The 57,480-nt window shown below is 71.0% G+C and carries 48 protein-coding genes and 2 tRNA genes (1 of these 50 running past the window's edge); 20 read left to right on the top strand and 30 right to left on the bottom strand.

The features are described 5' to 3' along the window. From ACH5AF_RS22730 to ACH5AF_RS22720, 3 genes are all read right to left on the bottom strand, one after another. On the bottom strand, positions 1-132 hold the 5' portion of the coding sequence (locus tag ACH5AF_RS22730) for a sigma-70 family RNA polymerase sigma factor (RefSeq protein ID WP_215178995.1). It extends 534 nt beyond the left edge of the window; the window shows 132 of its 666 coding nt (coding positions 1-132); it begins with the start codon at positions 130-132; its stop codon lies beyond the left edge, outside the window. Between the two features lie 248 nt (positions 133-380). Then, positions 381-1,016, bottom strand: coding sequence for an alpha/beta family hydrolase (locus ACH5AF_RS22725; RefSeq protein ID WP_398903623.1), 636 nt, complete (start codon positions 1,014-1,016; stop codon positions 381-383). A 636-nt stretch (positions 1,017-1,652) separates the two neighbouring features. Next, positions 1,653-2,468 (bottom strand): SOS response-associated peptidase, encoded by an 816-nt coding sequence (locus ACH5AF_RS22720; protein ID WP_398903621.1) that lies wholly within the window; start codon positions 2,466-2,468, stop codon positions 1,653-1,655. Between the two features lie 49 nt (positions 2,469-2,517). Between ACH5AF_RS22720 and ACH5AF_RS22715 the strand changes: the two genes are divergently transcribed. The 4 genes from ACH5AF_RS22715 to ACH5AF_RS22700 all read left to right on the top strand — a co-directional run bounded on the left by ACH5AF_RS22715 (position 2,518) and on the right by ACH5AF_RS22700 (position 6,072). After that, a complete protein-coding gene (locus ACH5AF_RS22715) occupies positions 2,518-3,258 on the top strand; it encodes a M50 family metallopeptidase (RefSeq protein WP_398903619.1) in 741 nt (246 codons plus the stop codon). A gap of 40 nt (positions 3,259-3,298) precedes the next feature. Beyond that, positions 3,299-4,636 (top strand): 3-phosphoshikimate 1-carboxyvinyltransferase, encoded by a 1,338-nt coding sequence (gene aroA / locus ACH5AF_RS22710; protein ID WP_398903617.1) that lies wholly within the window; start codon positions 3,299-3,301, stop codon positions 4,634-4,636. A 4-nt stretch (positions 4,637-4,640) separates the two neighbouring features. Continuing rightward, positions 4,641-5,654 carry a ribosome small subunit-dependent GTPase A gene (rsgA, locus tag ACH5AF_RS22705; RefSeq protein WP_398903616.1) on the top strand — a complete coding sequence of 338 codons (1,014 nt, stop codon included), beginning with the start codon at positions 4,641-4,643 and terminating at the stop codon, positions 5,652-5,654. A 94-nt stretch (positions 5,655-5,748) separates the two neighbouring features. Continuing rightward, on the top strand, positions 5,749-6,072 hold the full coding sequence (locus tag ACH5AF_RS22700; protein ID WP_398903686.1) for a DMT family transporter: 324 nt from the start codon (positions 5,749-5,751) through the stop codon (positions 6,070-6,072). Here ACH5AF_RS22700 and ACH5AF_RS22695 read toward each other — a convergent pair. Then, positions 5,964-6,692 (bottom strand): TetR/AcrR family transcriptional regulator, encoded by a 729-nt coding sequence (locus ACH5AF_RS22695; RefSeq protein WP_398903615.1) that lies wholly within the window; start codon positions 6,690-6,692, stop codon positions 5,964-5,966. The genes ACH5AF_RS22700 and ACH5AF_RS22695 overlap by 109 nt on opposite strands. A 135-nt stretch (positions 6,693-6,827) precedes the next feature. Between ACH5AF_RS22695 and hisN the strand changes: the two genes are divergently transcribed. Further along, entirely contained in the window at positions 6,828-7,628 is an 801-nt protein-coding gene (gene hisN, locus ACH5AF_RS22690; protein WP_398903613.1) for a histidinol-phosphatase, read from the top strand. A gap of 606 nt (positions 7,629-8,234) precedes the next feature. On the opposite strand, the gene ACH5AF_RS22685 is transcribed toward hisN, so the two are convergent. Both ACH5AF_RS22685 and ACH5AF_RS22680 read right to left on the bottom strand, forming a co-directional pair. Beyond that, positions 8,235-8,903, bottom strand: a complete 669-nt coding sequence (locus ACH5AF_RS22685; RefSeq protein ID WP_398903611.1) for a hypothetical protein — start codon at positions 8,901-8,903, stop codon at positions 8,235-8,237. 463 nt (positions 8,904-9,366) lie between these two features. Next, positions 9,367-9,990, bottom strand: coding sequence for a DUF6416 domain-containing protein (locus ACH5AF_RS22680; RefSeq protein ID WP_398903609.1), 624 nt, complete (start codon positions 9,988-9,990; stop codon positions 9,367-9,369). A gap of 682 nt (positions 9,991-10,672) precedes the next feature. Between ACH5AF_RS22680 and ACH5AF_RS22675 the strand changes: the two genes are divergently transcribed. Beyond that, positions 10,673-11,377: a hypothetical protein gene (locus tag ACH5AF_RS22675; RefSeq protein ID WP_398903607.1), complete on the top strand. Its 705-nt coding sequence runs from the start codon at positions 10,673-10,675 to the stop codon at positions 11,375-11,377. Positions 11,378-11,447: 70 nt separating this feature from the next. After that, the gene (locus ACH5AF_RS22670; protein ID WP_398903605.1) at positions 11,448-11,846 is read left to right on the top strand and encodes a cyclic nucleotide-binding/CBS domain-containing protein; all 399 of its coding nucleotides are present in this window, start codon (positions 11,448-11,450) and stop codon (positions 11,844-11,846) included. A 96-nt stretch (positions 11,847-11,942) separates the two neighbouring features. On the opposite strand, the gene ACH5AF_RS22665 is transcribed toward ACH5AF_RS22670, so the two are convergent. Further along, positions 11,943-13,394, bottom strand: a complete 1,452-nt coding sequence (locus ACH5AF_RS22665) for a catalase (protein ID WP_398903603.1) — start codon at positions 13,392-13,394, stop codon at positions 11,943-11,945. A 161-nt stretch (positions 13,395-13,555) separates the two neighbouring features. Between ACH5AF_RS22665 and ACH5AF_RS22660 the strand changes: the two genes are divergently transcribed. Then, a complete protein-coding gene (locus tag ACH5AF_RS22660; RefSeq protein ID WP_398903602.1) occupies positions 13,556-13,972 on the top strand; it encodes a Fur family transcriptional regulator in 417 nt (138 codons plus the stop codon). A gap of 160 nt (positions 13,973-14,132) precedes the next feature. Here the strand turns inward: ACH5AF_RS22660 and ACH5AF_RS22655 are convergent. From ACH5AF_RS22655 to ACH5AF_RS22640, 4 genes are all read right to left on the bottom strand, one after another. After that, positions 14,133-14,206, bottom strand: a tRNA-Met gene (locus tag ACH5AF_RS22655). A gap of 67 nt (positions 14,207-14,273) precedes the next feature. Next, the gene (locus ACH5AF_RS22650; protein ID WP_398903600.1) at positions 14,274-16,415 is read right to left on the bottom strand and encodes a sel1 repeat family protein; all 2,142 of its coding nucleotides are present in this window, start codon (positions 16,413-16,415) and stop codon (positions 14,274-14,276) included. A 215-nt stretch (positions 16,416-16,630) separates the two neighbouring features. Next, a tRNA-Met gene (locus ACH5AF_RS22645) sits at positions 16,631-16,704 on the bottom strand. Between the two features lie 41 nt (positions 16,705-16,745). Then, complete coding sequence (locus ACH5AF_RS22640) at positions 16,746-19,631, bottom strand: UPF0182 family protein (RefSeq protein WP_398903684.1); 2,886 nt, start codon at positions 19,629-19,631, stop codon at positions 16,746-16,748. Positions 19,632-19,767: 136 nt separating this feature from the next. Here ACH5AF_RS22640 and ACH5AF_RS22635 point away from each other — a divergent pair, with 136 nt between their 5' ends. Next, on the top strand, positions 19,768-20,346 hold the full coding sequence (locus ACH5AF_RS22635; protein WP_398903598.1) for a PPA1309 family protein: 579 nt from the start codon (positions 19,768-19,770) through the stop codon (positions 20,344-20,346). A gap of 179 nt (positions 20,347-20,525) precedes the next feature. On the opposite strand, the gene ACH5AF_RS22630 is transcribed toward ACH5AF_RS22635, so the two are convergent. The 4 genes from ACH5AF_RS22630 to ACH5AF_RS22615 form a co-directional block, all read right to left on the bottom strand. Then, on the bottom strand, positions 20,526-21,614 hold the full coding sequence (locus ACH5AF_RS22630) for a PDZ domain-containing protein (RefSeq protein ID WP_398903597.1): 1,089 nt from the start codon (positions 21,612-21,614) through the stop codon (positions 20,526-20,528). Between the two features lie 85 nt (positions 21,615-21,699). Then, the gene (locus tag ACH5AF_RS22625; protein WP_215178719.1) at positions 21,700-21,876 is read right to left on the bottom strand and encodes a hypothetical protein; all 177 of its coding nucleotides are present in this window, start codon (positions 21,874-21,876) and stop codon (positions 21,700-21,702) included. Between the two features lie 171 nt (positions 21,877-22,047). Then, entirely contained in the window at positions 22,048-22,509 is a 462-nt protein-coding gene (locus ACH5AF_RS22620) for a molybdenum cofactor biosynthesis protein MoaE (protein ID WP_398903595.1), read from the bottom strand. 131 nt (positions 22,510-22,640) lie between these two features. Then, on the bottom strand, positions 22,641-23,753 hold the full coding sequence (locus ACH5AF_RS22615) for an SDR family oxidoreductase (protein ID WP_215178717.1): 1,113 nt from the start codon (positions 23,751-23,753) through the stop codon (positions 22,641-22,643). 214 nt (positions 23,754-23,967) lie between these two features. Here ACH5AF_RS22615 and ACH5AF_RS22610 point away from each other — a divergent pair, with 214 nt between their 5' ends. Both ACH5AF_RS22610 and ACH5AF_RS22605 read left to right on the top strand, forming a co-directional pair. Continuing rightward, complete coding sequence (locus ACH5AF_RS22610; protein ID WP_398903593.1) at positions 23,968-25,431, top strand: zinc-dependent metalloprotease; 1,464 nt, start codon at positions 23,968-23,970, stop codon at positions 25,429-25,431. Then, entirely contained in the window at positions 25,428-25,961 is a 534-nt protein-coding gene (locus ACH5AF_RS22605; protein WP_398903591.1) for an NUDIX hydrolase, read from the top strand. Before ACH5AF_RS22610 ends, ACH5AF_RS22605 begins: the two co-directional genes overlap by 4 nt. Before the next feature lie 54 nt (positions 25,962-26,015). Here ACH5AF_RS22605 and ACH5AF_RS22600 read toward each other — a convergent pair whose 3' ends face one another. The 4 genes from ACH5AF_RS22600 to ACH5AF_RS22585 form a co-directional block, all read right to left on the bottom strand. Next, on the bottom strand, positions 26,016-26,771 hold the full coding sequence (locus tag ACH5AF_RS22600; RefSeq protein WP_398903589.1) for an AIM24 family protein: 756 nt from the start codon (positions 26,769-26,771) through the stop codon (positions 26,016-26,018). 17 nt (positions 26,772-26,788) lie between these two features. After that, positions 26,789-27,469 (bottom strand): AIM24 family protein, encoded by a 681-nt coding sequence (locus ACH5AF_RS22595; RefSeq protein WP_398903587.1) that lies wholly within the window; start codon positions 27,467-27,469, stop codon positions 26,789-26,791. A 13-nt stretch (positions 27,470-27,482) separates the two neighbouring features. Next, on the bottom strand, positions 27,483-29,135 hold the full coding sequence (locus ACH5AF_RS22590; protein ID WP_398903585.1) for a TerD family protein: 1,653 nt from the start codon (positions 29,133-29,135) through the stop codon (positions 27,483-27,485). Positions 29,136-29,300: 165 nt separating this feature from the next. Then, positions 29,301-29,921 carry a M48 family metallopeptidase gene (locus ACH5AF_RS22585; RefSeq protein ID WP_398903584.1) on the bottom strand — a complete coding sequence of 207 codons (621 nt, stop codon included), beginning with the start codon at positions 29,919-29,921 and terminating at the stop codon, positions 29,301-29,303. Positions 29,922-30,120: 199 nt separating this feature from the next. Here ACH5AF_RS22585 and ACH5AF_RS22580 point away from each other — a divergent pair, with 199 nt between their 5' ends. Both ACH5AF_RS22580 and ACH5AF_RS22575 read left to right on the top strand, forming a co-directional pair. After that, a complete protein-coding gene (locus tag ACH5AF_RS22580; RefSeq protein ID WP_398903582.1) occupies positions 30,121-31,266 on the top strand; it encodes a TOMM precursor leader peptide-binding protein in 1,146 nt (381 codons plus the stop codon). 64 nt (positions 31,267-31,330) lie between these two features. After that, on the top strand, positions 31,331-32,734 hold the full coding sequence (locus ACH5AF_RS22575; RefSeq protein ID WP_398903580.1) for an ABC1 kinase family protein: 1,404 nt from the start codon (positions 31,331-31,333) through the stop codon (positions 32,732-32,734). Positions 32,735-32,815: 81 nt separating this feature from the next. On the opposite strand, the gene ACH5AF_RS22570 is transcribed toward ACH5AF_RS22575, so the two are convergent. The 5 genes from ACH5AF_RS22570 to ACH5AF_RS22550 all read right to left on the bottom strand — a co-directional run bounded on the left by ACH5AF_RS22570 (position 32,816) and on the right by ACH5AF_RS22550 (position 36,652). Next, positions 32,816-33,031, bottom strand: a complete 216-nt coding sequence (locus ACH5AF_RS22570) for a hypothetical protein (RefSeq protein ID WP_398903579.1) — start codon at positions 33,029-33,031, stop codon at positions 32,816-32,818. A 97-nt stretch (positions 33,032-33,128) separates the two neighbouring features. Next, positions 33,129-33,452 (bottom strand): hypothetical protein, encoded by a 324-nt coding sequence (locus tag ACH5AF_RS22565; RefSeq protein WP_398903577.1) that lies wholly within the window; start codon positions 33,450-33,452, stop codon positions 33,129-33,131. Next, positions 33,449-33,817: a WhiB family transcriptional regulator gene (locus ACH5AF_RS22560; protein WP_215178695.1), complete on the bottom strand. Its 369-nt coding sequence runs from the start codon at positions 33,815-33,817 to the stop codon at positions 33,449-33,451. Before ACH5AF_RS22560 ends, ACH5AF_RS22565 begins: the two co-directional genes overlap by 4 nt. A gap of 170 nt (positions 33,818-33,987) precedes the next feature. Further along, a complete protein-coding gene (locus ACH5AF_RS22555; RefSeq protein ID WP_398903575.1) occupies positions 33,988-34,314 on the bottom strand; it encodes a hypothetical protein in 327 nt (108 codons plus the stop codon). Between the two features lie 163 nt (positions 34,315-34,477). After that, positions 34,478-36,652 (bottom strand): ATP-dependent DNA helicase UvrD2, encoded by a 2,175-nt coding sequence (locus ACH5AF_RS22550; RefSeq protein ID WP_398903574.1) that lies wholly within the window; start codon positions 36,650-36,652, stop codon positions 34,478-34,480. 158 nt (positions 36,653-36,810) lie between these two features. Between ACH5AF_RS22550 and ACH5AF_RS22545 the strand changes: the two genes are divergently transcribed. From ACH5AF_RS22545 to ACH5AF_RS22530, 4 genes are all read left to right on the top strand, one after another. After that, positions 36,811-37,068 (top strand): mycoredoxin, encoded by a 258-nt coding sequence (locus ACH5AF_RS22545; RefSeq protein WP_398903572.1) that lies wholly within the window; start codon positions 36,811-36,813, stop codon positions 37,066-37,068. A gap of 946 nt (positions 37,069-38,014) precedes the next feature. Then, the gene (locus ACH5AF_RS22540; protein ID WP_398903570.1) at positions 38,015-38,353 is read left to right on the top strand and encodes a hypothetical protein; all 339 of its coding nucleotides are present in this window, start codon (positions 38,015-38,017) and stop codon (positions 38,351-38,353) included. Continuing rightward, the gene (locus tag ACH5AF_RS22535; RefSeq protein WP_398903568.1) at positions 38,350-38,796 is read left to right on the top strand and encodes a MerR family transcriptional regulator; all 447 of its coding nucleotides are present in this window, start codon (positions 38,350-38,352) and stop codon (positions 38,794-38,796) included. The genes ACH5AF_RS22540 and ACH5AF_RS22535 overlap by 4 nt, the downstream gene beginning before the upstream one ends. After that, positions 38,777-39,091 carry a hypothetical protein gene (locus ACH5AF_RS22530; RefSeq protein WP_398903566.1) on the top strand — a complete coding sequence of 105 codons (315 nt, stop codon included), beginning with the start codon at positions 38,777-38,779 and terminating at the stop codon, positions 39,089-39,091. The genes ACH5AF_RS22535 and ACH5AF_RS22530 overlap by 20 nt, the downstream gene beginning before the upstream one ends. Before the next feature lie 149 nt (positions 39,092-39,240). On the opposite strand, the gene nudC is transcribed toward ACH5AF_RS22530, so the two are convergent. The 6 genes from nudC to ACH5AF_RS22500 form a co-directional block, all read right to left on the bottom strand. Next, entirely contained in the window at positions 39,241-40,224 is a 984-nt protein-coding gene (gene nudC / locus ACH5AF_RS22525) for an NAD(+) diphosphatase (protein ID WP_398903565.1), read from the bottom strand. Between the two features lie 38 nt (positions 40,225-40,262). After that, a complete protein-coding gene (locus ACH5AF_RS22520; protein WP_398903563.1) occupies positions 40,263-41,660 on the bottom strand; it encodes a dipeptidase in 1,398 nt (465 codons plus the stop codon). Positions 41,661-41,670: 10 nt separating this feature from the next. Further along, entirely contained in the window at positions 41,671-45,354 is a 3,684-nt protein-coding gene (locus tag ACH5AF_RS22515; RefSeq protein WP_398903561.1) for a UvrD-helicase domain-containing protein, read from the bottom strand. Positions 45,355-45,423: 69 nt separating this feature from the next. Next, positions 45,424-46,569, bottom strand: a complete 1,146-nt coding sequence (locus ACH5AF_RS22510; protein WP_398903560.1) for a hypothetical protein — start codon at positions 46,567-46,569, stop codon at positions 45,424-45,426. 97 nt (positions 46,570-46,666) lie between these two features. Continuing rightward, a complete protein-coding gene (locus ACH5AF_RS22505; RefSeq protein WP_398903558.1) occupies positions 46,667-50,473 on the bottom strand; it encodes a UvrD-helicase domain-containing protein in 3,807 nt (1,268 codons plus the stop codon). Positions 50,474-50,574: 101 nt separating this feature from the next. Continuing rightward, a complete protein-coding gene (locus tag ACH5AF_RS22500) occupies positions 50,575-51,054 on the bottom strand; it encodes an MGMT family protein (protein WP_398903555.1) in 480 nt (159 codons plus the stop codon). Between the two features lie 152 nt (positions 51,055-51,206). Here ACH5AF_RS22500 and ACH5AF_RS22495 point away from each other — a divergent pair, with 152 nt between their 5' ends. The 3 genes from ACH5AF_RS22495 to ACH5AF_RS22485 all read left to right on the top strand — a co-directional run bounded on the left by ACH5AF_RS22495 (position 51,207) and on the right by ACH5AF_RS22485 (position 57,480). After that, positions 51,207-54,143 (top strand): lysylphosphatidylglycerol synthase domain-containing protein, encoded by a 2,937-nt coding sequence (locus tag ACH5AF_RS22495; RefSeq protein ID WP_398903553.1) that lies wholly within the window; start codon positions 51,207-51,209, stop codon positions 54,141-54,143. 136 nt (positions 54,144-54,279) lie between these two features. After that, positions 54,280-55,833, top strand: coding sequence for an alpha/beta hydrolase (locus ACH5AF_RS22490; RefSeq protein ID WP_398903552.1), 1,554 nt, complete (start codon positions 54,280-54,282; stop codon positions 55,831-55,833). 60 nt (positions 55,834-55,893) lie between these two features. Further along, positions 55,894-57,480, top strand: coding sequence for an alpha/beta hydrolase (locus ACH5AF_RS22485; protein WP_398903551.1), 1,587 nt, complete (start codon positions 55,894-55,896; stop codon positions 57,478-57,480).

Below are 57,480 nucleotides of genomic sequence, written 5' to 3'. Positions count from 1 at the left end.
GGCCGAGTACATCTGGTCGAGGTAGCCAAGAGCGTCCCGCTCGAAACGGGCATTGCGCTCGGCGGCCGTCTCCTCGGACTGCTCCGCCCGGCCGTCGTCGGTACCTGCGTCGGTCCCAGTGACCGCACCCACCTCCTCCAACGCTGTGGCGGAGCCGAAACCGGACCCGCTCGAATCGGAGAATAGTCGACCATGCTGAGACGGGGCCTGCCGATTCTCGCCGCCCACCGCCGGAACCGGCCCGCTCTTGCCCTGCGACAGCACCGTCCACTCCAACCCTGTGGTGTGCTCGGCTGTCGGGCAGAAGGTCGTACCCATGCGGTGGACTCCCTACTCCTTGCTCTGTACTGACATCCGCCTCAACAGAGGGCGCCCGCGTCTCATTCCCGCAGCGCGGCTGTCCAACGGGTCACAGCGTCGGTGATCGTCCGGAGGGTCTCGGCCTCGTCGGTCCCCGCCTTCTTCGGCACGGCGAAACCATGATCGGCGAAGGGGACCTCGACGAGCTCGTACGGACCGTCGGGGAATTCCGCGGGCTTGCCGAAGGGATCGTTGCCACCCTGTACGACGAGGGTGGGCACGCCCGCCCCGAGCAGTTCGTCGGCGCGGGACTTCTCCGGGCGGCCGGGCGGATGCAGCGGGAAGCTCAGCGCGAGCACGCCCACGGCGCCGAGCTCCGCGGCCGTGCGGCAGGCGACACGCGCCCCGGCGCTGCGGCCACCGGCGACGACGGGCAGCCCGGGCTTCGCCAGGGCGGGCCATACCCCGCGCCACCCGGTGTCGAGCGTCTTCGGCGCGGGGGCGAGCTTCTTGCCGGCGACGCGCCAGGGCTGCTCGACAAGGGCGACGGTGACGCCGTGCGCGGGCAGGGCGCTGGCGATCGCCCGCAGGTCCCGTGCCTCGATCCCGCCGCCGGCACCGTGGCCGAGCGCGAGGACGAGACCGGCGTTCTTGCCGTCGAACCAGGTGACGCGGGCGTCGCCGCCGGCGACGTCGATGATCTCTTTCCGCTCCATCGGACCATTCTGACGCGGGACCGCGGTGCGGGGCTGTTCCCCACACCGCCCTCCCTCCACGGCCCGGCGGCCGTGGGCGGGGTCCCCCGGGCGAAGCCAGGGTGATAGCACCGGGGCTTCGCCCAGACCCCGTGCCACCCTCCGAGCGGTGTCTCTGCCCCTGGCCTTCGCTCCGGGGGCTTCCGGACGGGCTGACTTCGCGCAGCGAAATCCGCCTCGCGGGACCACTCCCCCGGCTTCGCCGGGGACCGAACCCACCGCCGCCAGTTGTAGGGGAGTGTGAGGCGCACGGGGTCCGGCGGGGGTACCCCGCACCCGCAGATCCAGGGCCCGTAGGCGCCTGGGGCAGGAGCGCCGGGTCCGGTGAGGATCCGCCACGCCCGCAAAGTGTGGGGTGCTCGGGTGGTGCGTTCCCCTGCCCGGAGTGCACAGGGAGCTCCGGTCCGGTGGGGCGCATACACCCGCAGGGCGCAGGCAGACGCAGGCCCAGTAGGGCCCACACCCCGCAGGGCGCAGGCAGACGCAGGCCCAGTAGGGCCCACACCCCGCAGGGCGCAGGCAGACGCAGGCGCAGTAGGGCCCACACCCCGCAGGGCGCAGAGGGAGGAGCCCCCTGTTACGGGGAACGCCCCAGGGTCAGAACAGCACCGGCTCCTCCGGCCCGGACAGCTCCTCCAGCAGCTCCGGGCCGTTGTTGCGCACATTGCTGACCGCCGTCGTCACCGCGTACGCCCGCATCAGCCCCTCCGGCGGCGCAGCGAGCAGCGCCCGGACCTCGTCGGGGTCCGTCGTGGACGGGTCCAGCCACGTGTCCCAGCGTTCCGGCGTCAGCATCAGCGGCATACGGGGGTGGATGTCGGCGAGCGAGCGCGGTCCCTCGGCCGGCGCCACGCCCAGCGGTCCCTTCTCCGCCTCCGTGGTGATCACCGAGCACGTCACCCACCACGCCTGCGCGTGGTCGTCCGGCAGCGTCCGGTCGCGCCAGAACTCGTAGACGCCTGCCATCGCGAACACCGACCCGTCCGCCGGGGTCACGAAGTACGGCTGCTTCCTGGGGCGCTTCTTCCTGCCCTCGACCTCGAGGTCGCGCTCTGCGGTCCCGGTCACCCACTCGTAATAGCCGTCGGCCGGCAGGATGCAGCGGCGCGAGAGGAAGGGCCTGCGGAACGACGGCTTCTCGTGGATCGTCTCCGCCCGTGCGTTGATCATCCGGGCAGCGCCCTCGGGTGACTTGGCCCACGACGGCACCAGGCCCCACTTCAGCGCGCGCATCTGGCGAACCGGACGCCGGTCCCCGGCGTCCTTCACAGGACGTTCGAGGATCGCGTAGACCTCCTTGGTCGGGGCCACGTTCCAGTCGGGCGCGAGAGTCTCCTCCGGCTCCCACTTCTCGACCCGGAACGTCCCGACGAGATCCTCGGGCCTACGACTGGCTGCATACCTCCCACACATAAGTGCCACACTGCCACTTCCGTACGCCGTCCGAGGAGCCGCCCGCGAAATGGTCACGACACACACCGCCACGGTCCTCGGCAGCGCGACGCTCGCCGACTTCTGGGACCGGCTGTTCGGCACCCAGAGTCCACCCGCCGTCTGGCTCGTCGTCGTCACCGGCGTCGTCGCGCTCGCCGCCGTCATACCCGGCAGCCTGTGGCGGGTCTCCAGAAACGCCGTCACCATCGCTCACGAGGGCGGCCACGGCCTTGTGGCATTGCTCACCGGCCGCTCGCTGCAAGGCATCAGGCTGCACTCGGACACCAGCGGCCTCACCGTGAGCCGGGGCAGACCGACCGGGCTGGGCATGGTCCTGACCGCGGCCGCGGGCTACACCGCCACCCCGCTCCTCGGTCTCGGCGGCGCCTGGCTGCTGGCCGCGCACCACATCACGCTGCTGCTGTGGGCGGCGACGGCGCTGCTGCTGGCGCTGCTGGTCATGGTCCGCAACGCCTACGGCGTCCTCACCGTGACCCTGACCGGGGCCGCCTTCCTCCTCGTGTCCTGGCTGACGGAACCCGGCGTGCAGTCCGTCTTCGCGTACACGGCCGTGTGGTTCATGCTGCTCGGCGGCGTACGCCCGGTGTTCGAGCTGCAGTCCAAACGCCGCCACGGCGGGGCGCCGGACTCCGACGCGGACCAGCTCGGCCGGCTCACCCATGTGCCGCCGGTCGTTTGGCTGGGGTTCTTCCATCTGGTGGCCTTCTGTTCGCTGATCGGCGGAGGACGCTGGCTGCTCGGGCTCTGACCTCGGAGGCGGTCGGCGCCGAGCCACTAAAGTGAGGGCCATGACCGACAGCACCGCGCACCCCGCCCTCTGGCCCGCCCCCTACGCGACCGGAGCCGTCGAAGCGACCGTCACCGTGCCCGGATCCAAATCGGTCACCAACCGTGCGCTGGTGCTGGCTGCCCTCGCCGCCGAGCCGGGCTGGCTGCGCCGCCCGCTGCGGTCCCGCGACACCCTTCTGATGTCGGCCGCGCTGCAGGCGATGGGCGTCGGCATCGAGGAGACGGTCTCCTCCAGCACGACGGGCGGCGCCGGTGAGGCGTGGCGCGTCATCCCGACGGGTCTGCACGGCCCGGCCACGGTGGACGTCGGCAACGCCGGCACGGTGATGCGGTTCCTGCCGCCCGTCGCCGCGCTCGCCGACGGCCCGATCCGTTTCGACGGCGATCCCCGGTCCTACGAGCGTCCCCTCGGCGGAGTGATCGGTGCGCTGCGCACGCTCGGCGCCCGTATCGACGACGACGACCGCGGCGCGCTGCCGATGACGGTGCACGGCGGCGGGGCGCTGGACGGCGGGGCGGTGCGGATCGACGCCTCGTCCTCGTCGCAGTTCGTGTCCGCGCTGCTGCTGTCGGCGCCGCGCTTCAACCAGGGGGTGGAGGTGCGTCATGTGGGCGGCCGGCTGCCCTCGATGCCGCACATCCGGATGACCGTCGACATGCTCCGCGCGGTCGGCGCCCAGGTCGACGAGCCGGAGACGGGCGGCGAGCCGGACGTCTGGCGGGTGTCGCACAGCGCCCTGCTGGGCCGCGACCTGACGGTCGAGCCCGACCTGTCCAACGCGCAGCCGTTCCTGGCGGCCGCTCTGGTGACCGGCGGCCGCGTCACGATCCCGGACTGGCCCGAGCGCACCACCCAGCCCGGTGACGCGCTGCGCGAGATCTTCACCGAGATGGGCGGCTCGTGCGAGCTGACGACGACGGCTGACGGCACGGCGCTGGTGTTCACCGGCAGCGGCCGTATCCACGGCATCGACGTGGATCTGGGCGAGGTCGGCGAGCTCACCCCGGGCATCGCCGCGGTGGCCGCGCTGGCCGACTCGCCGTCCACGCTGCGCGGTGTGGCGCATCTGCGACTGCACGAGACCGACCGGCTGGCGGCACTCACGAAGGAGATCAACGAGCTCGGCGGCGACGTCACCGAGACCGACGACGGCCTGCGCATCCACCCGCGCCCGCTGCACGGTGGCGTCTTCCACACCTACGACGACCACCGGATGGCGACGGCCGGTTCGATCATCGGTCTCGCGGTGAAGGACGTGCAGATCGAGAACGTGGCGACCACCGCCAAGACCTTGCCCGACTTCCCGCGGATGTGGGCCGAAATGCTCGGGGCCTGACGTCATGCGCCGTTACGGCAAGCACACCGACGAGGACGACATCCGCTCACGCCCCAACCGCAAGGGCAACCGTCCACGCACCAGCATCCGGCCCAAGCACGAGGACGCTGCGGAGGGCATGGTCCTCACCGTCGACCGGGGGCGGCTGACGTGCCTGGTCGAGGACCGGGTCGTCATGGCGATGAAGGCCCGTGAGCTGGGCCGCAAGGCGGCGGTCGTCGGCGACCGGGTCGGCATCGTGGGTGATCTGTCGGGCGCCAAGGACACCCTGGCCCGGATCGTACGGATCAAGCCGCGCAGCTCGGTGCTGCGGCGTACGGCCGATGACGACGATCCCTTCGAGCGCGTGGTCGTCGCCAATGCGGACCAGCTCGCGATCGTCACCGCGCTCGCAGACCCCGAGCCGCGCCCGCGCCTGATCGACCGCTGTCTGGTCGCGGCGTACGACGGCGGTCTGGAGCCGCTGCTCGTCCTGACCAAGTCGGACCTCGCCCCGCCGGACCAGCTGCTGGAGAAGTACGGCGCGCTCGGTGTGCCCCATGTGGTCACCACTCGCGAGGAGTTCGTGGACGGGCTCGCGGCGGAGCGCGTCCGCGAGTACCTGGTGGGCAGGACGACGGCGTTCGTCGGGCACTCGGGTGTGGGCAAGACGACGCTGGTGAACGCGCTGGTGCCCGAGGAGCGACGGCGCAGCACCGGCGTTGTCAACGCGGTCACCGGCCGGGGCCGGCACACGACCACCTCCGCTCTCGCCCTGCCGCTCGCGGGCGAGAAGGGCGGCTGGGTGATCGACACTCCGGGCGTGCGGTCGTTCGGCCTGCACCATGTCGATCCCTCCCGGGTCATCCACGCGTTCCCGGATCTGGAACCGGGCACGGAGGGCTGCCCGCGCGCCTGTTCGCACGACGAACCGGACTGTGCGCTGGACGACTGGGTGGCCGAGGGCCATGCGGATCCGGCCCGGCTGTACTCGCTGCGCCGGCTGCTGGCGACGCGGGAGCGACGCGAAGGTGACTGAGACGTCCACGTTTGCGGCCTGCGACGGTTGGTAAGTGCATAATCGCACCAAGTCAGACCAAGCAGTCACCGATGACGCGGGAGGCCGAAGAGCGATGGCGTGGCTGCTGGTGGTGGTCGCAGGGCTTCTTGAGACAGGCTTCGCGGTCTGTCTCAAGCTGTCGCACGGCTTCACCCGCTTGTGGCCCACGGTCGCCTTCGCGGTGTTCGCCCTCGGCAGTTTCGGCCTGCTGACCCTGTCGCTGCGGAAGCTCGACGTGGGGCCCGCTTATGCGGTGTGGACGGGCATCGGCGCGGCAGGTACGGCCATCTACGGCATGATCTTCCTCGGTGACCTTGTCTCCACCCTCAAGATCGTCTCGATCACACTGGTGATCGTCGGCGTCATCGGTCTGCAGCTTTCGGGCTCTTCGCAATGACGGCCGCACCGAGCCCGTCCAGCGCGGCCCGCACCAGCTGAGCGAGCCCCTCGCCCACGGGCGCGACGACACAGGACAAGGGCCAGGCGCACGGCGAGTTCACAGTGCTGCGGCAGATCCGCCGGATCCTCGGTCGTGCGTCCCTGCCGCGACCGGCGTGCCCGCCGGACGGCGCTGCGCGATCGGTCCCGTACCGCCGCGAGCAGCTCGGCCGGAGCGGGCAGAGCGGCGTCGGCCCGGCGCTGGGCCGGCACCACGGACCGCCCGGCGCCCGGGCGCACCGGGCGCGGCGCGGGCAGCCTCTCGCCCCAGCAGCCGGTGAGCAGAGCGCGCAGCAGCGGCCTGGTGCGGGCCTCGCCGACGGTCCACTCGGCGAGCGACACGAGCCGTTCGGCCGGTTCGGTCCGCTGGGCCAGCCGTTCCACACCGCGCAGATACCGGTCGGCCTCGCGCCGCATCAGGGCGCGGGCGAGGCCGTCCTTGCTGCCGAACTCGTTGTAGAGCGTCTGGCGGGACACCCCCGCGGCACCGGCTACGTCGGTCATCCGCACACCCGACCAGGGGAGTTCGCCGAGGGCCGCGAGCGCGGCGTCCAGCAGGGACTCTCGAGCTGCGGGCATCGTCGCCTCCCGGGCCGGGCGTGTGTGGGCACAGGGTTGACGGGCCGGGCGACGCTGTCAAGGGACACGGCACCGCGTCAGCCGGCCGCCCCGCTGCCCGGGAAGGGTGGTTTCGGCCCCGATAGAGTGGCGACCATGCCGGACTACCACGATGATCTGCGCCTCGCCCATGTCCTCGCGGACGCCGCCGACGCCACCACGATGGATCGGTTCAAGGCCCTGGACCTCAAGGTCGAGACCAAGCCGGACATGACCCCGGTGAGCGAGGCCGACAAGGCTGCCGAGGAACTCATCCGCGGGCATCTCCAGCGGGCACGGCCGCGCGACGCGATCCTCGGAGAGGAGTTCGGCATCGAGGGCACGGGCCCGCGGCGCTGGGTCGTGGACCCCATCGACGGCACCAAGAACTACGTGCGCGGCGTCCCGGTGTGGGCGACGCTCATCTCGCTCATGGAAGCGGGTGAGGGCGGCTTCGAGCCGGTGATGGGCGTGGTGTCGGCACCGGCGCTGGGCCGCCGCTGGTGGGCGGCGAAGGGCGCGGGCGCGTTCACCGGCCGCAGCCTGACGTCGGCGACGCGGCTGCGGGTCTCGAAGGTGGAGCGGATCCAGGACGCTTCGTTCGCGTACTCCTCGCTGACCGGCTGGGAGGAGCAGGGGCGTCTCGACGGCTTCCTGAACCTGTCCCGTGCCTGCTGGCGCACCCGTGGCTACGGCGATTTCTGGTCCTACATGATGGTGGCGGAGGGTTCGGTGGACATCTGCGCCGAGCCGGAGCTCTCGCTCTGGGACATGGCGGCTCCGGCGATCGTGGTGCAGGAGGCAGGCGGGTCGTTCACCGGCCTCGACGGGACTCCCGGACCGCACAGCGGCAATGCCGCCGCGTCGAACGGGCTGCTCCACCGGGAGCTCCTCGGGTACCTGAACCAGCGGTACTGACGCTACCTGCGGCTTGACCTGGGCATTTCCTCCATCCTCAACCCCCCTGGGCCGTCGTGGGGCCGTCATCGGCCTTCGGGCCGTTTTCGAACGCACGGTTCACCGCCTTGCGCGTGCGCTTCTCGCTGCTCGGCATGAGGTGCGTGTACGTCGCGCGAACCGGGGACGGCCGTACTCGGCCGCCAAATCGTCGGCCATGGACCGGAGAAACGCTCGGGTGGTGTCCGGAATAGCGGCACGCTTCAAACGCTGCGCGACCTTGTCAAAAGGCTGAATGGGCGGGAGCGAAAAAGGCGGCGGCTCCAATTCGTGAAGCCGCCGGAGCAGTACGCCCATTTCCCCCGTACTCGCGTACGTGCCTCCGTCGGAGAGACCCTCCCAGAACGTCACCGGGTGGCCCTGAAGGACGACCGGCTGTTCGGCCGCCGTGACGAGTCGTGCCGCCGGATATCCCTCGGCCGCGAGCCATTCCGCTACGGCCACTTCCCTCCGCACGGAGGTGAGCCGATCGGGACTCCAGCCGACCCGGGCAGGAGCCCCACCACCAGGCATGCGAGTGACCGGACCTCGCGCTCCGGGCCCTCCGTACCACCTCACTGGGCGGACTCAGCTGAGACATACTCGAAAGCCGTAGCTCCTGGCCCTCGCTCGCCAGGAGTCAGTGTCCGCGTCCCACTCATTGAAATCTTGCGTGACGTCTTCCAACGATTCATCGCTAACACCGAATAGGGCGTCCCTTTGTCGCTCCGCTAGAGCAGCACCTTCCCTCTCCCTGTCGAGAAATTCCTCAATTTCCGCCTCGCCTCCCTCCGGAGGGGGCAGCGCCCCCCACTCAGTAATCATACTGTTGCCGACGGCGAGAATTTGCGAATACGTCTGCCAACTCGGTTCGGTGTCTGGGTTCTGCTGAACCTTGGCATCGAGCTTCCCCGACTCCCTATACCACTTCTTGCATATTGCATCAGCATCTTGGACGTACGACGCCTTTGAGGACGACCCGGACCACGCATTTCCATCGAAGGGGGATGGGGAGGGGGAGTCAAGATCACCGGTAGCACCGGAACTATCCGAGCCACCGGAACTATCCCAGCCGTCGGAACTATCCGAGCCGTCGGAACTATCAGTGCTTCTCTCTGATTGGCCAGTAAGTCTCATCGCGATGTCAGAGATCGCGTCAACACCGAAAAAGAAACTCAGAAGTCCGCAGATTCCGGCAAGAACACCGATTCCAACGAAAACCTGCTGGATTCTGTTGCTGCTGTTATCTTCCGTCACCCTTTGATCCCGCCAGCCCTCAGTGTCCGTTGTTCAGCAGGACGCTGATCCTGAACTAGGAGTTGCTGGCCGGGAAGCCCTGAAAGGGGCGCCAAGGAGTGCACGGGGGGCGCTAAGGAGTGCACTGGGGGCGCGTCCGAGCTGAGCCCCCAGCTCTGAGCCCGCTCGTTGTCCTCGCCTTTGTCCAGTGCGCCGACGGCCGCCACCGTTTCACCGCCGTACGCGCACCCCGTCTGACCTGCCCCGTGAACCTCTACGAACGCCCCCGGGACGGCCGTGCGGACAGTTGGAAAGCGTGCGCCACCGGAGCGAGTACCGCGGTGAAACCTCGGGAGAACACCACAGTTGACCCTTGTGGCGTCTGCTTTCCCGGCCCCTGTTCATGCCCGACCCCAAACCAGGCAGGACACCGGCCAACCCCGTGGAGCCGCCCTCAGGCAGTGAGTCCCGACTGTGCTGGCGCCTACGCTTTCAGGGCCTCGTTGAAGAGGTCGGCGACGGACTGCTTCACCGCGTAGTTGGCGCCGCCTTCGGCTTCCCACCAATGGAAGGGGAAGCGCCGCCCGGACTCCTTGCACGCCCGGCCGGTGGTGTTCATGTACCCGGCCAGCACGTTGGGGTTGTTCTTGGTGCCATCGGGGTTGAGGTTGAACCGCTCCACGATCTCGTCGCAGGAGACCAGGCGGCCGGGGGTGGCTCGCAGGTAGTCGAAGATCTCCTGTGCGGGCTTGGACAGGGCCTCGTAGTAGGCCACAGCCTGCGCGTGGTCGTCGGCCTTCCATTCGGGGCCGTCGTGGCCCGGTCCACCATCGTGCCTGGCCCACATGAGGTGGGCGTCGTCCAGGTACACGGGAAGCTTCTCCTTGTCCTTCTTCGGGCGGCCCGGTTTCCTGGTCCGGGTCGCGGAGTGGTGTTCGAGGTCGTCGCGGTCATAGATGGGGCCGGCGGCGATGGTGTCGATGGGCTGGGGGGCGTCGTCGCGGGCGAGGAGCCTGCGGGTCTGGGATTTATCGGCCTGGTAGATGGCTGCTGCTTCGGCGATGCCCGCCAGCCGCAGGGGGCGGCCATCGGGCTTGTTCATACCCATGGGCTTCTCCTCGGGTCTCATCCAGCGGGACGGATCGACGCCGGCTCGCACCAACGGCACCCTATCCGAAAAAGGTCCTCACCATGGACTATTTAAGGGTTACTGTTGATGTGGTCGTGCAGGTCTGCCGCGAACCTTGGCCGCCATATCACCCCGCTGCCGCAGAGCCGCCCAGCAACCCGTCACCGCCGGGCCGTCTGTGGGCCGTCCGAGGGCGGCGACGACCAACAACGACCAATGGCAACGGCTACCGTGCAGCTCCCCGAGGGGATGTGGGGCAATGCTGCACCCCCCTGTATGAGCGGTTCTATACCAGCGGTACTGAAGCCACTTGCGGCTTGACCTTGCGCCGCCTTCAAGCCGTGGTGACCACGCCCCTTGGAAGGCTCGCCCCCGCCTCCGCTTCGGGCGGCTTTTCAGGAGGGGGGCCGCCCCGCTGAAAAGCCTTGAGAGCTCCCGTGACGGGTCGGGTGCGCCTTCTTGGCCCGTGGCGAGCCAGAGGGGTGCTTGCCCTGCGACGGGCGGAAGTTACGAGGCACTGGTCAGTAGCACCGCGGTTCACCGATACGACTGGAAGGCCGTACCCCAGGGGGTTTGGACGCCTTCTGACGAGGGTGCGGTTCTTCGGCTACTGCGGTGGGCGCGGCGCTCGCCGCCGGGTGTGGACGGTTCAGGCAACGACGTGGGCAAGATTCGCAAGGTCGCCAGCACGATGTGCTACACGCAGGACGCCCTCGGCGGCTCCGACACCGGGCCCGCGTTCAACGCGTTCGCGGCCGCCTGGGAGGCCGAGACCAAGGTCCTCGAAGCGGCCCTGCACGAACTCGCGGAGAAGGTCCGCCTCTCCAGCCACGCGGGCCGCGGTTCCGACATCGACGTCCGTACGGGAGCCCACGCCGTCTCCGTCGGCTCGGCCGCCGACGCGGGCGTCAGCACGATTGCGTACGTCGCGAAGATCGTCCAGGTCGGCGGCCTCGCGTACGCGGCCGGGTTGGCCGAGCCCCTGCCGTCGGGTGCGGCGTCCGCTTGCCTGCGGGACTGGCTGGAGACCGCTGCGCAGGTCGCCGGCACACCGGATGACGAGGCGCGCGTCGCACGCCGGCTGGACACGATCGCCGAGCTCACGGCCTGCGCCGCGGCAGCCGGGCCGCGGCGGCGGGCCCGGTCCGGCCTGATCCAAACGAGAGGCCGTGGCCACGCCAGCCGGATTCCGGGCTCTCCGTGGACACGCGACCGATCGGCCTCGGACGACAGCTGTACCGATCGGTCAGGAATCAGCCGTACGGATCCCGATCGGCGCACGCCCGCGCCATCAGCGGCTTTTCGCGCGTGGCCCAACTGGCCGCGCGCGCCCCCTTGCTGCCCTGGTTGCGGGCTGCGACTCTAAGAGTCCCCCCACTTGTGAACTTGTGAATCGGTTCTCCAGCACCGATCCACCAAGGAGGTGGCTTTCGCCCATGCTCGTCCGTGACGCCATGAGCACAGTGGTCCTCACCATCGGACCCGCACACACACTCCGCCAGGCGGCCAGTCTGATGGCCGCACGACGTGTCGGCGCGGCCGTCGTCCTCGACGGCGATCTGGGACTCGGGATCCTCACCGAGCGCGACATTCTGAACTCGGTCGGCTCGGGCCAGAGCCCGGACCTGGAGACCGCAGGGACGCACACCACCACCGACGTCGTGTTCGCCGCACCTTCCTGGACCCTGGAGGAGGCGGCCGAGGCAATGGCGCACGGCGGCTTCCGCCATCTCATCGTGATGGACAAGGGCGGCCCGATCGGCATCGTCTCGGTCCGCGACATCATCCGCTGTTGGGCCCCGGTCCGGAGGCATGCGGGCTCGGTCGCCGGCTGACGGAGGCACGACGCATCCCTGAGCACGCCCGAAGAGGGCCGGATCCCACTGGACACCACTGGACAGGGATCCGGCCCTCTGCAATCGACAAGCGGGTCAGCCGCGCAGGGCCTGGACCGCGACCTCCAGCCGCTTGCCGAAATCGCCGTCCGCCTGGCGGAAGTTGTTGATCGCGCGCTCGGCGATGTCGTCGCGCGACACCTTGGCGATGAAGCCGGCCAGGTTGTCGATCAGCCGGCTCTTCTCGTCCTCGGACATCAGGCGGTAGAGGTTGCCCGCCTGCACGAAGTCGTTGTCCTCGGAGTGGACGGGCGCCGGGTGGTCGCCGGTCACGCCGGTCACCGGGACGGGCTGCCACAGCGCGCGGTCGATCTGGTGCGGGCCGCCGAAGCTGTTGGGCTCGTAGTTCTTCGCGCCCTTGTGGCGGCCGTCGTAGAGGAAGCCGTCACGGCTGTTCGTCCGCGCCTCGGTGGCGTGCGGGCGGTTCACCGGGAGGTGGTCGGCGTTGATGCCGACGCGGTAGCGGTGGGCGTCGCCGTACGCGAAGAGGCGGCCCTGGAGCATCTTGTCGGGGGAGGGGCCGATGCCCGGCACGAAGTGGGCGGGGCTGAAGATGGACTGCTCGACCTCGGCGAAGATGTTCTCGGGGTTGCGGTTGAGCTCCAGCTTGCCGATCTCGATCGGCGGGTAGTCCGCGTGCGGCCACACCTTGGTGAGGTCGAACGGGTTGAAGCGGTAGGTCGCCGCGTCGGCCGCGGGCATGATCTGCACCTGCACGGTCCACGTCGGGAACTCGCCGCGCTCGATGGCCTCGCGCAGGTCGCGCTGGTGGGAGTCCGGGTCCTCACCGGCGAGCCTGTTGGCCTCGTCCTGGGTGAGGTTCTTGATGCCCTGGTCGGTCTTGAAGTGGTACTTGACCCAGAAGACCTCGCCGGCCTCGTTGTTCCACTGGTAGGTGTGGGAGCCGTAGCCGTTCATGTGGCGGTACGAGGCGGGGATGCCCCGGTCGCCGAACAGCCAGGTCACCTGGTGGGTGGACTCGGGCGAAAGACCCCAGAAGTCCCAGACGTTGTCCGCCTCCTGGCTGCCCGTGTACGGGTCGCGCTTCTGGGTGTGGATGAAGTCGGGGAACTTGATGGCGTCCTTGATGAAGAACACGGGGGTGTTGTTGCCGACGAGGTCGTAGTTGCCCTCTTCGGTGTAGAACTTCAGTGCCCAGCCGCGCGGGTCGCGGACCGCGTCCGCCGCACCCAGGTTGCCGGCGACGGTCGAGAAGCGCAGGAACGTCTCCGTCTGCTTGCCGACCTCGGAGAGGAACTTGGCACGCGTCCACTGCGAGACGTCACGGGTGAGCGTGAAGGTGCCGTACGCGCCGGCACCACGGGCGTGGACGACGCGCTCCGGGATGCGCTCGCGGTTGAAGTGCGCCAGCTTCTCCAGCAGCAGCTGGTCCTGGACCAGGACCGGACCGCCGACGCCCGCCGTCTCGCTGTTCTGGTTGTCGGCGACCGGTGCCCCGGCCTCCGTGGTGAGCGGTCCCTGCGTCACGTGCGCCTCCTGCGTCGTTCCTGCCCATTGATCAGATTCAGCGCGACCTGCCCTAGGCGTGCGCTGACCCCGATCCTATGATGGACTTTGTCTAAGTCAAGCTAACATCTAAAGTCACACCGGTTCGGGCCCTGGGTCCCCTCACTGTTAGGCTGGTCCTCATGAGTGACCTGTTGGAACGACTCCGCGGACGCGGCTGGCGCATGACCGCCCAGCGGCGTGTCGTGGCCGAGGTCCTCGACGGCGACCACGTCCACCTGACGGCCGACGAGGTCCACGCACGTGCGGTGGAGCGACTGCCCGAGATCTCCAGGGCCACCGTCTACAACACGCTGGGCGAGCTGGTCACCCTCGGCGAGGTGCTCGAGGTGTCGACCGACCGCCGCGCCAAGCGCTACGACCCGAACGCACACCGGCCCCACCAGCACCTGGTGTGCGCCAGGTGCGGTGCGATCCGCGACGTGCACCCGGCGGGCAACCCGCTGGCCGACCTGCCCGACTCGGAACGCTTCGGCTTCACGATCTCGGACGTCGAGGTGACCTACCGCGGCACCTGCCCGAACTGCGCTGCCGCGTAGCACGAAACCACGAAGAAGGGCCCCGACGAAAACGTCGGGGCCCTTCTTCGTCAGGTCACGGAGACCAGCCGGCGCGCCACCGCACTTCGATCCGCGGGCGTGAAACCACCCGGGAATGACCGAAGGCCCGGATCTCACGGATCCGGGCCTTCGGTTTCAGTAGCGGGGACAGGATTTGAACCTGCGACCTCTGGGTTATGAGCCCAGCGAGCTACCGAGCTGCTCCACCCCGCGTCGGTGAACACCACCTTACGGGACCCCGGTGGACCAGCGCAAATCCCTTCAGCGCGGCCGACCGGGACTACGCGGTCAACTCCTGGATCAGCGCCTCACGCAGCTTCGCCGCCCGCTCCGCGACCTCCGCGGGGCCGAGCTCGACCGCCCTGGCGCACCAGCGCTGCCCCTCGGCGAGCTCACCCCTGCGGGCGGCGAGCAACGCGAGCCGCAGCGCGGCCCTGCCGTGCCCGGCCCGGGCCGCCCGGGCCCACCACAGGGCGGCCTCGCGCTCACTGCCCTCGCGGGCGAGGAGCAGTCCAAGGTTGAACGCGCCGCTCCGGCTGCCCGCCTCGGCGGCCTCGCGGTACCAGCGGGCCGCCTCCGCCATGTCGCCTCGTGCGGCGGCGAGCATGCCGATCCGCACCTGGGCGCGGCGGTGCCCCTGCTCCGCGGCCCGCTCGTACCACTCCTCGCACTCGCTCTTCTCCGCCACCGGCTCGCCGAGCGCCGGGGGGCCCGGCGGTGGCCGGCGCGCGTCGAGAACGCTGGCGAGCCGGAAGGCGGCCTCGGCGCTCCCGCCGCCCGCCGCGGACCGCAGATGGCGCTCGGCGGCGTGTTCGTCGCCCTCCTTGAGCCGGGCGATGCCGACCTGGAGCGCGGCTTCGGTGTGCCCGGCGGCCGCGGCCCGCTCGTACCAGGACAGCGCGGTGCGGTCGTCGTCGCGGCCGACGTGGAGAATGCCCAGGTTGAACGCCGCGTCGACGCTGCCCGCCTCGGCTGCCTTGGAGAACCAGGGCTCGGCGCCCGCGTGGTCCCCGGCCTGCAGGAGCAGCACGGCGAGCGCGTTGGCGGCCTCGCGGTGCCCTGCGTAGGCGGCGCGGCGGTACCACTGCTCGGCCTGGGCCGTGCGGTCCTGGGCGGCGCAGAGCAGCCCGAGGTTGTACGCACCGTTGACGTCGCCCGCGTCCATGGCCGCGCGATACCAGCGCTCGGCGCTCTGCGCCTCGCCACGGGCGGCGTGCAGTGCGCCGAGGGCGTTCGCCGCGTTGCCGTCCCCGTCCTGGGCAGCCCTCAGCCACCACACGGCGGCACTCTCCTCGTCGCCCGCGTCGCGCAGCAGGAAGCCCAGCGCGCAGGCCGCCCGCGGCTCGCCGTCCTTGGCGGCCGTCAGGTACCAGCGCCCGGCCTCCTTCAGCTCGCCGCGCTTCTCCAGGATGGCGCCGAGATGCAGGGCGGCGCGCCGGTGGCCCCGGGCCGCTGCCTGCCGGTGCCACTGAGCGGCCTCGGCGAGCAGGCCCGGCCCGCCCTGGCGCGCGGCCTGCCCGCGGGCGGCCTCCGCCTCGGCGAGCACGCGCAGTCCGGCGTCCGTCTGCCACACGGCCTCGCCGGCGGCAGCGACGCGCTGCACGCCGTCGCCCGTCTCCCTCGTCGCTTCCCTTCTCGCTTCGCCCCGCGCCTCGGCGGCGCCGCGGCCGCGCCGAGCCGCGGTGGTGTGCGCGGGGCGCTGCGCCGGCGGGCCGCCGGGACCGAGCGGCCCGGCGCCCTCCTCCTTGCGCGCCTCGGCGGCGGCGCGTCGCTCCAACGCTCTGGCGAGCCGGTAGGCCGCCTCGCGGTGGCCCTGCTCGGCCGCCGTGCGCAGCCACCGCTCGCCCCCCTCCTCGCCGCGGTGCTCCAGCAGATCGGCCAGTGCGTACGCCCCGAGGGCATGGCCCTGCTCGGCGGACTGGCGCAGCCAGTACTCGGCGGCCGGTTCGTCGCCGCGCTCGCGGAAGTGACGGCCGAGGGCGTGCGCGGCCGCCGCCGAACCGGCGACCGCCGCGATGCGCCACCAGCCGGCCGCCTCGTCCGAGTAGCCGCGCTGGTGCAGCAGGACGCCCAGGTTGTTGGCGGCCGCGCGGTCGCCATCCGCGGTGGCGCCGCGCAGATAGGGCTCGGCGCCGTCCAGGTCGCCCCGGCGCAGCAGGAGTGCGCCGAGCACGCTCATCGACGCCGTGTCGCCGCTGTCCGCGGCACTGCGGTGGCGCGCCTCGAGGCCGGCGGTCTCCTCGCCGTCGACGTGGTCCGTGGCACCGAGGCCACCCGTCATGACGACGTTGTCCGCACGGCCGGAAGCGTCCATCGTGTCGACGGCGTCGACCGGATGGATAGCTTCCGCCGCGTTCCCGGCGTGCGGCTGCACAAACCGCCCTGTCTCCAACAGAGTTGCCCTGTCCCCCATAAATTCCATCGTCGCACCACCTGCAACCCGCGTACACCTGGTATACCGCAGCCAGTGAGGTCACTTCAGCGTTTTGTCGACATGCCCACAGAGAGATAAGTCAAACACGCCACCCCCCAACTCTCCGTGAGCGGCACGCACTTCGGGCGGACGAAGCCCTTGAACGTGTCGGCTCAGCACGAAGAGGGCCCGGATCCTCAAGGATCCGGGCCCTCTTCTTCGAGTAGCGGGGACAGGATTTGAACCTGCGACCTCTGGGTTATGAGCCCAGCGAGCTACCGAGCTGCTCCACCCCGCGTCGTTGTTCCGTAAAGGTACCACGACACGGGGTGGATCCCGTCATCCGCCCTGGTCGGGCTGCCTCAGCCGGGCCTCGGCGTCCGCGGCTCGCTGGAGCGCCTCCTGCAGCGCGTCCTGTGCCTTGCCGTACGCCGTCCAGTCACCGCGCTTCACGGCCGCCTCGCCGTCCGCGTACGCCTTCTGCGCGTCCGCGATGGCGTCCTGGAGCGCCGCGTCCCCCGTGGCGGGCGGCTCGGTGGGCTGCGTCGGCGGCTCATCGGGCTCGGTCGGCGGCGTCGTGGTGTCGTCGGGTGCTCGCTCGCCGAACACCTGGGACAGCGCGCCGCCGAGGTCGTCGGCGAAGCCGATCCGCTGGCCGTACACCACGGCCACCTTGCTCAGCAGCGGGAACTCCGAGCCGCGGCCCTGGGCGTAGATCGGCTCGACGTACAGGAAGCCGCTGTCCAGGGGGACGGTCAGCAGATTGCCGTACTTGATGGTCGAGTCGGCGCCCTTGAGGTCACGGACGAAGGTGGCGATGGGGTCGTGGCGGTTGAGCCGGCTCTGCACCTGCTCGGGACCGTCGACCTTGTCGTCCGTCACCCGCATCAGTCTGATCTTGCCGTAGTCGCGGCTCATGGCATCGGCGTCGACCGCCATGAACGCCCGCAGATTCGGCCGTCCACTGGGGGTGAACGTCGTCGTCAGCGCGAACTGCTGCTGCTCCTGCCCCGGCAGCTTCAGCGACAGGTAGTACGGCGGGACCGCGTTGCTGTCCGACCTGGTGGGGTCGTTCGGCACCTGCCAGGCGTCGCTCGCGTTGTAGAACGGAGCGGGCTCGGTGACGTGGTACAGGGACAGCAGCTCGCGCTGGACCTTGAACATGTCCTGCGGATACCGCAGATGGGCCTTGAGCTCGTCCGGGATGTCGGCCTTCGGCTTGACCGTGCCGGGGAACGCCTTCTCCCAGGTCTTGAGGACCGGGTCGTTCTCGTCCCACTCGTACAGGGTCACGGTGCCGTCGTAGGCGTCGACCGTGGCCTTCACCGAGTTCCGGATGTAGTTGACCTGGTTCTGCTGGGCGACCACCGCGCGCTGCTGGTCGGTCAGCGAGTCGGACGTGGTCTCCCCCAGCGTCGTACGCGACGCGTAGGGGTAGCCGTTGGTCGTGGTGTAGGCGTCGATGACCCACTGGATCCGCTTGCCCACGACGGCCGGGTAGGCGTCGCCGTCGATGGTCAGCCACGGGGCCACGGCCTCGACGCGCTCCTTGGGCGTGCGGTTGTAGAGGATCTGCGAGCCGTCGCCGATGGCGCCCGAGTACAGGATCTGCGGCTCACTGAACGCCACTGCGTACGCGGCGCGGTTGAGCGGACCGGAGAGGTCGATGCCGCCCTTGCCGGCGTAGCTCGTGGTGATCTGGCCGCCGCCGTCCTGTTCGTAGTCGAGCTCCTTCTGGGGCCCGCCCACGATCGAGTACTGCGTGGTCTTCTCGCCGTAGTAGATGCGCTGCTCGTAATCGCCGAGGCCGCCCTTGGAGGGCAGACCGGACTCGGTGAACTCCGGCGAGCCGCCGGTGCCCCTGGCCGTGTCCGTGCCCTTGGCGGCGACGGCGCCGTAGCCATGGGTGTACGTGAAGTGATCGTTGATCCAGTTGCGCTTGTCGACGCCCTGGAGGTTGAGCTCACGCAGACCGATGATCGTGTCCTGGCCCTTGTACCGGTCGATGTCCAGCGTGGAGGGGAACTGGTAGTACTTCCGCTCCTGCTCCAGCTGCTGGAAGGTGGGCGAGACGATGTTGGGGTCGTTTATGCGGTAGCTGGCCGCCGAGTCGGCGTCCTTGCGCTGCTGCTCCCCCTCCTTGATCTGGCCGCGGCCCGTGTAGGCCGTCGGCTTCACACCGTCGATGCCGTACGCCTTGCGCGTCGCCTCGATGTTCTTGCGGATGTACTCGGCTTCCTTGGCCTGCTCGTTCGGCTGGACCTGGAACTTCTGCACGATCGCCGGGTAGAGCCCGCCGATCAGGATCGCGGAGAGGACCATGAGCCCGAAGCCGATCACCGGCAGCTGCCAGGTACGGCGCCAGAGCGTGGCGAAGAACAGCAGGGCGCAGATCACCGCGATGCAGAAGAGGATCGTCTTGGCCGGCAGATAGGCGTTGGCGTCGACGTAACGCAGGCCGGTCCAGTTACTCGTGGCCTTGAAGTCGCTGGACTTGACCGCGAGTCCGTAGCGGTCCAGCCAGTACGCCACGGCCTTCAGCGCCACGAACAGTCCCAGCAGCACCGACAGGTGGCCGGTGGCCGCGCCCGTGGCCCGCGCGCCGGGGCTGGTGATCCGCAGCCCGCCGTACAGGTAGTGGGTCAGGGCGGCGGCGATCAGCGACAGTACGACGGCGGCGAAGCCGAAGCCGAGCAGGAAGCGGTACCACGGCAGCTCGAACGCGTAGAAGGCCACGTCCATCTTGAACTGCGGGTCCTTCTGACCGAAGGGCACGCCGTTGACCCACATCAGCCACGTCCGCCACTGGCTGGTGGCGGAGGCACCGGCGATGAGCCCGACGAGAGCGGTGATCGCGAGGAGCACCCACTTCTTGTACGGGGCGATCCCCATCCGGTACCGGTCGAGACTCTGCTGCTCCAGCGACATCGCGCTGAGCGGCGGCCGCAGCCGGTGCGCCAGCCAGATGTTCACGCCGACGGCCGTTGCCATGAGCAGGCCGAATACGGCGAACAGCCCGATCTTGGTCCACAGGGTGGTGGTGAAGACGGACGAGTACCGCACGGAGCGGTACCAGAGCCAGTCGGTCCAGAACCCGGCGAACATGACGAACACCATGGCCAGGGCGGCCAGGACGCCGAGCGTCATGAGCAGGGTGCGGACACGCCGGGAGGGCCGGCCCACTCTCATCCGTGGCCCGGTCGGGCCTCCGCCACGGTCCGGCATCTGGAAAGCCAACGTGCGCCCCTCGAAGTTCGCGGTCGTGTGAATCGGGCCCCGCGATCGTAGAGCCCACTGGTGCAACTTACTGAGGCTTTACCTAGTTCCCGTCGCGGGGCAGGAAGGAGGCAGGATATTGACCATGTCCAACGCTTCTGCCCCCGCCCCCGACAATCAGCCCCCCTCGGGCCCGATCGCCGCGAGCCCGCTCACCCGGGCCGTGCTCGAGATCGACGAGTACGCCGGCACGCTCGGCTGGGACCAGCCGGCCCGGCTGTTCGCGCTGGTCGACACCGCCCGGCTGCGCTCCCAGGAGCCGGGGATCGCCGCCCAGCTCGGTCTCGACGAGGGGGACGCGGCCGCCCCGCTCACCCCGATCGAGCAGGACGAGATCCCGGCCGGCACCCCGCTCGACGAGTTCCTCGGCACGATCGCCTGGCCCGACGCGGTCGTCGGCTGCGCCCTGACGGTGGAGCGTCTGATGCTGCCTCCGTCCGCCGAGGCCTCCGTACCGGACGGTCTGGACGAGGCGGCCCTGACCCAGTGGGTCGCCGCCCACCCGGACCGCCAGGAGGTCCGGATGACGGTGGCCGTGCTCCGTGACGGGGCGCGGGAGTCGGCCCTGCGTCTGCGCGAGAAGGACTCGCCGAAGGAGGTGCTCACAGGCGGCGGCCTGGTGCCGGGCCTCGCCGAGGCCCTGGCGGCGACATTCGAGGATTGATCCGGGGCCCGCAGGGCCTGGGACGTACGGCGGCCTCGCGCCGTGCGTCCCCCGCGCCGGCCGTACCGGTGGACCGGCGGCCTCGCGCCGTGCGTCCCCGCGCCGGCCGTACCGGTGGACCGGGGGGCGCGGCGCCGTGTGTCCCCGCCCGGCCCTACCGGTGGACCGGGGGCGCGCCCTCAGCCCTTGGAGCAGCTCGGCAGGCCCGCCGTGTCGCCCGAGCGGATCTTCGCCAGGGACTTCGTCGCGTCGGCGATGGTCTCGACCTTCACCAGCGTCAGGCCGTCCGGGGCGTCGGAGGCGGCGGATGCGCAGTTGTCGCCAGGGGTCAGGAAGTACTCGGCGCCCGCGTTGCGCGCGCCGACGAGCTTCATCTCGATGCCGCCGATGGGGCCGACCCTGCCGTTGTCGTCGATCGTGCCGGTTCCGGCGACGAATTCGCCCCCGGTGAGGTCCTCGGCGGTCAGCTTGTCGACGATGCCGAGGGCGAACATCAGACCGGCGCTCGGCCCGCCGACATCGGCGAGCTGGATGTCGATGGTGAACGGGAAGGTGTGATCGGTCCCCGCCTGGATCCCCACGATCGCGCGGTCGTCGTCCTCGGCCTTCACCGTGGTGATCCTGACCTTCTGGGTGCCCTGGGGCTCCTTGCCCGCCCTCTCGGCCGCTGCGGCCACCTTTGCGGGGACGACGGTGAAGACGACCTCGTCGCCCGGCCGGTGCTTCACGACCTGCTCGGCGACGTCCCCGGGCTCCTTGACCTCGGTGCCGTCCACCGCGCGGATGACATCTCCCGCGTGCAGCCTGCCCTCCGAGGGCGAGCCCTTGACGACCGTGGAAACGACCACACGCGACTTCACCGGGATCTTCAGCTCCCGCAGCGCCGCCACCTTGGCGCTCTCCTGGGACTGGCTGAACTCCTCGGCGTTCTCCTGTGTGGACTGCTCCTCGGTCTTGCCGTTGGGGTAGAGCGTGTCGTGGGGCACGACCACGTTGTCGTGGGCCAGCCAGCCGTAGAGCGCCTCGACGAGGCTCATCTCGTAGTCCGCGCCGGTCACCCTGACGGTCGTCATGTTGAGGTGACCGGTGGTCGGGAAGGTCTTGCGGTCGGAGATCTTGAGCACCGGCTCGCCGTCGGCGGAGCCGAGCGTGTTCACCGTCGGACCGGGCGACATCTCAGCGTACGGGACCGGGAAGAAGACGCCTGCGCAGAGAAGCGCGATGAAGACGAGGGTGGAGGCGAGCATCGTCGCAGTGCGGCGTGGCATGGAACGACAGTACGGGACGAGCCTGTGCGAGTACGGCCCGGGCCGGTCCGTCAGGGGGCCTGTTGGCACCTGCGTACGCTCGGCGTCACTGCCGGACGGCGTCCGTACCGGAGGCGGCCTTCTCCATCGCGTCACGGAACCGGGCATAGCCGGCGAGCTCGGCGATGTCCCCGCTCGCACGGTTCCGCTGGGCCCATCCGGCCCATATAGCCGCACCGACAGCAGCGAAAAGCGGAATCAGCAACCAGGCCAGAACTGCCATCGCGACCTCCCTACCCCATGAGCGAACGCAACTGAGTGATCAGCAGATTAGTCATCTGCGGGTTCAACGCTCATGGCAGGGGTGCGGTTACGCAAATCGGGGCGGATGAGGGCTGAGCGGGTTTCACCGGGCGGAACTGCACTGACGGCCCGTCAGTGCGCGCTCCGGTGATCAGCAGGCGCCGACCCATTCCTCGGTACCGTCCGAGAATTTCTGGTGCTTCCAGATGGGCACCTCGTGCTTGAGGTCGTCGATCAGCTTCCGGCACGCCTCGAACGCCTCCCCCCGGTGCGGGCAGGAAACCGCCACCACCACCGCGAGATCCCCGACCTCCAGGTCACCCACACGGTGGACGGCGGCGAGCGCCCGAACGGGGTACTCGGCGACCACCTTCTCGGCGACGCGGCGCATCTCCGCCTCCGCCGTCGGATGGCAGGAGTAACCCAGCGCATCGACGTCGGCGCCGCCGTCGTGGTTGCGCACGGTGCCGACGAACAGCGCGGTGCCGCCCGCGGCGGCGTCGCCCACGGCCGCGAAGACCTCGTCGACGGAGAGCGGTGTGTCACGGATCGCGAGCAGCCGGATGGGGTCCTGCGCCGCGTTCTCGCCGGGGTGGTCGTACGTACGTGCCATGATGCCCATCGTGCCGTACGGCACCGACAGCGCGGAATAGCCCTTCGCACGGTTCGCCCCCGACGGGCCTTGGAGCCTCCTACAGGAGCACCGTGGAGCCCGGGGCGGCCTGGACGCGACGGCGTGCCGGCCTAGATCCGGCGGCGCGCCTTGCGGGCGCGGCGCACCAGGGCAGCCGTGCCCAGCAGGGCGACCGTCGCACCCGCGGCGCCCGCGGCCGTGGCGTCCTTGCGGCCGAGGCGGCGGCCCGCGACCGTGTGCCGGCCCTCGACCTCCTCCAGGAGGGCGGCGAGCACCTCCTCGTTGGTCCACCGCGGGCGCCAGCCCGCGTCGTGCAGCCGGCTCACGCTCACCACCCAGGGATGCATCGTGTACGCGAGGTCGCCCGCGGGGGACGGCGTCAGTCCGATGCGGTGCAGACGCGCGGCCGCACCCAGCGCCACGGCCGAGGGCAGTTCCATCCGGCGGATGCCGCTGAGCTCCTCGACCTCCTCCTGTTCCAGCCATCCGTCGCAGCCGACCGCGAGCTCGCCCTCGACCTTCTCCAGCGCCGCGTACTCCAGGGCGCTCACCAGGTCCTCGACATGGCAGAACTGCCAAGTGGGCCGGGATCCGGCGACCACGAGCAGCCGGGGCGACTCGAAGTAGCGGGTCAGCGCGGTGTCGGTGCCGCCGACGAGGACGGCAGGCCTGACCACCGTGACGTTCAGCCCGGGATGGGCGCGGGGGGCGCGCCGCCCGAGACGTTCGATCTCCAGCAGGTCCCCCACGCCGGTCGCCTCGGCCGTCGCGCGCAGCTCGGCGTCCTCGGAGAGCGGGATGTCGTTCTCGGGCAGCGCCCCGTAGACCATCGCGGAGGTGCACAGGACCACCCGGTGGACCCCGGCCGCCGCGGCTGCGGTCAGTACGGTCTGGGTTCCGCGGACGTTGTACGCGGTGCGGGCGGCCGTGTCGGTCTCCAGGTCGAGGTCCAGCGCGAGGTGCACCACGACGTCGGCGCCCCGCAGCTTCTCCGCGATGGCCGGGTCGCGGACGTCGAGGATGTGCCAGTGCGCCTCGGGGACCTCGCCGCGGCGCTCGTCGATCGCGATGACCTGTTTGACCTCGTCGCAGGCGGCAAGGCGCCTGGTGAGCAGGTCGCCGACGCCCGTGGCGGCACCCGTGACGGCCACGACGGGACCGCGACCGGCGGCAGGGGTTGAGTGGTTTCGCGCTGCGCGAACCTGCGGATCTGGGGAACTCACCAGGCGTCTCCAGCGGTTGTCTTCAATACGCAAGCGAATAACGCATACGCACCAGGTGACGTCCATCCTGCCGCAGGCCACGTGCCGGCGGGGCACCGAGCCGGTAAGCGGCCAGGATGTCGGAGCCGCACGACCCCCGGCCGCATAGGCTGGTGGTGTAGTCGGGCAGTCGCCGCCGACGATAAGCCGGCGGCCCTACGAGCCGAGGAAACCCGTGAGTGACACCCCATTCGGATTCGGCCTTCCGCCGGAGGAGCCGGAGAACGGCGACGAGGGCAAGAAGAAGAATCCCGCCGGAGGTGGCCAGGGCTCCGGCGGATCCCCGTCCAGTCCCTTCGGCTTCGGCGAGGGCGGCGGTGACAATCCCTTCGCCGCCATGTTCGGCTCCCTGAACCCGGGCGACCTCGGTGCCGCGTTCCAGCAGCTCGGCCAGATGCTGAGCTACGAGGGCGGCCCGGTGAACTGGGACATGGCCAAGCAGATCGCCCGCCAGACGGTCTCCCAGGGCACGCCGGACGGCACCAAGGACGCGAGCGTCGGTCCCGTGGACCGCACCGCGGTCGAGGAGGCCGTGCGGCTGGCCGACCTGTGGCTGGACGGCGCGACCTCGCTGCCCTCGGGCGCGAGCACGGCCGTGGCGTGGAGCCGCGCGGAGTGGGTCGAGGCGACCCTCCCGGCGTGGCAGCAGCTCGTCGACCCGGTCGCCGAGCGCGTCGGTCTCGCCATGGGTGACGTGCTCCCCGAGGAGATGCAGGCCATGGCGGGTCCGCTGATCGGGATGATGCGCTCCATGGGCGGGGCGATGTTCGGCCAGCAGATCGGTCAGGCCGTCGGTGTCCTGGCCGGCGAGGTGGTGGGCTCGACAGACATCGGTCTGCCGCTGGGCCCGGCCGGCAAGGCCGCACTCCTTCCGTTGAACGTGGACGCACTCGGCAAGGACCTCAGCGTGCCGAAGGAGGAGGTGCGGCTGTACCTCGCGCTGCGCGAGGCCGCCCACCAGCGGCTCTTCGCCCATGTGCCGTGGCTGCGCTCGCACCTGTTCGGTGCGGTCGAGGGGTACGCCCGCGGGATCAAGGTGGACACGACCAAGCTGGAGGACGTGGTCGGCCAGTTCGACCCGTCGCACCCCGAGCAGCTCCAGGAGGCGCTGCAGCAGGGCATGTTCCAGCCGGAGGACACCCCGGAGCAGAAGGCGGCCCTGGCCCGTCTGGAGACGGCGCTCGCACTGGTCGAGGGCTGGGTCGACGCGGTGGTCAACGAGGCGGCCTCGTCACGGCTCATGTCTGCCGCCGCGCTGCGCGAGACGCTGCGCAGGCGCCGCGCGTCCGGTGGCCCGGCGGAGCAGACGTTCGCGACGCTGATCGGTCTCCAGCTGCGTCCGCGCAGGCTGCGGGACGCCGCGCGACTGTGGGCGTTGCTGACGGACGCGCGCGGCGTCGACGGCCGTGACGCCCTGTGGGAGCACCCGGACATGCTGCCGACGGCGACCGACCTGGACGACCCGGACGGCTTTGTGTACCGCGAGCAGCTGGACTTCTCCGAGCTGGACAAGATGCTCGGCGAGGCCGCCGGCGGCGGCACCGCGCCGAAGACGGACAAGCCGAACCTGGACAAGGGGAAGCCGGAAGAGGGGCCCGAAGGGTCCGCCGGGAGCGACGAGGACGACACCGACAAGTGAGCCTCCATGACGACGCCGTCCTCGTGCTGAAGGACTACGAGGCCATCGAGGACGGCCAGAGTGGGCTGCGACAGACCTATCTGGACCACCTGGCGTCGCATCCGGACGGGATGTGGAAGTCCTGCGGGGCGGGGCATCTCACGGCCAGCGCGCTGGTGGTAGACGCGCAGCGCGGGCGCGTGCTGTTGACGCTGCACAAAAAGCTCGGCCTGTGGCTGCAGATGGGCGGCCACTGCGAGCCGCAGGACGCGACGCTTGCCGCGGCGGCCCTGCGCGAGGCGACCGAGGAGTCCGGGATCCGGGGCCTTTCGCTCCTGCCCGGCGGGCCGGTCGTCCTCGACCGCCACCCGATCCCCGCGCCGTGCCACTGGCATCTGGACGTGCAGTATGCGGCGCTGGCCCCGGCCGACTCCACCCCGGCGATCAGCGACGAGTCGCTGGACCTGCGCTGGTTCGCCTACGACGAGGTCGCGGCCGTGGCCGACGCCTCCGTCGTACGGCTCGTGGAGCGCACGAGGGCGGCGCTGTAGCACGGCACGGGTAAGGGGTGGTCGCCCCGGCGACCACCCCTTACCCGTGTCCCGTCAGTTCCAGGCGTTGTTCTGGTTCTGTGCGTGGGAGCCTTGCTGTCCCACGCCGTACTGGGCGCGCAGGCCCTGCCCGAGGTCCGCGTTCTGCGGGGGCATGACCTCGCTGGGCTGGACGAGCGCGAAGCCCTGCCCGAGGAAGCTCAGCTCCCAGCCCTCTCCGGTGTTGCTGCGGCGGCGGCGCACGTTGGACGAGTGCGTCTGTGCCTGCATCTGCACGCGCAGCGCGGAGGACCAGGCCACGATGGCATCTGCGTCCACGCTGACGTACTTCTCGGGCGTCACCTGCATCATCAGCGGCTGGCCGGAGGTCATCAGCGCGACCTTGCCCCGGCCGGAGATGTTGAGCTGGTACTTGCCGGATCCGGAGATGCCGTACTGGCTGTCCACCGCGATGACCTCGGTGTGCAGCGTGGAGTCGAGCGCCAGCACATACGCGCTGTCGACGGTCATGCCCTCCTGGTCCACGTCGACGACGTGGACGTACTGGGCGAGGTTGGCGAGGTAGACGGTGCCCTGGCCCGAGCAGCGCATCAGATCCAGGCCCTCACCGGTCTTGGCACGGGCCCTGCGCTGGCTGCTCGTCTGGTACTCGCCGTCGAAGTCGACCAGCCCCTGGTAGGCGACCATCGCGCCCTTGCGGGCGAGCACGTCGTCGTGCCCGGTCAGGCTGACCCGCAGCAGCTGCGGGTTCTGCACGACGTACCGGTCCTGGGACTGCTGCTCGGCGTAGCCGAAAAGCGGACTCTGCATGGTGTTCTCGCTCCCCCTCAGCCCCGGATCCGCAGGCGGTCGGTGCTGTCCTCGCTCGGCTGTACGACGACGATGCCCTGGCCCGAGAAGGCCATCTGGTACGCCTCTCCGCTGCCCCGCCCGATCAGGGACGAGGCCTTGAAGCTGCGCTTGCCCTTCACCTTGAGGTTCGGGGACCAGGCCACGAGGGCGTCCGGGTCGACGTACGTCTCGTCCTCTCCACGGCCGCAGTCGACGACGATGGGCGTGCCGCGGGAGGTCAGGGCTACCCAGCCGGTGCCCGCGACCTCCACGTTCCAAAGGCCTTGGCCGGCGAACTTGGCAAGGCCCTTGACCTTCTCGACACCCCACTGGAGGTGGGCGTCGAATGCCAGGAGGTTGGTGCCGTTGACCGAGAGCGAGTCGTTGTTGAGGTTGATCACGACGACGTCGGCGCCGTAGTCGGCGAGGTAGAGCAGGCCGTCGCCGGAGCACTTCATGATCGGCGCGCCCTCGCCTGTCACCCACTGGGAGGCGATCTGACGGACGGCGGGCGGATTGGGCTCGTACTGGACGAAGCCTTCGTAGGCGACCATCGAGCCGGTGCGTGCGTACAGGTCCTGGCCGGTGGCCATGGCGACCTTGAGCATGGTGCGGCCGTGGTTCTCCATCCGGGCCGCTACGGGGGTCGGGGCGAAGCCCGCGAGTTGCTGGTTCATGATTCGGGCTCCCTCAGACCTCGTACGGCTGGACGACGATGAAGTTGCCGGGGGCGCCCCGGAACTGGAGGTTCACGGTTTCACCGCTGTGTCCCGGGTAGGCGTTGCGCCGCAGGCGGACCTGACTGGAGAGGATCACCTGCGAGGCCGCCGACCAGGCGACGACCGCGTTGCTGTCGGCGAAGGTGGTGGGCGTGACCGGCAGAACGACCGGGACCCCCTGCGTCTTCACGACGACGGTGCCGGTGCCCTGGAACATCATCGTGAACAGCGCGCCGCCGGGGATGCCGTGGCCCTCGATGCGCCGGACCTCGTGCTGGAGCGACTCATCGAAGGCGAGCACGTTTTCGGCGGAGACACAGATGCCGTCGCCCTGCAGCTCGATGGAGTGCAGGTGTGCGCCGTTCTCCGCGAGGAAGACCTGGCCACGGCCGCCGCAGCGCATCAACTGCATTTCCTGGCCCGTGGCGTTGCCGACGATGCGGCCGGCGAAACCGGCGCCCTTGTAGCTGAAGTCGACCTTGCCCTGGTACATGACCATGCTGCCCTGGCGGGCGAGCACGGGCGTGCCACCCATGGTGAGGTCGACCCGCATCATCTGCTGGTTCTGCGGGGTCCAGCGCTGGCCGGTGGGCGTCTCGCGGTAGGGCTGAAGGGCGGCCTGGAGGCCGGCCCCCGTCTGCGGCGCTCCCTGGGGCACTCCCTGCGGAGCGCCTAGGGGTATGCCGGGCTGCTGCCCGTACGGGCCGGGGGCCGGCTGTCCGTACGGAGACGGCATTGCGGGCGGCGGAGCCTGGCCGGGCAGCTGCCCTGCGACCTGGCCGTACTGCGGCGGTTGCGGCTGGCCGTACGAGGACGGCGCCGGCGGCGGCACGGTGCCGGGGCCAGGCGCCATGGGGGCGGCCATGGTCGGTGCGGCGTGCATCTGCGGGCCCGGCACGGGGGCCTGGGCGGCGGGAGCCGGGGCCGCAGGAGCGCCGAACGTGGGCGCGGGGGCGGGCTGCGGCGCTTGCGGAGCCTGGGGTGCCTGCGGCGCTTGGGGTGCTCCGAAGGCCGGGGGCTGAGCGGGCGCGGCAGCAGCCGGGGGCGGTGCGAAGGAGGGCGCGACCGCCTGAGGCTGCTGGGGAGCGGGCTCCTCCTCGGCGACCTCTCCGCCGAAGTTCTTCAGCAGCGCTTCGAGCCCGCCGTCGAACCCCTGGCCGACGGCGGCGAAGCGCCATACGTCCTTGAGGTAGAAGTCCCCCAGCATCACCGCACGTTCGGTGCTGAACTCCGAGCCGCTGAAGGCGTACCTGACGACCTCTTCGCCACCGGCGACGATGCGGATGTGGCCGGGGCCGATCTGCGACATCTGCCCCGCGCCGTCGATCGTGGCGGTGAAGGAGAGCTTGTGGATGTTCGCCGGAATGCGGTCGAGAGTGACGCGGAACGACTCGGTGTCCCCGGCCTGCGTACCGAGCAGCTGAATGGACTCCTCGGGCGATTTCGGCTGGTTGAAGAAGATGAAGTACCGGTCGTCGGAGAGCTGCTCGTTCGCGTCGAGACCGAAGCAGCTGATGTCGAAGGTCAGTCCAGGAGCAGCGATCTGCACACCTACGTACAGATCCGTTCCCGGCGTCAGATCACTGATCTTGGCCTTGTGGCCCCGTTGGAATTCCCTGGCCATGCGTTACGACCGTCCCCCATCCCGAAATACGAATGCGTCGCGTCAGGCTAACCGCTGGCGGCGACATCGAGCCAAGCCGGTACACATTCGGTACAGGACCGTCGACACCCGCTCGCCGTCCGGCCGCTCACGACCGTCACGGCGGCGGATCGCCGCTCGCGTTCCTCACTCCTCGCGCGCGGTGGGCAGATGCGGCAGCCGGCCGGCCGCGACGACGCCTTCGAGGTAGCCGCGGGCCCGCTCGGTACGGGGATACGCCTCCAGCAGCCGCCAGAAACGCGGCCCGTGGCCGGGCACGAGCAGGTGCGCGAGCTCATGGACGAGCACATAGTCGACGACGTACTCGGGCATGCCCTGGAGCCGGTGCGAGAGACGGATGCTGCCCTCCGCCGGAGTGCACGAGCCCCAGCGGGTGTTCTGGTTCGTCACCCATCGCACGGATACCGGCTTCGCCCGGCCGTCGAAGTACTGCTCCGACAACCGCTCGGCCCGCTCGGCCAGTTCGCTGTCGCCGAGAACCCGCTTGCTCTCCTGCGCCGCGAGCTTGTCCAGCATCACGCCGACCCACCGGCGCTCCTCGGCCTCGGACATCCGGGCGGGGATCAGAACGATCGTGCGGTCGCCCTCGCGGTAGGCCGAGACCGTCCTGTTGCGCCGGGCGCTCCTGCGGACCTCGACCGCGCTCGTGGCGGGACCGCGGTGCGGGTGGCGATTCGCGTTTCGCGTGGTTCCCGCGCCGCGCGCGGAGTTCTCCCCGGTGAGCCGGGGGGAGGGGTCGACGGGCACGCCCCGACGTTACCCGCTGCCAGTACGGGAAGTCCCGCCCCCGGGGACGGTTCACGCCTGATCCACTCCGTGGCTGCACGATTTGAACGACTAATACCCCACGCCTGTGGACAACTTTTCACACGCCACGGCGCGCACCGGCATTCTGGCAACGGTTCGAGACCGAAGAGCACAATTCAACGGGGGAACGGGGACGGATATGCATCCGATGATGAAGCCTGCCCTGCGGCGGGCATGGCGTGACCGCCAGTCCGTGCAGGTCGGGGTGACATCCGCGCACGCGGTGACGGTGGGGCCGGTGGACACCGCGACAGGCTCGCTCATCGAGCTGCTGGACGGCACCAGGGGGCTGGACCTCCTGCGGGCCGAGGCACGCACGATGGGGCTGCCGGACGGGCGGGCCGACGCGCTGGTCGGGCGGCTGGCGTCCGCCGGGCTCCTGGACGACCCGTCGGCCGGCGGACCGGCCGCGGACTCCCTGCGGAGGAGGCCGGGCGCCCTTGACCGGCTGCGTCCGGATCTGGCGTCCCTGTCCGTGGTCCATCCCGAGCCGGGCGGCGCGATGCGGCGGCTGGCGGCCCGGCGGGCCATACGGGTTCAAGTGCGGGGCGCGGGCAGGGTCGGCGCCCTCGTCGCGGCGACGCTGTCCTCGGCGGGGGTGGGGCGGGTCGAGGTGCTGGACGGAGGCTTCACGGAACCGGGCGATGTCACACCAGGCGGACTGACGCCCGAGGAAATCGGACAGCGCAGGGACGCGGCGGCCCGGCGTCTGGTCCGCCGCTCGGCACCGGACCGCCCCCCGCGCCGGGCGGAGGTGGCGGAGCCGGGCGGCGGCGAGCCGGCACTCGCTCTCGTGGTGGTGGCCCCGCGTGACGGACTCGGCGCCTACGCACCTGACCCGCTGCCGGCCGAGGACTGGATCGCGGCCGGGATCCCCCATCTCTACGCGGGAGTTGTGGAGGCTACCGGCGTGGTGGGACCGCTGGTGGTGCCGGGGAGCACGGCGTGCGCCGGATGCCTGGAGCGGGGCCGGACAGAGCGCGACCCGGCCCGGTCGATACTGCTCGCGCAGTGGCGCTCGGGACGGCGCGCAGCGGTGCCCTCCGCCTGTGACGCGGCGCTGGCCACGACCGTCGCGGGGCTCACCGCGTGTCACGCGGTGTCCTTCCTCGACGGTGACCTGCCGGCAAGTGCGGATGCCCGCTGGGAGGTGTCGCTGCCGTCCGTGCGGTGGCGCTCCGAGCGGATCAGTGCCCATGCCGAGTGCCCGTGCGGCGCGGCGGGCAGGACTGAGACAAGGCACACCTCGGGGTTCGGTCCGACACACGAGACAATGGCTGGGTAACCGCCGTCAACGGAGCAATGCCGTAAGGCAGATGCGGCACGCCGGCTGGGATTTGGAGGGGCGTATGTCTGATCTTCCCCGGAAGGCGGTCACCCGTACCGCAAAATTGGCCGCGTTGCCGCTTGGCTTCGCGGGCCGTGCCACCTGGGGGCTGGGCAAGCGGATCGGCGGCAGGTCCGCGGAGATCGTCGCCCGTGAACTGCAACAGCGCACGGCTGAGCAGCTGTTCAAGGTGCTCGGCGAGCTGAAAGGCGGCGCGATGAAGCTCGGACAGGCGATGTCCGTCTTCGAATCGGCCCTGCCCGAGGAGATCGCCGGCCCGTACCGGGCAGCGCTCACCAAGCTGCAGGACGCCGCGCCGCCCATGCCGACGCGCACCGTCCACACCGTGCTCGCGGAGCGTCTCGGAGAAGAGTGGCGCGAGCTGTTCCTCAGTTTCGAGGACAAGCCCTCTGCCGCCGCCTCTATCGGCCAGGTGCACCGGGCGGTGTGGCACGACGGGCGCGAGGTCGCGGTCAAGGTGCAGTACCCGGGTGCGGGGGACGCGCTCCTGTCGGACCTGACCCAGCTGAGCCGTTTCGCCAAGCTCGTCGGCCCCCTCATCCCAGGGATGGACATCAAGCCGCTGATCGCCGAACTGCGCGACCGGATCTCGGAGGAGTTGGACTACGAGCTGGAGGCGCAGGCCCAGCGTGAGCACGCGGCCGAGTTCGCCGGTGATCCCGATGTGGTCGTGCCGGACGTGGTCCACCAGTGCGACCAGGTGCTGGTGACGGAGTGGATCGACGGCATACCGCTGGCGGACGTGATCGCGGACGGCACCCCGGAGCAACGCGACCGCGCGGGCGAGTTGCTGGCCCGGTTCCTCTTCTCCGGACCCGCTCGTACAGGACTGCTGCACGCCGACCCGCACCCGGGCAACTTCCGGCTCCTGCCGGGTGAGGACGGTGAGTCCCTGCGGCTGGGCGTCCTGGACTTCGGCACGGTGGACCGCCTGTCGGGAGGGCTGCCGCGGACCATCGGGGCATGCCTGCGGATGACGCTGTCGGGAGATGCCGAAGCCGTTTACCGGATGTTGTGCGAGGAGGGCTTCGTCAAGGAGACCGTCGAGCTCGACCCCGAGCAGGTGCTCGACTATCTACTGCCGATCATCGAGCCCGCGGAGGTGGCGGAGTTCACGTTCACCCGCGGCTGGATGCGCGCACAGGCCGCCCGGCTCGCCGACGTCCGCTCCCCGGCACACCAGTTGGGCAAGCAGCTCAATCTGCCGCCGTCGTATCTGCTCATACACCGTGTGACGTTGAGCACCATCGGTGTGCTGTGCCAGCTGAACGCGTCCGTGCGGCTCCGGGAGGAATTGGAGGCCTGGCTGCCCGGATTCCTCGCCGAGGAGGAGGACCTTCGGGGCCGCGCACTCGAGGAGCGGGGGGAGTCGGCCGAAGAGGCGGTGGTGGAGGCGCAGGCCTGACCGGCGCGCGTGGCGCGCGCACGCGGATCGCCGGCTCGCGCCTGTCGCTGCGACGGGGGCGGGCCGGCGTGCCGGGTGGTGTCACCACCAGTCCGTGTCGAGCTTGCCCTCGATCGCCCTGATGTTGGCACGAGCACAGGCCTCGCACAGGTACCGGCGGACACCGTTCTCCACGGAACATGTCCAGGTGACCGGTGTCCCCTCGGCGGTCGCACCGCAGACGGAGCACACGGTGATCCCGGCGCCCTGTGCCGGCGCGCCCTGCGGTTCGGGCGGCGGCGTCTTGTCCTGGTCCACCTGGCGACGATACCGCCGCCCGGAGCACGTCCGCGTGAGCAACGCACCGCGGGGGCCGGTCCGTTCGGACCGGCCCCCGCGGGGACTGCGTGTGCTGTCACTGCATGACGGCCATGGCCAGTGCACGACGGGCGCGCATCGAGACGCGCTCGGCACGGCGCTGCATCCGCCGGGCGGCGACCAGGCGCACGGCCTGGCGTTCCGCATCGGCTTCGCGCCGGCGCTCATTCATATGCGCACGAGCCAGGGCTTCTGGGATGAGTTGCATTTCGCGGGTCCTGTTCTGACGCGAGGCGGTCGCGCCGATGGTGGTGACTGCTGGAGTGGCGGAGCCTGACGGCTCGCTGGCGGAAGAGGTCATCGGGGCCTGCTTATGGGGTTCGTGCGTGACGGGTCGATCGATGGTTCCGGCGGTGCTCATGCAGCGACCGGGTTCTTGCGCGGGCGACCACGAGGCCGCTTCCGGGCGACGACGACACCCTGGACGAAGAGCTCTCCGCCCCAGACGCCCCACGGCTCACGCCGCTCCTTGGCGCCGGCGAGGCATGCCTCCACCAGCGGGCAGGTACGGCAGAGGGACTTGGCGTACTCGACGTCCGCCGGCGACTCGGCGAAGAAGACCTCCGGGTCGTAGGAGCGGCAGGGGACGGGTACGCCGAGGTTCTCGATGGCGTCGTCGAGCGCGGTCAGCGCGGTGAGGGGAGTCAAGGTGGAGTCCTCGGGAAGGGCGGGCGGGGAGATCGGCTGGGAAGGCGGTACGGACGGGGCGTGCGCTTCGAGTTGCACGGTGTGTTGTTCCTCGTCTGTCGTGCCGGCCGGTCGGCCGGTTTGGCTGCTGGTACCGGGTGCTTCTGGTCCCGAGGCCCCTTCGCTCTGTCATCCCGCTGGGGAAAACAGAAGGGCCGCGGATCCCTGGTGGGGTTCCGCGGCCCTGAAGGCGCCGGCCTGATGGTGCATCAGGCTGGATCACTCCAGGGTTCGAGCCCACGGAAGGCCCACTTCGAGTGGTGATGCGTCGTCTGCTGCCGGGTCTCGGCACTGGCCGCCGCGAGGGCATAGGCCTGAGCCTCTGCCGCTGCTACTCCTGCTTCCAGTGCCTTGGTCGGTCGCTCATTGCGCTCCAGGACGGGGAGGCCGCCCAGGCCGGACGCAGGAAGCACGGCAAAGTTGCCGGACATTCCGGTGCCGCTGAACGCCGAGGAGAAGCCGAGCGAGCAGGCGGAGACGACCGAGCGATCGGTCATTTTGGCGGTGCTGACGAAGCTGGTCTTGATGCTGATCACTGGAATCGCCTCCTCTCGGCGTCTCGGGGACCGGGCGAGCCGGTCGCGGTATTCGGATAAGTACAGCACGAGGACAGGGCTTCAGAGAAGCCGCTGTTCTCGTGGTTAAGAACCTATGGGGCTTGCCCGGGCGCGCGCAAACTATTTTTTCGACGAGTTTGCATCAGTCGTCGTCCTCGGCGTCCACCGGCTGCTCACCTGCGCAGATGGCCAGCACATCGGCTCCGAAACGCTCCAGCTTGCGGCCGCCGACGCCGGAGATGCCGGCCAACTCGCCCTCGCTGCCCGGCAATGCCTCCGCGATGGCCATCAACGTCTTGTCGGTGAAGACGCAGTACGCGGGCTGGCCGAGCTCCTTGGCCTGCTCCGAGCGCCACTCGCGCAGCCGCTCGTACAGGGCCTCGTCCATGTCCGAGGGGCAGTCCTCACAACGCATCAGCTTCATCTCACCGGCATCGGTGAGGGTCTTGCCGCAGACCCGGCACAGCACCGGGCCGCGCCGCTTGCGCCGGCTGCCGCTGCCGCGCTCGACGCCGCCCGCGCCGCCGGTCGCGCGGGCACCGGGAGCGGCCGAGCCGGGGCGCAGACCGTTGAGGAAGCGGCTCGGGCGGCGGGAGGCGCGGCCGCCGGGCGAACGGGACAGCGCCCACGAGAGGCATAGATGCAGGCGAGCGCGCGTGACGCCGACATAGAGCAGCCTGCGCTCCTCCTCGATCTGTTCGTCCGTCTTGGCGTAGGTGATCGGCATCATGCCCTCGGTGAGACCGACCAGGAACACCGCGTCCCACTCCAGGCCCTTGGCCGAGTGCAGGGAGGCAAGGGTGACGCCCTGGACCGTGGGGGCGTGCTGGGCGGCGGCGCGCTCGTCGAGCTCGGCCACCAGGTCCCCGAGCGTGGCACCCGGCTTGGCGCGGGCGAAGTCCTCGGCGAGGCGGACCAGGGCGGCGAGGGACTCCCAGCGGTCGCGCACGGCCCCCGATCCGGCGGGCGGCTCAGTCGTCCACCCCTTGGTGGAGAGCACCGCCCGCACCTGGGAGGGCAGGTCCTCGGCGTCGTCGAGCAACGAGTCGTTGGCCCCGGCCCGGGCGGCACCGCGCAGGGCGACCCCGGCCTCCCGGACCTCCTGCCGTTCGAAGAAGCGCTCGGCGCCGCGGAGCTGGTAGGGGACGCCCGCGTCGGCCAGAGCCTGCTCGTAGACCTCGGACTGGGCGTTGATCCGGTAGAGGACGGCGATCTCGCCGGCCGGAACGCCCGCGGCGATCAGGTCGCGGATGCGGCGCGCGGTGCCCTCGGCCTCGGCGGGCTCGTCCCCGTACTCCACGAAGGCGGGCTCGGGACCGGGGTCGCGCTGCGAGATCAACTCGAGGCGGTGCTCGGCGGCGCGGCCGCGGGCCTGGCCGAGCAGTCCGTTGGCCAGGTGGACGACCTGGGGTGTGGAGCGGTAGTCGCGGACGAGCTTGACCACGGTGGCACCGGGGTGGCGGGTGCGGAAGTTCAGCAGGTGGTCGGGGGTGGCGCCGGTGAAGGAGTAGATGGTCTGGCTGGCGTCGCCGACCACGCACAGGCTGTCCCGGCCGCCGAGCCACAGGTCCAGCAGTCGCTGCTGGAGCGGGCTGACGTCCTGGTACTCGTCGACCACGAAGTGCTGGTACTGGCGGCGAACGTGGTCGGCGATGTCGTGGCGGTCCTGGAGGATGCCGACGGTGAGCAGCAGCACGTCCTCGAAGTCGATCGCCGAGCGGTCGCGCTTGAGTTGCTCGTACATCGCAAAGATCTGGCTGATTTCCGCCGGATCGCGCGGGGCGTCCCGCAGGGACTTGGCGACCGCGGCCGGGTAGTCGGCGGGCACGGTCTGGGTGACCTTCGCCCATTCGATCTCGCTGGTCACATCCCGCAGCTCGTTCCGGTCCAGGCGGACGCGGCAGCGGGCGGCGGCCTCGGCGACCAGCTGGATCTTGCGCTCCAGGAGCCGGGGCAGATCGCCGCCGACGGCTTTCGGCCAGAAGTACTGCAGCTGGCGCAGGGCGGCGGAGTGGAAGGTGCGGGCCTGGACGCCGCCGGCGCCGAGCTGACGCAGCCGCCCTCGCATCTCACCAGCGGCCCGGTTGGTGAAGGTGACCGCGAGCACACTGGCGGGCTGCAATATGCCCGCCCGGACGCCGTACGCGATGCGGTGGGTGATCGCGCGCGTCTTGCCCGTGCCGGCGCCCGCCAGCACGCACACCGGGCCATGCAGGGCGGTCGCCACCTCGCGCTGCTCAGGGTCGAGCCCGTTGAGCACCGCGTCGGCCGACTCGGGGACCTGCGGGAAGAGAGAGGAGTGCGTTGCTGCTGTCACGCTGCCATGCTGCCAGGTCCCAGGAGACGGGTGCGGCGGTTGTCCACAGGCGCCCGGTATCGGTCGTACAAATGCGGGCTCGGGAATCGCCCGGCGGGTCGCATACGTTCTAGGCCGAGGCGAACACGCACACCGCGAGCTGAGGAGCAGAAGAGACGATGCAGGGCACTGTGACGATGTACAGCACCACCTGGTGCGGATACTGCCGCCGGCTGAAGAGCCAGATGGACCGCGAGGGCATCACGTACACCGAGGTCAACATCGAGCTGGACCCGGAGTCGGCGGCCTTCGTCGAGAAGGCCAACGGGGGCAACCAAACCGTGCCCACTGTTCGGGTAGTTCCCGCCGCTGGTGGCGACGAGGTCGTGATGACGAACCCGAGCCTCGCCCAGGTGAAGCAGGCTCTCGCGGTCTGACGCTCCCCAGCTTCGCCCCCTCTGGCCAAGGTCACCGGAGGGGGCGCTCTGTATGTGTAGGGGAAGCGGACGGCGAACCCGCGCACTGCCAGTCTCCCGCCGTCAAGACAGGCCGCCGCAGTCCTGGGCGGCGCCTCGCCGGGGTACTTCATGCACGAGCGTGCATACCCACGTTCGTGCATAAAACCATGTTCGTGCATATAACCACGTTCGTGCATGGACGGCGGGATGTGACCCTCGTACGGTCGTGTCCAGCGCCCCAACCGGAGCCACGAGGAGATTCCCGAGAGCGTTCTTCGGGAGGCTGTTCGTGCTCTTGGATGGTGACGAGTGACGGGCGATGCTCCGGGAATTCCAGTCGGAGGCATGGCGCCTGGAGAACCCGCCCCAATACCTCGGCCGCGTGGCCTCGTGGTCAAGGACTTGGCCACCGGGGCATGGTCCCTCCCGGGTGCCGAGGTGCCCGAGGGCGAAGCCATCCCTGATGGTGGGTGCGCGGGTGCTGGAACGGCAGACCGGCTTGGCGCTGCGCCTCGCTCGGATGCTGGCCCTCGACCACTCGCCGGGCGGGACGTTCGCCAGTGCGACGGACGCGGTGACCGTGGTCATGGACGGCGGATTGGACGGCGGATTCGTCGGGACGGAACGGGCGCGAGTGCTGACCCAGCTCCCCTCGGAGGTGGGCACCCTGCTGCCCATGCGTTGGGTGACGCCGGCCGAGGTGGAGACGGAGCCCGGATACGTCCGGCACGCCGTTGTAGCCAGCGCCCAAGGGATGCCTTGCCCGTGCTGGTCAACGGCGTGTCCAATGTGGAGACGGCTACGCGGTAGGGAACGCGAACGGCCCTCGACAGGGGCCCTTTCCAGGGTTGCAATCGGTACCCAGGTACAGGTTTACCGTCGGAGGTGTCCCCGCCTGCGGGACATGATGACGGGAGTGAGCGCGATGAACGATCTGGCATGGGTGCAGCAGTCCTGCACACTGCCCACCGAGGAGAGGCCCCTGCGGGTCGCCGAGTGGGATGCGCTGTTCTCCGAACAGCTCTCCTCCCTGTCCCGGCCCCAGCCACTCCATCTACGCCTCGATCTGACCGGTGGGCCGGGCGTCGAGGAACGCGTTCGTGACCTGGTGGAGCGCGAGAGCGGCTGCTGCTCGTTCTTCACCTTCAGCACGGCCACACCCGGCAAGGACCTGGTTCGTCTGGACATCTCAGTCGACCAGGCGCATGGCGCGGTTCTCGACGCCCTCGCCGCGCGGACCGCTGCCGCAGGGGAGCAGCGGTGAGCACGGGCCTTCGTAGCGGGCAGGTCGCCGAGGCTGCCGGGGTGAACGTTCAGACGCTGCGCTACTACGAGCGGCGCGGCCTGCTCGCCGAGCCTCAACGCAGTCATGGCGGTCACCGCCTGTATGGCGAGGAGGCTGTCACCGCGCTGCGGGTGATCAAAGCTGCCCAACGGCTCGGGTTCACGCTGGACGAGGTCGCCGAACTGCTGGAGACAGGCCGCCACCGCCACGGCCGTCCGGTAGCGGGGCTCCAGGAGCGGGCCGCAGCCAAGCTCGCCGAGGTCGACGCGAAGATCGCAGATCTCACCACCATCCGCACCGCCCTGGTCGCCGCCATCGATGCCGGATGTGACGACCTGACCGTCTGCGCGTCCAGCACGTGTTGCCCCATCCCCTTCACCGACCTCGCCGAGGAGAACCGCCATGCCGGCACCTGCTGCTGACCCCCGCCCCCAACGCGCCCCGAAGGCGCTCGGCGCCTTGGCTGCCCTGGCCTGTGTGGCGTGCTGTGCGCTGCCGGTTCTGATCACGGCGGGTGTCCTCGGTGCCGGAGCCGGAGCAGTGGTGGGCGGGCTGCCTGTCCTCGCCGTCGTCCTGGCCGTGCTCGCCGCCGGAACCTGGTGGCTCGGCCAGCGCCGCCGCTCCTGCTCCTGCGCACCGAAGACCGCGGGTGAGGACGGGTGCGGCTGCAAGGCGTCCGCCGACCCGCTGAAGATCAGCGGCACGGGCCGCCGGTAGGGTCCACCGGCAGGAGTGTCGCTCATTACCTTTGTCGACGGCAGGACCCACCGCTTCAGCGGACGCCTCCCGCGGCAGGGTCTCCGGCTCCCTCGCCGGCGGCAGGGCCTCCGGGCGGCAGCGAAGGTCGCTCGCGGCCCGGGCGGAGGTCAGATGACATCACCGGGCTTCGGCAGCGGCTTGCCGTACCAGAGCTCGATCAGGCGGGCCGCGATCGAGATTCCGAAGGGAGGCAGCATCTCCCCGGACTCGAACGCGGCCCGCAGGTCCTCCCGGGAGAACCAGCGGGCCTCGTGGATCTCCTCGCCGTCGACGGTGATCTCCGACGATGTCGCCCGTGCCGTGAAGCCGAGCATCAGGCTGGAGGGGAACGGCCAGGGCTGGCTGGCGACGTACTGCACGTCCCCGACGGTGACGCCCACCTCTTCGCGCACCTCGCGCCGCACCGACTGCTCGATCGACTCGCCCGGCTCCACGAAGCCCGCGAGCGTCGAGAAGCGGCCCTCGGGCCAGTGCACCTGGCGGCCGAGCAGCGCGCGGTCCTCCTCGTCCGTGACCAGCATGATCACGGCCGGGTCGGTCCGCGGGTAGTGCTCCGCGCCGCAGGCCTGGCAGCGGCGGATGTGCCCGGCCGCCGCGATGACCGTGCGTTCGCCGCAGCGCGAGCAGAAGCGGTGCAGGCGCTGCCAGTTCTCCAGAGCGACCGCGTGGACCAGCAGTCCCGCGTCCCGCGGCCCCAGCAGCAGACCCGCCTCTCGCAGTCCCGCGGGCCGTGCCGACTGGTCCATACGGCCGGGCAGCGAGTCCTTCTGCAGGGCGAAGTAGCGCACACCGTCCTCGTCCGTGCCGAGGAAGTAGCGGTGGGTCTCGGTGAGGGGCGCCTCGAAGGCTGGGGTCATCACCAGCTCGGTGCGGCCGTCGGGGGTGTCGTCGATGAGTGCCTGGCCGCCGGAGACGACGAAGACCCGGGTGGTGGGGTGGCTCCACGCCGCTGCGAGCCATGCCTCGTCGAGGCGGTTGTGCGCCTCGCGGTCGATGCCGCTCGGCGCGGTGAGGCCGATGGGCGCGGTGAGGCCGATGGGCGCGGTCATGCCGATGGGGCGGTCTGCGGTGGCGTAGCTGTCGGTGCTCACGGTGTTCTTCCCACTCCCCCGGGGTGATCGGTGTCGGTTCAGCGAAGTGCTTCGGCCAGGTCGCCCCACAGGTGGGCGGACGCTGCCACGCCTTTGAAGAGCAGGTCGAGCTCGACCTTCTCATCCGGTGCGTGCCAGCCGTCGGACGGTACGGAGATGCCGAGGAACAGGACGGGAGCGTCGAGCACGTCCTGGAGATCGGCGGCGGGGCCGGAGCCTCCCTCGCGGGTGAAGCGGATCCTCTCACCGTCGAAGGCGCGGCTCATGGCCCGTACGAGCGCCCGCAGGGCCGGGTGGTCCAGCGGCGTCAGGCACGGCCGGGTGGCGGCCCCGAAGACGATCTCGTGGCGGATGCCCGCCGGGACCCGGTCGGCGACCCAGTCGGCCACGGCCCGCTCGATCTTGTCCGGTTCCTGCCCGGCGACCAGCCGGAACGACAGCTTCACCATGGCCGACGACGGCACGATCGTCTTGCCGCCGACGCCCTGGTAGCCGCCGCCGATGCCGTTGACCTCGGCGGTCGGGCGGGCCCAGATGCGTTCCAGCGTGGTGTACCCGGCCTCTCCGAGCGTGCCGTGGGACCTGGCGGTGCGCAGCCAGGTCTCCTCGTCGAAGGGCAGCTCGGCGAACAGCTCGCGCTCGGCGTCGCTCAGCGGCGCGATGCCGTCGTAGAACCCGGGAACGGTGACCCGTTCGTCCTCGTCGTGCAGCGCGGCGACGATACGCGCGGCGACCGTGGCCGGGTTGGGAACGGCGCCGCCGAACGAACCGGAGTGGATGTCCTGGTCGGGCCCGTACAGGGTGATCTCGCAGTCGGCGAGGCCGCGCATCCCGGTGCAGACCGTCGGGATCGTCTCGGACCACATGCCGGTGTCGGAGACGATCACGGCGTCCGCCGCGAGGCGGTCCGCGTGCTGCTGGACGAGGGCGCGGAAGTGCGGCGACCCCGACTCCTCCTCGCCTTCGACGAGCAGCTTGAGGTTGACGGCGGGGGCGGCGCGGCCGGTGGCGGCGAGGTGTGCGCGTACGCCGAGGGTGTGGAAGAGCACCTGGCCCTTGTCGTCGGCAGCACCCCTCGCGTACAGGCGGCCGTCCTCGATCACCGGCTCGAACGGCTCGGTGTGCCAGCCGTCCTCGCGGGCGGCGGGCTGCACGTCGTGGTGGCCGTAGATCAGCACGGTGGGTGCGTCCGGATCACTCGACGGCCACTCGGCGAACACCGCGGGGGCGCCCGGCGTCGGCCAGATCTCGGTGACGGGGAAGCCGGTCTCCACAAGCTTGGCCGCGAGCCACTCGGCACTGCGCCGTACGTCGCCCTCGTGCTCGGGCTGCGCCGACACGGACGGGATGCGCAGCCACTCGGCGAGGTCGTCGACGAAGGCGGTGCGATGCTGCTCGATGTACGTACGGACAGCATTGTCCGGGATGGCGCTCATGCTCCTGAGCCTAACGGGCGGCCGACCGCGACTCGTCGACCGTCCCACCCAGCAGGATGCGCTCCAGCCCCTCGCGGCCGGGGAGGGCGTCCGGCCTGACGACCTCTCCGCTGCGGACGAAGACGAACGCGGCGGAGACGGCCTCCAGCGGGACGCCCCGCTGCTCGGCCCACGCGAGGCGGTAGACGGCGAGCTGGAGGGGATCGGCGGTGCCGTCGCGCGCGGTCTTCCAGTCGACGATCTCGTAGGTGTGCTCCCCGGTCCGGTACACAGCGTCGATACGGCCCCGGACGACGCGGCCCGCGAGCGTGATCTGGAAAGACGCCTCGACGCGGTAGGGGGTGCGGCGGGCGTACTCGGTGCGGTCGAACGCGTCCTTGAGGGCGGCGAGGTCCTGCTCGTCGGTGATGGCGTGCGCGTCGGCACCACGGGCACCGGGGGTGCCCCCGGCTCCGGGAAGGTCGTCCGGGGCTCCGGGGAGATCGTCCGGGTCCAGCATGGGCAGCGGCAGCTCCTCGAACCGCGACTCCACCCAGGCGTGGAACCGGGTGCCGCGGCGGGCGGCGGGCTGCGGCGGCCTTGGCATGGGACGGGCGAGGTCGTGGGCGAAGCCGTCGGGGTCCGCCGCGAGCCGCAGGAGCTGGGAGGCCGACAGGGACCGCGGCAGCAGGACGTCGCGGGTCGCGGCACGGGTGCGGCGCAGCTCGCCGGTGAGGGCGTCGAGGTCGCGGTCCCATGAGGCGATCGTGCGGGCGTCCTCGGGGGTGAGCCCGGTCGCCGGGCCCGGCGGCAGGCCGGTCCGCCGTGGCTCGGGGTCGACGGGCGGGCCCGCCTGATGGGGGACGAGCGGCGTGACGTCCGCGTCGTCGAACGGCGGCGGCTCCTCTTCGGAAACGAGCGGCGGGACATCCTCGTGGTCGAAGGGAGGTGGCTCATCCTCGTCCCACTCGTCCGACCCGTCCGACGGGGGCGCCTGCGGCCAGTCCCAGTCGTCAGGGGCGTCGGCGACGTCCTGACCGCCGGGCACACCTGCGGTTTCGCGACCGCCCGGCACGGCAGCCAGATCCGCCGCTTCCGGACCACCCGGCACATCAGGGTCGGCCGGGCCACCGGAATCGGTAGCCGCGTCCGGACCACCTGGGCCACCGGAGCCGGCCGTCGCGTCCGGGGACCGGGTCGTCGTCAGGGACGACAGGTGGGCGAGGACCCTCTCCGCCGCCTCGCGGCGGCGGGACAGGGACGCCGGGTCCAGGGGCAGTGGCCAGGCGAGATCGGTCCCCGCCGTCCGCAGCACGGGGTTCTCCGCGTCCTCCGCCGGCTCCTCCGCCCACACCTCGATCTCGCCGTGGCCCTGCGCGCAGTGGTCGTGCAGCGCCTGGAGGAACGCCGAAGGACCCCGGCGGCGCTTCTGGCTGGGACCCCACCAGTGCGCCGAGCCCAGGAGAAGGGAGCGGGGCCGGGTGAAGGTCACGTATCCCAGGCGCAGCTCCTCCGTGTGCTGGTGCTCCTTCATCGACTCCTTGAACGCCTTGAGGCCCCGCGCGTCCCACGACTCCACATCCGGGAGCGTCTCCGCGTCACCCCGCAGCGCATGCGGAAGCACTTTGGCCTGCGAGGTCCACGCCTCGCGCGCCTGGTCGTTCGGGAAGTGCTTGGCGACGAGGCCCGGCACGGCGACGACGTCCCATTCGAGGCCCTTGGACTTGTGCGCGGTCAGCACCTTGACGGTGTTCTCGCCACCTGGGAGGGCGTTGTCCAGGCCTTTCTCGTACTGTGCGGCGGTCCGCAGGAAGCCCAGGAACGCCAGCAGCGTCGCCGACCCGTCCAGCGCGGCGAATCCGGCCGCGACGTCCATGAAGTTGGCGAGTGTCTCACGGCGGCGGGCCGCGAGGGCGTGCGGTGAGGCGGACAACTCGACGTCGAGGCCGGTGGCGGTCAGCACCCGGTGCAGGATGTCCATCAGCGGGTCGGCCAGTGATCGCCGCAGATCGCGCAGCTCCGCGGCGAGACGGGCGAAGCGCACCCTCGCGTCGGCGGAGAACGGCAGACCGTCGTCCTCGGCACCGCCCGGCTCCAGGAAGGTGTCCAGTGCGTCGGCGAGCGAGACGACCTCGGCCGGGTCGGTGCCCTCGACGGCCGCGGCGAGCCGCTGGTCGGGGTCGTCATCGGCTCCACCCCGGTGCACCAGCAGCCGCGCCCGGCGGCCGAGCAGCGCCAGGTCACGCGGCCCGATCCGCCACCGCGGCCCGGTCAGGAGGCGTACGAGCGAGGCGTTCGCGCCCGGGTCCTGGAGGACCTCGCAGACGGCGACCAGGTCGGCGACCTCCGGCAGGTGCAGCAGGCCGGACAGGCCGACGACCTCGACGGGGACGTCACGGGCGACGAGCGCCGCCTGGATCTCGGGGAAGTCCCCTGCCGTACGGCACAGGACCGCGATCTCGCCGGGCTCCTTGCCGGTGCGCACCAGATGGGCGATCGAGTCGGCGAGCCAAGCGATCTCCTCGGCGTGTGTGGGCAGCAGGGCGCAGCGGACGACGCCGTCCCGCTCGGCACCGGGCGCCGGGCGCAGCGCCTCCACGCCCGCGTGCATCGCGCGCAGCGGGGCCGCGAGGCCGTTGGCCAGGTGCAGCAGCCGGCCGCCGCTGCGGCGGTTCTCGCTGAGGGAGAACCGGGCGGCGGGGCTGCCGTGGGGTTCCCCATGCCGGAGGCCAGGGGAGAACGGGAAGTGCAGCGGGAAGTCGTCCAGATTCGCCACGGACGCCCCACGCCAGCCGTAGATCGCCTGGCAGGGATCGCCGACCGCGGTCACGGCATGCCCCGTGCCCTGCCCGAAAAGCCCGGACAGCAGCAACCGCTGCGCCACCGAGGTGTCCTGGTACTCGTCGAGCAGGACGACACGGAACTCGTCCCGCAGGATGGTGCCGACCTCCGGTCTGGTGAGCGCCAGTTCGGCGGAGAGCGCGATCTGGTCGCCGAAGTCGAGCAGATCGCGCTCCCGCTTGGCCGCTCGGTAGCGGACGGTGAGGTCGAGCAGCTCCCGGCGGGCCGCGGCGGCCTCGGGGACCTTGCGAAGGTCGGCATTGGTCAGCCGCGCGGTTTCCAGGGTGTGCAGCAGCTCGGAGTCGTACGCCGCCAGCCGCTCGGGGAGCACCAGATGCTCCGCGAGCTCCGCGTCGAGCGCGAGAACATCGCTGACGAGCGAGGGAAAGGACCGGGTGAGCGCCGGATACGGCCCCGGGGCCTCGCGCAGCACCCGCGCGGCGAGTTGGTAGCGCGTGGCGTCCGCGAGGAGCCTCGCCGACGGCTCCAGCCCTATGCGCAGGCCGTGGTCGGTCAGCAGCTGTCCGGCGAAGGCGTGGTACGTCGAGATGCGGGGCTCGCCCGGGGGGTGGTCCGGGTCGATGACGTCCGGGTCCGTCACGCCCGCCCGTACGAGCGCGGTCCTGACGCGCTCCGCGAGCTCGCCCGCCGCCTTGTTGGTGAACGTGAGACCGAGGACCTGCTCGGGGGCGACCTGGCCGGTACCCACCAGCCACACCACCCGCGCCGCCATGACCGTCGTCTTCCCGGAGCCTGCTCCGGCCACGATGACCTGCGGGGCCGGCGGCGCGGTGATGCAGGCCGTCTGCTCCGGGGTGAAGGGGATACCGAGGATCTCCTTGAGCTGCTCGGGGTCGGTGATGCGTGCGGTCACCTCAAGAGGCTAATGGGCACCACCGACAGCGGAGGCCCCATGCGCCGGTGAGCAATGCCGGCGGGCGGGTCAGGACGTGCCGGCAGCGTCTTCCTCGCCGACACCCGCACCGGCACCTGACCCGGTGGCACTGTCAGAGCCGCAGTCACCGCCGGAGCCCGCGTCACTAGCGGAGCCCGCCTCACCGCCGGAGCCGATGTCGTCGCCGGACCCGGCGTCGTCGCCGTCGGCCGAGGTGCCGTCCGCACCCGTCGCGGCGTCTCCGTCCGCGCCGGGCGACCCGTCGCGGTCCGTACCGGGCCCGGACTCCGCCGTACCGGAACCGGAACCGGAACCCCGGTCCGCGCCCGGTCCCGCCGGCTCGGTGTCCACCCCCGCGCCGAACTGCGCGTCCGCGCCGAGCTTCTCCAGGTCGAGGACCTCGTCCGCGGGCGGTGCCTTGACCACCACCGGCCTGTCGTAGTCCGAGAGCTCGAGCGTGCCCGGTTTGTCGCCGCCCGCCTTGACGACCTTCAGCAGGTACGGCTTGCGCTCCTTCGCCACGTAGACGGTCGTCGTCTCCCGGCCCTTCTTCTTCACCAGGGTCGCCGCGCGTACGCCGTCGATCTCGGTGTCCTTGCGACGTGTCATGCCCGTGCGGTTCGCCTTGTTCTCGTCCAGCTCGGCAAGCATCTCGTCCAGGTCGCACACACCCCGCATGTCCTCCACTGCACGAGCCGGCATCTTGATCCAGCGGTCCTTCATCAGCTCGATCACCGTGTCGTTGTTGCCGCTGTCCGGTGAGGCCATGCCCCGGCGGTTCATCGAGGCCCGCCAGAACGTCTCGTCGCCCTTCATGTACAGGACGTCGCCGCGCCTGCGGAGATCGGCGCGGCCCCCTTCGACACCCAGGCGGCCGGTGCAGTTCTCCTTGTCGTCCATCGCGAGGTCGACAGAGACCGGTTCGCCGTCGCTCTCGATCTCCCCCTCCATCCGCAGCGACGAAGCAGCCTTCGTCGCCGCGACCGCCTTCTCGGCGATCTGATCGGCACTCAGCCCCTTGAACGGATCACCCGCCGCACCGCTCGTCGTCGCGGCGGGTGCCTGCCCCTCGCCCGCCAGGCCCTTTGCCTTGGCCTTGGCCTTGATGTCGCCGTCCTGGGAACAGCCCGCCAGCGCGGCGATCGCGCTCACGCACGCGATCGCCGTGGCCAGGGACTTCCTCGTGGCCGCCATATGTCACTCCTCGAAGATCCGTCCGCCACAGCCGGACCGGCTGCCGTGGACCTTCATTGGATGCAGGCCTGGAGTCCAAATCCGGGCAAAACACCGATCATTCCACTATTTGGCGGCCCTCCGGCTGAGCGCTGCACGACGCGCGGAACGCACAGTGGGTGCAGTGCTGGCCGGTCGACGGCGTGAACCGTTCGTCGAGCACCCGCCCGGCCGCGCCGGCCAGCAGGTCGCCCACCCACTCCCCGCTGAGCGCTTCCTGCGCCTGCACCTTGGGCAAGGCGTCGCCGCCCTCCTTCTTGGCGGCTGGCTGACGCAGCTGTACGAGTTCGGCGCCGCCGGGCTCCGGACGGCGGCCCTCGAAGACCTCGTCGACGGCCCCTTCGCGGATGGCGAGCTGGTAGACGGCGAGCTGGGGGTGGCGGGCGACCTCGTCCCGGGTCGGCGACTGCTTGCCGGTCTTGAAGTCGACGACGTAGGCGCGGCCCTGGGCGTCCTGTTCGACGCGGTCCATGGACCCGCGGATGCGCACCTCGTACTCCCCTGCCTCGAGCGTCACGTCGAAGTCGTGCTCGGTCGCCGCGGGGGCTCGGCCGCCGCGGTCCATGACGTGCCAGCGCAGGAAGCGTTCGAGCGCAACGCGCGCGTGCTCCTTCTCCTGCTGGGACTTCCACGGGGCGTCGAAGGCGAGGGCGTCCCAGACGGAGTCGAGCCGTTCCATGAGGACGGCAAGGTCGGCGGGGCTGCGGCCGGAGGCGACCTCGTCGGCGAGGACGTGCACGACGTTGCCGAAGCCCTGTGCGGCGGTGGCCGGGGCGTCCGCCTTCACCTCGCGCCCCAGGAACCACTGGAGCGCGCAGGTGTTGGCGAGCTGGTCCAGCGCGCTGCCCGAGAGGGTGACGGGCTGATTCCGGTCCCGCAGCGGTACCGCGCTGTGCGTGGGGTCGAACATGCCCCACCAGCGGTACGGGTGGGCCGACGGCACGAGGGGCTGGCCCTCCTCGTCGGTGAGCGCGGCGAGCCGGGCGAGTCGGCGGGTGGCAGCGGCGCGCAGCTCCGGGGACGCTTCCGGGTCCACGGTGGTGGCCCGCAGCTCGGCGACGAGCGGGGCGACGGCAAGGGGGCGGCGGGGCCGGCCCGTGACGTCCCGGGGCTCGACGCCCAGCTCCGTCAGGAAGCGGGAGGGCTGGTCGCCGTCGTCCGCGGGCGCCTTGACGGCGGTGACGACGAGACGGTCACGGGCACGGGTGGCGGCCACGTAGAAGAGACGGCGTTCCTCGGCCAGGAGCGCGCCGGGGGTGAGGGGTTCGGCGAGGCCGTCGCGTCCGATGCGGTCGGCCTCCAGGAGCGACCCGCGCCGGCGCAGGTCCGGCCACAGGCCCTCCTGCACGCCGGCCACGACGACGAGACGCCACTCCAGGCCCTTGGAGCGGTGTGCGGTCATCAGGCTCACGGCGTCGGGGCGGACCTGCCTGCGGGACAGGGTGTCGGCGGCGATGTCCTGGGCGTCGAGCTCCTCGATGAAGTTGAGCGCGCCGCGGCCGCCGGTGCGTTCCTCCGCGCGGGCGGCGGTCTCGAAGAGGGCGCAGACGGCGTCGAGGTCACGGTCGGCGTTCCGCCCGGCCGCGCCGCCGCGGAAGGCCGCGCGTTCCAGGCGCTGCGGCCAGGAGGTGCCATCCCACAGCAGCCACAGCGCCTCCTCGGCGGTGCCGCCGCCTTCGAGCAGCTCACGGGCCTTGCGCAGCAGGCCACCGAGCCGCTGGGCGCCGCGGGCGTAGGCGGGATCGTGGGCGACGAGGCGCTCGGGCTCCGCGAGCGCGCGGGCGATGAGCTGGTCGGAGGGGGCGGGCAGCCGGTTTCCCCCGGCGCGCTCCTCGTCCCGCAGGGCCCGGCCGAGGCGCCGGAGGTCGGCGGAGTCCATGCCGCCGAGAGGCGACGTGAGGAGGGTGAGGGCGGTCTCGGTGTCGAGCCAGGACTGCGGGTGGGGGGCGGAGGGCGGTTCGGCGGTGGCGCCGGTCGCGTCGGCTTCGGGACCGAGGGCACCGATCGCCGCGAGCGCGTCGGCCGTGGCGCCGGTCGCGTGGGCTTCGGGAACGGGGTCGCCGGTCGCGTCGAGCGCGTCGAGCGCGTCGAGCGCGTCGGCATCGGCGGTCACGCCGGCATCGGGACCGGAATCGCCGGTCGCGTCGAGCGCGTCGGCATCGGCGGTCACGCCGGCATTGAGGCCAAGGGCACCAGTCGGTGCGAGCGCATCGGCGGTCGCGTCGGCTTCGCGGCCGCCGCCAGTCGCTGCCAGCGCTTCCGGGCCGCCGTCGGCGGTCGCCGCGAGCGCGTCGGGGGTCACGGCCTCAGTGGCCGCAGGGGCATCGGGGACACCGGCCCCCGTGCCCACGGCCGAGCCCGCCTCTCCCGCCCCCGGCGCGCCCCAGCCCGGCGCGCCGTCCGGGACGTCCGCGGCCGAGCCGCGGCCCGTCGCCGCCGTCGCTGCCGCTCGAAGGGCCGTCAGGAGGGGGGCGACCGCAGGTTCGTGGCGCAGGGGGATGTCGTCGCCGTCGACCTCCAGGGGGACGCCCGCCGATGTCAGGGCCCGGCGCAGGGAAGGGATCGTGCGGCCGCCCGCGCGGACCAGGACCGCCATCTCGTGCCAGGGCACGCCGTCCTCGAGGTGGGCGCGGCGCAGGATGTCCGCGATGTTGTCCAGTTCCGTGGAGGCCGTCGGGTAGGTGTACACCTCCACCCCGCCGCCCTCCCGGACCGCCGCCGGTTCCCGGTGCGCGCGGACCCTGTCCGCGGGGAGCCGGGGCAGCGGCATCCGGCGGGTCAGCAGGCGCGTCGCCTCCAGCAGCACGGCCCCGCTGCGCCGTGACGTCGTGAGCACGGCGACGTCCGACGGCCTGCCGTCCGCGTGCCGGAAGGCGTCGGGGAAGTCGAGGATGCCGTTCACGTCGGCACCGCGGAAGGCATAGATGGACTGGTCCGGGTCGCCGAAGGCCACCAGGGTTCGGCCGCCGCCCGCCAGCGCCCGCAGCAGCCGCACCTGTGCGGGGTCCGTGTCCTGGTACTCGTCCACGAACACCGCGTCGTAGGCCAGCGCGCCGTGGGCCAGGTCGCCCGGCACCGGCATGCTCTCCGCCAGCAGCACCGCGCGGTGCACCAGCTCCGCGTAGTCGAGCACGCCCTGCATGTCCAGGACGTCCAGGTACTCGGCCAGGAAGGAGGCCGCCGCACTCCAGTCGGGACGCCCCGTGCGGACCGCGAAGCGCGCCAGGGCGTCCGGGCCGAGTCCGAGTTCCCGGCTGCGCGCCAGCACCGCCCGGACCTCGTCGGCGAAGCCCCGCGTGGTGAGACAGGCCCGCAGCTCGTCGGGCCAGCGCACGCCGGCCACCCCATGGCGTTCCAGGTCGATCTGGCCGGCCAGCAGTTCGCGTACGGCGACGTCCTGTTCGGGTCCGGACAGCAGCCGCAGCGGCTCGGAGAACAGGTCGGCGTCCTGGTGGGCGCGCACGAGGGCGTAGCAGAAGGAGTGGAACGTGGTGGCCTGAGGTCCGTGCGCCCCGCCCAGCCGCAGCGCCATGCGGTCGCGCAGCTCGACCGCCGCCTTGCGGCTGAAGGTCAGCACCAGGATGCGCGCCGGGTCCGCGCCACGGGCGATCCGAGCCGCGACCGCCTCCACAAGCGTGGTCGTCTTTCCCGTTCCCGGACCGGCCAGCACCAGCAACGGGCCGTGGGTGTGGTCAACCACGGCGCGCTGCGCCGCGTCCAGGTGAGGGGGTTCCACGGGGACCGGCGGAGTGCGCACCAGTCGGTACGCGCCCGGGACCCCTCTGCGCCCCTGCGGGCGTGGAGGGACCCCCTGGCGTACCTGGTGCGGGTACGCCCTACGCCCGGTTGTGGAGGAGGAGCTCACGTGGATCGCCGGTCCTGGTGGGTGTGCTGATGATGGGGACGCGGTGCGTGCCGCGCTCAGGGGACGCTACGCCAGGCCGCGTAGCGCGGGCAGCGGCCCTGTCACGTACCCCGTACGGTCGCCGGACCGCCCGTTGCGCCGCCGTTTGGCGGAAGCTGTCCTATGTGAGCCCCGTTGTGAGCCTCTTCGTTGTGAGGCACATCTCGCGGAACGGCCCCATCCGTGGGACCGTCGCCCGCCATGCCGTCCCACCGTGCCCGCCTCATGTCGAGACGCGGCAGATGCCCCTCGGTGGCGCGCGAGGCGTCCCTCAGCGGCGTACTCTCCGCGCGGTAGTGGTCCAGGGCGCGCAGCTCGTGGCCGGGCAGCAGGACGCCGTCGGCGCGCACGACGCGCCACCACGGCACGGGGCCGCCGTACAGCGCCATCACACGGCCGACCTGGCGGGGTCCGCCTTCGCCGAGCCATTCCGCGACGTCCCCGTACGTCATCACCCGGCCCGGCGGGATCAGCTCGGCGACCTCCAGAACCCGCTCGGCGTAGTCGGGCAGCTCGCCCATCCGGTCGTCCATCCGCCCCATCCTGCCGCATGCCACCGACAACGCCCCGGAGAGAGGGCAAACCAACTGACATGCGACAAAGAGGCACACCTCGCACGCCCGACGCCCCCGCGATACACCCTGATGCCTCCCCCTGTCTTCCGGTCGTGCCACCATCATGCGGGCGGTGACTGGTGATACGAGATCAAGAAGAGACCGAGACGGCGAAGGAGCAGGGCGTGCAGCCTTCGAAGGCGGCAGACGGCCCTGAGCGCGAGGCGAACTCGGAATCACCGATTCCGTCGAACGGTCCGGACGCCGGGAAGGAGGCAGCCGGCACCCCTGGAACGGACGGAACCGCCGACAAGGACGCCCCGCACGGCACCGCCGAAACCGACGGCTCCGACACCCCGCACGGCACCGGCGAACCGGACACCCCGCACGGCAAGGACCCCAGCCCCGCCACGGACGGCCCCGACACCCCGCACGGCACTGAGCCGAGCGCCGGCGACCGGCCCGTCCCGCCGGCCAGCGGCTCGACCCGCGACGACGACGTCCGGGCGGACCGGGTCTCCGGCGACGAACCGCTGCTCGCCGCCCGGGTCCACCGCCCCTCCGACCTGATGCGGCTGCTGATCGGCATCCTGGCCATCTCCGTCGTTCTGGCGATCGCCGCGTTCGCCCAGGGCACCACCACCGGCCTCGAGTCGGACATCAACAAGGGCACCGGCCAGGCCCCTGACCTCGTGGTCAAGCTCGGGGGCCTGGTGTCGAGCATCGCCGTGCTGCTCGTCCCGGTCGCCTTCGCCATCGAACGTCTGGTCAAACGGGACGGGCTGCGCATCGCGGACGGCGTGCTCGCCGCCGTCCTGGCCCACGGGGTGACACTCGCGACCGACCTGTGGGTCTCCCGCAGCGCCCCCGGCAGTCTCCAGGACGCACTGACCCAGCCGCAGACGAACGGCCTGACCGACCCCGTGCACGGCTATCTCGCGCCTGTCATCGCGTACATGACGGCCGTGGGCATGGCCCGCAGACCCCGCTGGCGCGTGGTGCTGTGGGTCGTGCTGCTGCTGGACGCGTTCGCGATGCTGGTCGCCGGCTACACCACACCGTTCTCGATCATCCTCACCGTCCTTCTCGGCTGGACCGTCGCGTACGGCACCCTCTACGCGGTCGGATCCCCCAACGTCCGCCCCACCGGCCAGACCCTGCTCGCCGGACTGCGCCACGTCGGCTTCCGCCCGGTGTCCGCGATGCGGGCCGAGGACACCCCGGAGAACGCCGACCAGGACCGCGGCCGCCGCTACCTGGTGTCGCTGGAGGACGGCCCCCCGCTCGACGTCACGGTCGTCGACCGCGAACAGCAGGCGCACGGCTTCTTCTACCGGGTGTGGCGGCGCCTGACCCTGCGCTCGATCACCACCCGGCGCTCCATCCAGTCGCTGCGCCAGGCCCTGGAGCAGGAGGCGCTGCTGGCGTACGCGGCGATCGCCGCCGGGGCCAACGCGCCCAAGCTCATCGCCACCTCCGAGCTCGGACCGGACGCCGTGATGCTCGTCTACGAGCACCAGGGCGGGCAGGTGCTCGACTCGCTGGCGGACAAGGAGATCACCGACGATGTGGTACTCGGCGCCTGGCGGCAGGTGAAGTCGCTCCAGTCGCGGCGTATCGCGCACCGCAGGCTCGCCGGTGACGCGATCCTCGTGGACCGGTCGGGCCGGGTGGTCCTGACGGATCTGCGCGGCGGCGAGATCGCGGCAAGTGACCTGGTCCTGCGGATGGACATCGCCCAGCTGCTGACCACGCTCGGTCTGCGGGTCGGCGCGGAGCGGGCGGTGGCCGCCGCCGTCGAGGTGCTCGGCCCGGACAAGGTCGCCGACTGTCTGCCGCTGCTCCAGCCGATCGCACTGAGCCGGTCGACCCGCGCGACGCTGCGCCAGCAGGCCCGCGAGCGGGCGCAGCGCGAGCGCGAGGCGGTGCTCGCAGCGTCGGAGACGGCCAGGAAGACCCGTACGCAGGAGGTCGCGGCCGACGACCGCAAGGCGGCCCGCAAGGTCGAGCGTGCGGAGAAACAGGCCGACAAGCGGGCCCTGGACGAGGCGATGGACGAGGCCCGCGAGGAGGACCTGCTCTCCCAGATCCGCCGCCAGGTGCTGCTCATCCGGCCGCAGGCGCCCGTGGAGCCGGTCCGGCTGGAACGGATCAGGCCCCGTACGCTCGTCAGTTTCATCGCCGGCGCTGTCGCCGCGTACTTCCTGCTGTCGCAGATCGCCGGCATCAACTTCGGCACCGTCTTCGACAACGCGCACTGGGGCTGGGTCGCCGCGGCCGTGGCGTTCTCCGCGGTGAGCTATGTCGCGGCGGCGATGAGTCTGCTGGGCTTCGTGCCGGAGCGGGTCGGATTCGGGCGCACCGTGCTCGCACAGGTCGCCGGCTCGTTCGTCAAGATCGTGGCCCCGCCCGCGGTCGGCGGCGTGGCGCTGAACACCCGCTTCCTGCAGCGTTCGGGAGTGCGGCCCGGTCTGGCGGTGGCCAGTGTGGGCGCCTCGCAGCTCTTCGGGCTCGGTGCCCACATTCTGCTGCTGCTGTCCTTCGGCTATCTGACGGGGACGGAGCGGACGACGTCGTTCACCCCGTCCAGGACGGTGATCGCGGGCCTGCTCACGGTTGCTGTGCTGGTGCTGGTGGTCACGGCGATCCCGTTCCTGCGCAAGTTCGTCGCCACCCGGCTGCGGTCTCTGTTCGCCGGTGTGGTGCCGCGCATGCTCGATGTGCTGCAGCGGCCGGTGAAGCTGCTCACCGGCATCGGCGGGATGCTGCTGCTGACCGGCGTGTTCGTGATGTGTCTGGATGCATCCATCCGCGCGTTCGGCGGCGGCAACCAACCGATCAGCTACGCGAGCATCGCCGTGGTGTTCCTCGCGGGCAACGCGCTCGGATCGGCCGCGCCGACGCCGGGCGGTGTGGGCGCCGTCGAAGGCGCGCTGTTGGGCGGGCTGCTGCTGGTGGGCGTGCCCAAGGAGGTCGCGGCCCCCGCTGTGCTGCTGTACCGGACGATGACGCTCTGGCTGCCGGTGCTTCCCGGGTGGTTCGCGTTCAACCACCTCACGCGCAAGGGCGCCCTCTGAGCGCTTCTCCCACCGGGCGGCCCGAGAATCACCCGTACGGAGCAGTGAAGCCACCCGTAGGGTGCCTTGATCGGTGAGCCACCCGCATGGACGGTTCGCCCGTGCCGAGCATGCCGGGGCGGCGCACGATGGCCGTATGCCGACCACATGCGCCACGGCCCGTGCGGCCGCCGTCGCCACCGCCGCCGCCGTCCTGCTGGCAGCCGCCGGCTGTGGAGGCGGCGGGGACGACGCGGACCGCCCCAAGGATCTCGCGGCCCAGGAGCTGGAGTGGCAGCCCTGTCCCGCGCCCTCGGAGGCGGAGGGCGGCGGCCCGAAACCGTCGCCACTGCCCGGCGGCACCACCTGGGAATGCTCGTTCCTGGACGCGCCGCTCGACTGGGACGAGCCCGACGGCGAGACGATCGAGCTGGCGCTGATCCGCGCCCGCGCCCGGGACACGGCGAACCGGATCGGTTCTCTCGTCTTCAATTTCGGCGGCCCCGGCGGCTCGGGGGTGGCCACCCTGCCCGCCGCCGCCGTCGACTACGGAGCCCTGCAGGCCCGCTACGACCTGGTCAGCTTCGACCCGCGCGGCGTCGGCCGCAGCGTGCCCGTGGAGTGCCTGGACGACCGGCAGTTGGACGAATACGTGGCCGAGGATGCGACGCCCGACGACGCCGCCGAGGAGGAGGAGTTCGTCGGGAACGTCAGGAGGTTCTCGGATTCCTGCGAGGAGAACTCCGGCAGCGAGCTGCCCCATGTCGGCACCATCGATGCCGCGCGCGACATGGACCTGATCCGCCAGGTCCTCGGCGACGACAAGCTGCACTACTTCGGGATCTCGTACGGCACCGAACTCGGCGGCGTGTACGCCCACCTCTTCCCGAAGCGGGTGGGGCGTGCGGTGTTCGACGCGGTGGTCGATCCGAACGAGAACCCCGAGCAGGGCTCGCTCGGCCAGGCCGAAGGCTTCCAGCTGGCGCTGACGAACTTCCTGAAGGACTGCGTCGACCGCGGTGACGCCTGCCGGCTCCCTGGCTCCACCGTCCAGGAGATGCAGAACTGGATCATCAGCTTCCTCGACGGCCTGGACAGCAAGCCGATACCGGGCATCGGAGAACGCAAGCTGACGCAGAGTCAGGCATTGAACGGCATCGCGCAGACGCTGTACTCCCGCGAGTACTGGGAGCTGCTGGAACAGGGGCTCGACGAGGCGGAGGGTGGCAACGGCGCGCTGCTGATGGCGTTCTCCGACGCCCTGACGGGCCGCTCCGAGAACGGCCGCTACAGCAACATACAGGCGGCCGGCACGGCGATCCGATGTGTGGACTCCAAGGCGCGGTACACGCTGGAGCAGACCAAGGCGAAGCTGCCCGCGTTCCGCAAGGCGTCGCCGGTGTTCGGCGAGTTCCTGGGCTGGGGCCTGATGGGCTGCACCGAGTGGCCGGTGGAGGGCACCTGGTCGCATCCGGACGTCTCCGCTCCGGGCGCCGCGCCGATCGTGGTCATCGGCAACACGGGCGACCCGGCAACACCCTACGAAGGGGCGAAGGCGATGACCGAGGCGCTCGGCAAGGGCGTGGGCATTCAGGTCACCTACCGCGGCCAGGGGCACGGCGCATACGGCAACAGCCCGTGCGTGGACCGCGCCGTGGACGACTATCTGCTGAAAGGCAGGGTTCCGAAGGACGGCACGGTCTGCCGGTAGAGCAGCAACGACGCCTCCCTATGATGTCGAAACTGTCTTCGAACGCCTTGGGGGGCCGGAATGAGGAAACGAGTCAGGGCGGGAACCCTGGCCGCCGCGATGGCGCTGGTGGCCGGTGCGGCCGCGGGATGCGACAGCGCGGGCGGCGACACGGCGCAGGACGGGAAGAACAGCGCCACACCGTCCGCCCCCGCCTCTTCGGCGGACGCCGGCCCGCAGACGGTGGCGCTGCCCGCCGAGCTCACCGGGCAGCGACTGGACTGGGGCACGTGCGAGGCGCCGGTCAAGGCGTACGGAAGCTACGCCGAGCGGCCCGGACGGCAGTGGCGGTGCGCCACGCTCAAGGCGCCGCTCGACTACGGCGATCCCACCGGGGAGACCATCGGCATTGCCCTCATCCGCTCCGTGGCGAAGGAGCCGGACCGGCGCATCGGCTCGCTGCTGTTCAACTTCGGCGGTCCGGGTGGCTCCGGGGTCGCCGCGCTGCCTGGTGCCGCCAAGGGCTACGGGACCCTGCACAAGCGCTACGACCTGGTCGGTTTCGACCCTCGCGGCGTCGCCGAGAGCTCGGCGGTGGTGTGCCGGGGCGACAAGGAGACCGCGAAGTCGCTGGCACTGGACTTCACCCCGGACACCCCGCAGGAGGAGAAGGCGTACTTCGAGGACTCGGCGGCGTTCGGTGCGGGCTGCGCCGCGAAGTCCGGCCGGGTCCTGCCGCACGTCGGCACAATCAGCGCCGCACGCGACATGGACCTGATCCGCCAGGTCCTCGGCGACGACAAGCTGCACTACCTCGGATTCTCGTACGGCACCGAACTCGGCGGCGTGTATGCCCACTTCTTTCCCCGGAACACCGGGCGGCTCGTCCTGGACTCGGTGGTCGACCCCTCGGCCGACTACGTGGCCCACTCGCGCAACCAGGCCCGGGGGTTCCAGCGCGCGCTGGACAACTACTTCAAGAGCCGGGGCATCGCCGCCGCGGACGGCACCGCGCGCGTGACGAAGCTCCTTCGCGACCTGGACCGCGAGCCGCTGCCCGCGGACGGCGGCCGCAAGCTCACCCAGAGCCTCGCGGTGACCGGCATGATCATGCCGCTGTACTCGGAGGACAACTGGAAGTATCTGACGTCCGCGCTGGCGGCGGCCGAGAACGGTGACGGCACCCAGCTGCTGCTGATGGCCGACTCGTACAACAACCTTGACGATAAGGGGAGCTACGGCACGCAGGACCAGTCGCAGCGCGCCATATCGTGCGCCGACGCGAAGGGCCGCGTGACGCCGGACGAGGTCCGCTCCCGCCATCTTGCCGACTTCACCGAGGTCTCCCCCGTCTTCGGCCCCTACCTGGCGTGGGACCTGGCGGGCTGGTGCGCCGACTGGCCGGTTCCCGGTGCGTCCGACACCCCCGAGGTGTCGGCGAAGGGCGCCGCGCCGATCCTGGTCGTCGGCACGACGGGCGACCCGGCAACGCCGTACGAGGGCGCGCGCCGGATGGCGGACGAGCTCGGGGCGGGCGTCGGCGTGCTCGTCACCAACAAGGGCGAGGGGCACGGGGCGTACGGCAGCGGGTCCTGTGTCACGCGCATCGTGGACGGCTACCTGCTCGACGGCAAGGTGCCGGCGGACGGCACGACCTGCACCTCATGA

Origin of the sequence: Streptomyces sp. NPDC018833, from assembly GCF_044390825.1 — a bacterium.
In the GTDB taxonomy this organism is placed as follows: domain Bacteria; phylum Actinomycetota; class Actinomycetes; order Streptomycetales; family Streptomycetaceae; genus Streptomyces.
The sequence above is the reverse complement of the archived record's forward strand: the minus strand, read 5'-3'. Positions and strand labels throughout refer to the sequence as shown.

Bases quoted from the DNA above. Each gene is read 5' to 3' on its own strand.
- ACH5AF_RS22630 (WP_398903597.1), bottom strand. From the start codon at position 21,614: ATGCCACGCCGCACTGCGACGATGCTCGCCTCCACCCTCGTCTTCATC.
- ACH5AF_RS22520 (WP_398903563.1), bottom strand. From the start codon at position 41,660: ATGAGCGCCATCCCGGACAATGCTGTCCGTACGTACATCGAGCAGCAT.
- ACH5AF_RS22565 (WP_398903577.1), bottom strand. From the start codon at position 33,452: ATGAGCACCGCCGGAACCATCGATCGACCCGTCACGCACGAACCCCAT.
- aroA (WP_398903617.1), top strand. From the start codon at position 3,299: ATGACCGACAGCACCGCGCACCCCGCCCTCTGGCCCGCCCCCTACGCG.
- ACH5AF_RS22500 (WP_398903555.1), bottom strand. From the start codon at position 51,054: ATGGGGCGGATGGACGACCGGATGGGCGAGCTGCCCGACTACGCCGAG.
- ACH5AF_RS22620 (WP_398903595.1), bottom strand. From the start codon at position 22,509: ATGGCACGTACGTACGACCACCCCGGCGAGAACGCGGCGCAGGACCCC.
- ACH5AF_RS22640 (WP_398903684.1), bottom strand. From the start codon at position 19,631: ATGCCGGACCGTGGCGGAGGCCCGACCGGGCCACGGATGAGAGTGGGC.
- ACH5AF_RS22700 (WP_398903686.1), top strand. From the start codon at position 5,749: ATGGCGTGGCTGCTGGTGGTGGTCGCAGGGCTTCTTGAGACAGGCTTC.
- ACH5AF_RS22580 (WP_398903582.1), top strand. From the start codon at position 30,121: ATGCATCCGATGATGAAGCCTGCCCTGCGGCGGGCATGGCGTGACCGC.
- ACH5AF_RS22695 (WP_398903615.1), bottom strand. From the start codon at position 6,692: ATGCCCGCAGCTCGAGAGTCCCTGCTGGACGCCGCGCTCGCGGCCCTC.
- ACH5AF_RS22660 (WP_398903602.1), top strand. From the start codon at position 13,556: ATGAGTGACCTGTTGGAACGACTCCGCGGACGCGGCTGGCGCATGACC.
- ACH5AF_RS22725 (WP_398903623.1), bottom strand. From the start codon at position 1,016: ATGGAGCGGAAAGAGATCATCGACGTCGCCGGCGGCGACGCCCGCGTC.
- ACH5AF_RS22575 (WP_398903580.1), top strand. From the start codon at position 31,331: ATGTCTGATCTTCCCCGGAAGGCGGTCACCCGTACCGCAAAATTGGCC.
- ACH5AF_RS22670 (WP_398903605.1), top strand. From the start codon at position 11,448: ATGCTCGTCCGTGACGCCATGAGCACAGTGGTCCTCACCATCGGACCC.
- ACH5AF_RS22720 (WP_398903621.1), bottom strand. From the start codon at position 2,468: ATGTGTGGGAGGTATGCAGCCAGTCGTAGGCCCGAGGATCTCGTCGGG.
- ACH5AF_RS22540 (WP_398903570.1), top strand. From the start codon at position 38,015: ATGAACGATCTGGCATGGGTGCAGCAGTCCTGCACACTGCCCACCGAG.
- ACH5AF_RS22530 (WP_398903566.1), top strand. From the start codon at position 38,777: ATGCCGGCACCTGCTGCTGACCCCCGCCCCCAACGCGCCCCGAAGGCG.
- ACH5AF_RS22490 (WP_398903552.1), top strand. From the start codon at position 54,280: ATGCCGACCACATGCGCCACGGCCCGTGCGGCCGCCGTCGCCACCGCC.
- ACH5AF_RS22650 (WP_398903600.1), bottom strand. From the start codon at position 16,415: ATGGAATTTATGGGGGACAGGGCAACTCTGTTGGAGACAGGGCGGTTT.
- ACH5AF_RS22595 (WP_398903587.1), bottom strand. From the start codon at position 27,469: ATGAACCAGCAACTCGCGGGCTTCGCCCCGACCCCCGTAGCGGCCCGG.
- ACH5AF_RS22625 (WP_215178719.1), bottom strand. From the start codon at position 21,876: ATGGCAGTTCTGGCCTGGTTGCTGATTCCGCTTTTCGCTGCTGTCGGT.
- rsgA (WP_398903616.1), top strand. From the start codon at position 4,641: ATGCGCCGTTACGGCAAGCACACCGACGAGGACGACATCCGCTCACGC.
- ACH5AF_RS22510 (WP_398903560.1), bottom strand. From the start codon at position 46,569: ATGGCGGCCACGAGGAAGTCCCTGGCCACGGCGATCGCGTGCGTGAGC.
- ACH5AF_RS22485 (WP_398903551.1), top strand. From the start codon at position 55,894: ATGAGGAAACGAGTCAGGGCGGGAACCCTGGCCGCCGCGATGGCGCTG.
- ACH5AF_RS22590 (WP_398903585.1), bottom strand. From the start codon at position 29,135: ATGGCCAGGGAATTCCAACGGGGCCACAAGGCCAAGATCAGTGATCTG.
- ACH5AF_RS22545 (WP_398903572.1), top strand. From the start codon at position 36,811: ATGCAGGGCACTGTGACGATGTACAGCACCACCTGGTGCGGATACTGC.
- ACH5AF_RS22635 (WP_398903598.1), top strand. From the start codon at position 19,768: ATGTCCAACGCTTCTGCCCCCGCCCCCGACAATCAGCCCCCCTCGGGC.
- hisN (WP_398903613.1), top strand. From the start codon at position 6,828: ATGCCGGACTACCACGATGATCTGCGCCTCGCCCATGTCCTCGCGGAC.
- ACH5AF_RS22600 (WP_398903589.1), bottom strand. From the start codon at position 26,771: ATGCAGAGTCCGCTTTTCGGCTACGCCGAGCAGCAGTCCCAGGACCGG.
- ACH5AF_RS22715 (WP_398903619.1), top strand. From the start codon at position 2,518: ATGGTCACGACACACACCGCCACGGTCCTCGGCAGCGCGACGCTCGCC.
- ACH5AF_RS22680 (WP_398903609.1), bottom strand. From the start codon at position 9,990: ATGGGTATGAACAAGCCCGATGGCCGCCCCCTGCGGCTGGCGGGCATC.